This is a genomic window from Pseudomonas sp. H2_D02, assembly GCF_054677635.1.
Genome location: NZ_CP162816.1, coordinates 2,014,897 through 2,070,342, shown reverse-complemented (window position 1 = coordinate 2,070,342; position 55,446 = coordinate 2,014,897). Strand labels below are relative to the sequence as shown.

General features: G+C 60.6%; 59 protein-coding genes and 5 pseudogenes (2 of these 64 cut by a window edge). 8 read left to right on the top strand and 56 right to left on the bottom strand.

Annotated elements, in window-relative coordinates:
• On the top strand, positions 1 to 318 hold the 3' portion of the coding sequence (locus AB4N42_RS09615; protein ID WP_030139437.1) for a quorum-sensing-regulated virulence factor family protein. It extends 105 nt beyond the left edge of the window; the window shows 318 of its 423 coding nt (coding positions 106-423); its start codon lies off the left edge, out of view; its stop codon occupies positions 316 to 318.
• On the opposite strand, the gene AB4N42_RS09610 is transcribed toward AB4N42_RS09615, so the two are convergent.
• On the bottom strand, positions 319 to 513 hold the full coding sequence (locus AB4N42_RS09610) for a hypothetical protein (RefSeq protein WP_030139438.1): 195 nt from the start codon (positions 511 to 513) through the stop codon (positions 319 to 321).
• A 468-nt stretch (positions 514 to 981) separates the two neighbouring features.
• Here AB4N42_RS09610 and AB4N42_RS09605 point away from each other — a divergent pair, with 468 nt between their 5' ends.
• Entirely contained in the window at positions 982 to 2,100 is a 1,119-nt protein-coding gene (locus tag AB4N42_RS09605; protein ID WP_030139439.1) for an LOG family protein, read from the top strand.
• A 48-nt stretch (positions 2,101 to 2,148) separates the two neighbouring features.
• Here the strand turns inward: AB4N42_RS09605 and recX are convergent, their stop codons facing one another.
• The 23 genes from recX to AB4N42_RS09490 all read right to left on the bottom strand — a co-directional run bounded on the left by recX (position 2,149) and on the right by AB4N42_RS09490 (position 20,286).
• A complete protein-coding gene (gene recX, locus AB4N42_RS09600; protein WP_030139440.1) occupies positions 2,149 to 2,616 on the bottom strand; it encodes a recombination regulator RecX in 468 nt (155 codons plus the stop codon).
• 8 nt (positions 2,617 to 2,624) lie between these two features.
• Positions 2,625 to 3,677, bottom strand: coding sequence for a recombinase RecA (gene recA, locus AB4N42_RS09595; RefSeq protein WP_003198351.1), 1,053 nt, complete (start codon positions 3,675 to 3,677; stop codon positions 2,625 to 2,627).
• A gap of 83 nt (positions 3,678 to 3,760) precedes the next feature.
• Complete coding sequence (locus AB4N42_RS09590; protein WP_030139441.1) at positions 3,761 to 4,261, bottom strand: CinA family protein; 501 nt, start codon at positions 4,259 to 4,261, stop codon at positions 3,761 to 3,763.
• Positions 4,262 to 4,332: 71 nt separating this feature from the next.
• Positions 4,333 to 4,869, bottom strand: coding sequence for a lysis system i-spanin subunit Rz (locus AB4N42_RS09585; protein WP_198796377.1), 537 nt, complete (start codon positions 4,867 to 4,869; stop codon positions 4,333 to 4,335).
• A complete protein-coding gene (locus tag AB4N42_RS09580) occupies positions 4,851 to 5,414 on the bottom strand; it encodes a glycoside hydrolase family 19 protein (RefSeq protein ID WP_258648181.1) in 564 nt (187 codons plus the stop codon). Before AB4N42_RS09580 ends, AB4N42_RS09585 begins: the two co-directional genes overlap by 19 nt.
• 172 nt (positions 5,415 to 5,586) lie before the next feature.
• A complete protein-coding gene (locus AB4N42_RS09575) occupies positions 5,587 to 5,979 on the bottom strand; it encodes a hypothetical protein (protein WP_258648182.1) in 393 nt (130 codons plus the stop codon).
• 8 nt (positions 5,980 to 5,987) lie between these two features.
• Complete coding sequence (locus AB4N42_RS09570; RefSeq protein WP_460116380.1) at positions 5,988 to 6,950, bottom strand: gp53-like domain-containing protein; 963 nt, start codon at positions 6,948 to 6,950, stop codon at positions 5,988 to 5,990.
• Between the two features lie 146 nt (positions 6,951 to 7,096).
• Complete coding sequence (locus AB4N42_RS09565) at positions 7,097 to 7,696, bottom strand: YmfQ family protein (RefSeq protein ID WP_258648184.1); 600 nt, start codon at positions 7,694 to 7,696, stop codon at positions 7,097 to 7,099.
• Positions 7,684 to 8,724, bottom strand: a complete 1,041-nt coding sequence (locus AB4N42_RS09560; RefSeq protein WP_323154261.1) for a baseplate J/gp47 family protein — start codon at positions 8,722 to 8,724, stop codon at positions 7,684 to 7,686. The genes AB4N42_RS09565 and AB4N42_RS09560 overlap by 13 nt, the downstream gene beginning before the upstream one ends.
• Positions 8,714 to 9,112: a phage GP46 family protein gene (locus AB4N42_RS09555; RefSeq protein WP_198796372.1), complete on the bottom strand. Its 399-nt coding sequence runs from the start codon at positions 9,110 to 9,112 to the stop codon at positions 8,714 to 8,716. Before AB4N42_RS09555 ends, AB4N42_RS09560 begins: the two co-directional genes overlap by 11 nt.
• Positions 9,112 to 9,621: a phage baseplate assembly protein V gene (locus tag AB4N42_RS09550; protein ID WP_198796371.1), complete on the bottom strand. Its 510-nt coding sequence runs from the start codon at positions 9,619 to 9,621 to the stop codon at positions 9,112 to 9,114. The genes AB4N42_RS09555 and AB4N42_RS09550 overlap by 1 nt, the downstream gene beginning before the upstream one ends.
• A gap of 311 nt (positions 9,622 to 9,932) precedes the next feature.
• On the bottom strand, positions 9,933 to 10,973 hold the full coding sequence (locus tag AB4N42_RS09545) for a phage baseplate assembly protein (RefSeq protein ID WP_460116129.1): 1,041 nt from the start codon (positions 10,971 to 10,973) through the stop codon (positions 9,933 to 9,935).
• A gap of 3 nt (positions 10,974 to 10,976) precedes the next feature.
• Positions 10,977 to 12,215, bottom strand: a complete 1,239-nt coding sequence (locus AB4N42_RS09540; RefSeq protein WP_217860218.1) for a DNA circularization protein — start codon at positions 12,213 to 12,215, stop codon at positions 10,977 to 10,979.
• Positions 12,202 to 13,680, bottom strand: a complete 1,479-nt coding sequence (locus tag AB4N42_RS09535; RefSeq protein ID WP_460116128.1) for a phage tail protein — start codon at positions 13,678 to 13,680, stop codon at positions 12,202 to 12,204. The genes AB4N42_RS09540 and AB4N42_RS09535 overlap by 14 nt, the downstream gene beginning before the upstream one ends.
• 130 nt (positions 13,681 to 13,810) lie before the next feature.
• The gene (locus AB4N42_RS09530; RefSeq protein ID WP_045155211.1) at positions 13,811 to 14,107 is read right to left on the bottom strand and encodes a phage tail assembly protein; all 297 of its coding nucleotides are present in this window, start codon (positions 14,105 to 14,107) and stop codon (positions 13,811 to 13,813) included.
• Positions 14,104 to 14,451: a phage tail tube protein gene (locus AB4N42_RS09525; protein ID WP_003198314.1), complete on the bottom strand. Its 348-nt coding sequence runs from the start codon at positions 14,449 to 14,451 to the stop codon at positions 14,104 to 14,106. The genes AB4N42_RS09530 and AB4N42_RS09525 overlap by 4 nt, the downstream gene beginning before the upstream one ends.
• A 66-nt stretch (positions 14,452 to 14,517) precedes the next feature.
• Complete coding sequence (locus tag AB4N42_RS09520) at positions 14,518 to 16,014, bottom strand: phage tail sheath subtilisin-like domain-containing protein (RefSeq protein ID WP_460116127.1); 1,497 nt, start codon at positions 16,012 to 16,014, stop codon at positions 14,518 to 14,520.
• The gene (locus AB4N42_RS09515) at positions 16,014 to 16,196 is read right to left on the bottom strand and encodes a DUF2635 domain-containing protein (protein ID WP_003198311.1); all 183 of its coding nucleotides are present in this window, start codon (positions 16,194 to 16,196) and stop codon (positions 16,014 to 16,016) included. Before AB4N42_RS09515 ends, AB4N42_RS09520 begins: the two co-directional genes overlap by 1 nt.
• Entirely contained in the window at positions 16,193 to 16,777 is a 585-nt protein-coding gene (locus AB4N42_RS09510; protein WP_217860222.1) for a phage tail terminator protein, read from the bottom strand. Before AB4N42_RS09510 ends, AB4N42_RS09515 begins: the two co-directional genes overlap by 4 nt.
• Positions 16,778 to 16,923: 146 nt before the next feature.
• A complete protein-coding gene (locus AB4N42_RS09505) occupies positions 16,924 to 17,940 on the bottom strand; it encodes a contractile injection system protein, VgrG/Pvc8 family (protein WP_258648191.1) in 1,017 nt (338 codons plus the stop codon).
• Positions 17,941 to 17,949: 9 nt separating this feature from the next.
• Positions 17,950 to 18,162 carry a tail protein X gene (locus AB4N42_RS09500; RefSeq protein WP_030139445.1) on the bottom strand — a complete coding sequence of 71 codons (213 nt, stop codon included), beginning with the start codon at positions 18,160 to 18,162 and terminating at the stop codon, positions 17,950 to 17,952.
• Positions 18,155 to 18,538: a phage tail protein gene (locus AB4N42_RS09495; protein ID WP_258648193.1), complete on the bottom strand. Its 384-nt coding sequence runs from the start codon at positions 18,536 to 18,538 to the stop codon at positions 18,155 to 18,157. Before AB4N42_RS09495 ends, AB4N42_RS09500 begins: the two co-directional genes overlap by 8 nt.
• The gene (locus AB4N42_RS09490; RefSeq protein ID WP_460116379.1) at positions 18,538 to 20,286 is read right to left on the bottom strand and encodes a phage tail tape measure protein; all 1,749 of its coding nucleotides are present in this window, start codon (positions 20,284 to 20,286) and stop codon (positions 18,538 to 18,540) included. The genes AB4N42_RS09495 and AB4N42_RS09490 overlap by 1 nt, the downstream gene beginning before the upstream one ends.
• Here AB4N42_RS09490 and AB4N42_RS09485 point away from each other — a divergent pair.
• Entirely contained in the window at positions 20,252 to 20,695 is a 444-nt protein-coding gene (locus AB4N42_RS09485) for a hypothetical protein (RefSeq protein ID WP_460116429.1), read from the top strand. The two genes, AB4N42_RS09490 and AB4N42_RS09485, sit on opposite strands and share 35 nt — an antisense overlap.
• A 22-nt stretch (positions 20,696 to 20,717) precedes the next feature.
• Here AB4N42_RS09485 and AB4N42_RS09480 read toward each other — a convergent pair whose 3' ends face one another.
• The 11 genes and pseudogenes from AB4N42_RS09480 to AB4N42_RS09430 all read right to left on the bottom strand — a co-directional run bounded on the left by AB4N42_RS09480 (position 20,718) and on the right by AB4N42_RS09430 (position 27,342).
• Positions 20,718 to 21,284: a phage tail assembly protein gene (locus AB4N42_RS09480; RefSeq protein WP_217860224.1), complete on the bottom strand. Its 567-nt coding sequence runs from the start codon at positions 21,282 to 21,284 to the stop codon at positions 20,718 to 20,720.
• A gap of 156 nt (positions 21,285 to 21,440) precedes the next feature.
• Positions 21,441 to 21,947 (bottom strand): phage major tail tube protein, encoded by a 507-nt coding sequence (locus tag AB4N42_RS09475; protein WP_030139449.1) that lies wholly within the window; start codon positions 21,945 to 21,947, stop codon positions 21,441 to 21,443.
• A complete protein-coding gene (locus tag AB4N42_RS09470) occupies positions 21,947 to 23,113 on the bottom strand; it encodes a phage tail sheath protein (protein WP_039594427.1) in 1,167 nt (388 codons plus the stop codon). Before AB4N42_RS09470 ends, AB4N42_RS09475 begins: the two co-directional genes overlap by 1 nt.
• A 2-nt stretch (positions 23,114 to 23,115) precedes the next feature.
• On the bottom strand, positions 23,116 to 23,343 hold the full coding sequence (locus AB4N42_RS09465) for a hypothetical protein (RefSeq protein ID WP_198796361.1): 228 nt from the start codon (positions 23,341 to 23,343) through the stop codon (positions 23,116 to 23,118).
• Between the two features lie 85 nt (positions 23,344 to 23,428).
• A complete protein-coding gene (locus tag AB4N42_RS09460; protein WP_198796360.1) occupies positions 23,429 to 23,686 on the bottom strand; it encodes a tail fiber assembly protein in 258 nt (85 codons plus the stop codon).
• 9 nt (positions 23,687 to 23,695) lie between these two features.
• Positions 23,696 to 24,316: a hypothetical protein gene (locus AB4N42_RS09455; protein ID WP_198796359.1), complete on the bottom strand. Its 621-nt coding sequence runs from the start codon at positions 24,314 to 24,316 to the stop codon at positions 23,696 to 23,698.
• Between the two features lie 24 nt (positions 24,317 to 24,340).
• Positions 24,341 to 24,871, bottom strand: coding sequence for a hypothetical protein (locus AB4N42_RS09450; protein WP_198796358.1), 531 nt, complete (start codon positions 24,869 to 24,871; stop codon positions 24,341 to 24,343).
• Entirely contained in the window at positions 24,868 to 25,512 is a 645-nt protein-coding gene (locus tag AB4N42_RS09445) for a phage tail protein I (protein WP_460116126.1), read from the bottom strand. The genes AB4N42_RS09450 and AB4N42_RS09445 overlap by 4 nt, the downstream gene beginning before the upstream one ends.
• Positions 25,509 to 26,504 (bottom strand): baseplate J/gp47 family protein, encoded by a 996-nt coding sequence (locus AB4N42_RS09440; protein ID WP_030139455.1) that lies wholly within the window; start codon positions 26,502 to 26,504, stop codon positions 25,509 to 25,511. The genes AB4N42_RS09445 and AB4N42_RS09440 overlap by 4 nt, the downstream gene beginning before the upstream one ends.
• On the bottom strand, positions 26,501 to 26,833 hold the full coding sequence (locus AB4N42_RS09435) for a phage baseplate protein (RefSeq protein WP_030139456.1): 333 nt from the start codon (positions 26,831 to 26,833) through the stop codon (positions 26,501 to 26,503). The genes AB4N42_RS09440 and AB4N42_RS09435 overlap by 4 nt, the downstream gene beginning before the upstream one ends.
• 10 nt (positions 26,834 to 26,843) lie before the next feature.
• Positions 26,844 to 27,342, bottom strand: a pseudogene (locus AB4N42_RS09430) (phage baseplate assembly protein V).
• Here AB4N42_RS09430 and AB4N42_RS09425 point away from each other — a divergent pair.
• Positions 27,295 to 27,441 carry a hypothetical protein gene (locus tag AB4N42_RS09425; protein ID WP_460116428.1) on the top strand — a complete coding sequence of 49 codons (147 nt, stop codon included), beginning with the start codon at positions 27,295 to 27,297 and terminating at the stop codon, positions 27,439 to 27,441. The pseudogene AB4N42_RS09430 and the gene AB4N42_RS09425 overlap by 48 nt on opposite strands.
• 18 nt (positions 27,442 to 27,459) lie before the next feature.
• On the opposite strand, the gene AB4N42_RS09420 is transcribed toward AB4N42_RS09425, so the two are convergent.
• The 4 genes from AB4N42_RS09420 to AB4N42_RS09405 form a co-directional block, all read right to left on the bottom strand.
• Positions 27,460 to 27,972, bottom strand: a complete 513-nt coding sequence (locus tag AB4N42_RS09420) for a hypothetical protein (RefSeq protein ID WP_030139458.1) — start codon at positions 27,970 to 27,972, stop codon at positions 27,460 to 27,462.
• Positions 27,973 to 28,018: 46 nt separating this feature from the next.
• Positions 28,019 to 28,369, bottom strand: a complete 351-nt coding sequence (locus AB4N42_RS09415; protein ID WP_030139459.1) for a phage holin family protein — start codon at positions 28,367 to 28,369, stop codon at positions 28,019 to 28,021.
• A 130-nt stretch (positions 28,370 to 28,499) separates the two neighbouring features.
• Entirely contained in the window at positions 28,500 to 28,928 is a 429-nt protein-coding gene (locus AB4N42_RS09410) for a hypothetical protein (protein ID WP_030139460.1), read from the bottom strand.
• A gap of 534 nt (positions 28,929 to 29,462) precedes the next feature.
• Positions 29,463 to 30,197, bottom strand: coding sequence for a LexA family transcriptional regulator (locus AB4N42_RS09405; protein WP_460116378.1), 735 nt, complete (start codon positions 30,195 to 30,197; stop codon positions 29,463 to 29,465).
• A gap of 550 nt (positions 30,198 to 30,747) precedes the next feature.
• Between AB4N42_RS09405 and AB4N42_RS09400 the strand changes: the two are divergent.
• The 3 genes and pseudogenes from AB4N42_RS09400 (at position 30,748) to fdxA (ending at position 34,591) form a co-directional block, all read left to right on the top strand.
• Positions 30,748 to 31,100: pseudogene (locus tag AB4N42_RS09400) on the top strand (DUF6124 family protein).
• A gap of 456 nt (positions 31,101 to 31,556) precedes the next feature.
• Complete coding sequence (gene mutS / locus AB4N42_RS09395; RefSeq protein WP_460116125.1) at positions 31,557 to 34,124, top strand: DNA mismatch repair protein MutS; 2,568 nt, start codon at positions 31,557 to 31,559, stop codon at positions 34,122 to 34,124.
• 143 nt (positions 34,125 to 34,267) lie between these two features.
• A complete protein-coding gene (gene fdxA / locus AB4N42_RS09390; RefSeq protein WP_030139464.1) occupies positions 34,268 to 34,591 on the top strand; it encodes a ferredoxin FdxA in 324 nt (107 codons plus the stop codon).
• Positions 34,592 to 35,079: 488 nt separating this feature from the next.
• Here the strand turns inward: fdxA and rpoS are convergent, their stop codons facing one another.
• From rpoS to AB4N42_RS09350, 8 genes are all read right to left on the bottom strand, one after another.
• Positions 35,080 to 36,087 (bottom strand): RNA polymerase sigma factor RpoS, encoded by a 1,008-nt coding sequence (rpoS, locus tag AB4N42_RS09385; protein ID WP_003198289.1) that lies wholly within the window; start codon positions 36,085 to 36,087, stop codon positions 35,080 to 35,082.
• Positions 36,088 to 36,193: 106 nt separating this feature from the next.
• The gene (locus tag AB4N42_RS09380) at positions 36,194 to 37,039 is read right to left on the bottom strand and encodes a peptidoglycan DD-metalloendopeptidase family protein (RefSeq protein WP_198796354.1); all 846 of its coding nucleotides are present in this window, start codon (positions 37,037 to 37,039) and stop codon (positions 36,194 to 36,196) included.
• Positions 37,040 to 37,265: 226 nt separating this feature from the next.
• Positions 37,266 to 37,901: a protein-L-isoaspartate(D-aspartate) O-methyltransferase gene (locus AB4N42_RS09375; RefSeq protein ID WP_175361775.1), complete on the bottom strand. Its 636-nt coding sequence runs from the start codon at positions 37,899 to 37,901 to the stop codon at positions 37,266 to 37,268.
• 41 nt (positions 37,902 to 37,942) lie between these two features.
• Complete coding sequence (gene surE, locus AB4N42_RS09370; RefSeq protein WP_030139467.1) at positions 37,943 to 38,692, bottom strand: 5'/3'-nucleotidase SurE; 750 nt, start codon at positions 38,690 to 38,692, stop codon at positions 37,943 to 37,945.
• Positions 38,680 to 39,738 (bottom strand): tRNA pseudouridine(13) synthase TruD, encoded by a 1,059-nt coding sequence (gene truD / locus AB4N42_RS09365; protein ID WP_030139468.1) that lies wholly within the window; start codon positions 39,736 to 39,738, stop codon positions 38,680 to 38,682. Before truD ends, surE begins: the two co-directional genes overlap by 13 nt.
• Positions 39,735 to 40,208, bottom strand: coding sequence for a 2-C-methyl-D-erythritol 2,4-cyclodiphosphate synthase (ispF, locus tag AB4N42_RS09360; RefSeq protein WP_030139469.1), 474 nt, complete (start codon positions 40,206 to 40,208; stop codon positions 39,735 to 39,737). Before ispF ends, truD begins: the two co-directional genes overlap by 4 nt.
• Positions 40,209 to 40,251: 43 nt before the next feature.
• Positions 40,252 to 41,103 (bottom strand): S-formylglutathione hydrolase, encoded by an 852-nt coding sequence (gene fghA, locus AB4N42_RS09355; RefSeq protein ID WP_334598814.1) that lies wholly within the window; start codon positions 41,101 to 41,103, stop codon positions 40,252 to 40,254.
• 86 nt (positions 41,104 to 41,189) lie between these two features.
• Positions 41,190 to 42,302, bottom strand: a complete 1,113-nt coding sequence (locus AB4N42_RS09350; RefSeq protein ID WP_030139471.1) for an S-(hydroxymethyl)glutathione dehydrogenase/class III alcohol dehydrogenase — start codon at positions 42,300 to 42,302, stop codon at positions 41,190 to 41,192.
• Positions 42,303 to 42,409: 107 nt separating this feature from the next.
• On the opposite strand from AB4N42_RS09350, the pseudogene AB4N42_RS09345 reads away from it, so the two are divergent.
• Positions 42,410 to 43,305, top strand: a pseudogene (locus AB4N42_RS09345) (LysR family transcriptional regulator).
• A gap of 167 nt (positions 43,306 to 43,472) precedes the next feature.
• Here the strand turns inward: AB4N42_RS09345 and ispD are convergent.
• The 9 genes and pseudogenes from ispD to rnhB all read right to left on the bottom strand — a co-directional run.
• Positions 43,473 to 44,181, bottom strand: a pseudogene (ispD, locus tag AB4N42_RS09340) (2-C-methyl-D-erythritol 4-phosphate cytidylyltransferase).
• Positions 44,178 to 44,456, bottom strand: a complete 279-nt coding sequence (ftsB, locus tag AB4N42_RS09335) for a cell division protein FtsB (RefSeq protein ID WP_030139474.1) — start codon at positions 44,454 to 44,456, stop codon at positions 44,178 to 44,180. Before ftsB ends, ispD begins: the two are co-directional and overlap by 4 nt.
• 171 nt (positions 44,457 to 44,627) lie before the next feature.
• A complete protein-coding gene (gene eno, locus AB4N42_RS09330; RefSeq protein ID WP_030139475.1) occupies positions 44,628 to 45,917 on the bottom strand; it encodes a phosphopyruvate hydratase in 1,290 nt (429 codons plus the stop codon).
• A gap of 153 nt (positions 45,918 to 46,070) precedes the next feature.
• A complete protein-coding gene (kdsA, locus tag AB4N42_RS09325; protein ID WP_030139476.1) occupies positions 46,071 to 46,916 on the bottom strand; it encodes a 3-deoxy-8-phosphooctulonate synthase in 846 nt (281 codons plus the stop codon).
• A gap of 4 nt (positions 46,917 to 46,920) precedes the next feature.
• The gene (locus AB4N42_RS09320) at positions 46,921 to 48,552 is read right to left on the bottom strand and encodes a CTP synthase (RefSeq protein WP_030139477.1); all 1,632 of its coding nucleotides are present in this window, start codon (positions 48,550 to 48,552) and stop codon (positions 46,921 to 46,923) included.
• A gap of 274 nt (positions 48,553 to 48,826) precedes the next feature.
• Positions 48,827 to 50,156 (bottom strand): annotated as a pseudogene (tilS, locus tag AB4N42_RS09315) (tRNA lysidine(34) synthetase TilS).
• 134 nt (positions 50,157 to 50,290) lie between these two features.
• A complete protein-coding gene (locus tag AB4N42_RS09310) occupies positions 50,291 to 51,238 on the bottom strand; it encodes an acetyl-CoA carboxylase carboxyltransferase subunit alpha (protein ID WP_024779026.1) in 948 nt (315 codons plus the stop codon).
• A 150-nt stretch (positions 51,239 to 51,388) separates the two neighbouring features.
• Positions 51,389 to 54,910 (bottom strand): DNA polymerase III subunit alpha, encoded by a 3,522-nt coding sequence (gene dnaE / locus AB4N42_RS09305; protein ID WP_258648205.1) that lies wholly within the window; start codon positions 54,908 to 54,910, stop codon positions 51,389 to 51,391.
• A 195-nt stretch (positions 54,911 to 55,105) separates the two neighbouring features.
• Positions 55,106 to 55,446: the 3' portion of a ribonuclease HII gene (gene rnhB / locus AB4N42_RS09300; protein ID WP_217860234.1), read on the bottom strand. 313 nt of this gene lie beyond the right edge of the window; the window shows 341 of its 654 coding nt (coding positions 314-654); its start codon lies off the right edge, out of view; it ends in the stop codon at positions 55,106 to 55,108.

The window sequence follows — 55,446 nt, the reverse complement described above, 5'->3', positions numbered from 1 at the left end:
GTTGCCAAGGAAAGCAGTGTCGGTACGCCGCGGGCGATCAACGAAGACATTCTCGACCAGGGTTATACCGTTGAAGGCACCGAGCTGATCAACCACCTCAGCGTGCAAAGCAGCCATGCCCAGAAAATGCGCGCAGACCCCAAGGCGGTTTACTTCCAATTGGGTTCCACGGTCTGCACCAATCCGGGTTTCCGCAAGCTGATGGCCAAGGGCGCGACCATGCGCTACGAGTTCACTGAAGTGAAGACCAATCGCCCGGTCGCCACCGAACGCTTCCAGGAATCGGATTGCCCGAAAGCAGCCAAGACCAAGAAGTAATCAGCCCGTACGCGCGCGCCGCTGCTCTTCGTCGGCGCGCAGCTCCGCCACCAGCGCTTGCAAATAGCGCGAGCGCCACTCCCGGCCTTCCAATCGACGGCAGCACTCCTCCTCGAGGCTTACCCGATTGGCTTGGGCCGCCTCCAACAGCGTCAGGTACAACTGCCTGTCGAGTTCCAGAGTCACTCTGGTCATCTCTCCCGCCTCCCTGCCATCCAATGCCTCACTCCATCGCGCGGACGCCCAGCCCTGGACGTCGAATGCTTGACACGCTTGTTATTGAGTAAATCAGAGCGGCACGCACCCAGTCGGCGATCTGACGAGCGGTACGAAATTCGAGGTGAGTTCCGATTCCCCCAGGACAATTGGGGAGGAGTTGCAAACGTTCATATTCGAGCGCCATGATCAGCAACGGACTAAATTCAACCTATCACCTGATATCGGGCAGACAGAGGCTGTCCTCGCCAATGCGTGACGCGTGATTGTTTTTTCATCCAAGGGAAACAGCAGGACCCATTGGATCGCTTGGCCGCCTTGCTGCAAATTGCGTCGAGCCAGGTTAACGCCCGGGCACGCGCCCGGACTGACAACGGCACAGGAGGTGTCGCGGCCTTGATGAATCTCTCGTCAGGGCCGGGGGTTCTGTTCAGAAGGAGAAGCTGAATGCCGTACAAACCGAATGATCTGCTCAGCCGTCATTTTGAAAACCATGGCCACGACCTCACCCGCAAGGTCGAAGAGCAACTCAACCTGGTATCGCCCAACAGCCCCAACCTCCCCATCTACCGCGACATGATCCTGACCGTGCTGCGCATGGCCCAGGAAGATCACAACCGCTGGAATGCCAAGATCACCCTTCAGGCCCTGCGGGAACTGGAGCACGCGTTTCGCACGCTTGAACAATTCAAGGGTCGCCGCAAGGTCACGGTCTTTGGCTCGGCCCGAACGCCCATCGAGCATCCTTTGTATGGCCTGGCACGTGAACTGGGTGCGGCGCTGGCTCGCTCGGACATGATGGTGATCACTGGCGCGGGCGGCGGCATCATGGCCGCAGCCCATGAAGGCGCGGGCCGGGAGCACAGCCTGGGATTCAACATCACCCTGCCCTTCGAACAGCACGCCAACCCGACCGTCGAAGGCACGCAAAACCTGCTGCCCTTCCACTTCTTCTTCACCCGCAAGCTTTTTTTCGTCAAGGAAGCCGACGCACTGGTGCTCTGCCCGGGTGGCTTCGGCACCCTGGACGAAGCGCTAGAGGTTTTGACCCTGGTACAAACCGGCAAGAGCCCATTAGTGCCAGTGGTGCTGCTGGACGCGCCCGGCGGCAAGTTCTGGCAGAGCGCCCTGGATTTCATCCGCGAACAGCTGGAGGAAAACCGCTACATCCTGCCAACCGACATGAAGTTGATGCGCCTGGTGTACAGCGCCGAGGAGGCGGTGGAGGAAATCAACCAGTTCTACCGCAACTTCCATTCCAGCCGCTGGCTCAAGCATCAATTCGTGATTCGCATGAACCACAAGCTCAATGAACAGGCGTTGCAACAGATGCAGGTCGAATTTGCCGACCTGTGCCTGAACGACTGCTTTCATCAGCATGCCTATAGCGGCGAAGAACCCGAGGAAGCGCCTTTCAGCCATCTGACGCGATTGGCATTTACGTTCAATGCCCGGGATCACGGCCGTTTAAGGGCGCTGGTGGACTACATCAACCTGCCGGAAAACTGGGCTCAACCTTCCACCAAGGCCCACCCGCTCACCTGGGAACCGATCAAGGTCACTTAAGGCCCATAAAAAAAACGGCCCGCTATCGAAATAGCGGGCCGTTTTTTATCAATCATCCATGCCTCGACCGCTGAACAAGCGGTTGATCATTTCCATGGAGTATCCTCGATACGCCAGGAAGCGCCCTTGCTTGGCACGCTCCCGTGCATCGATCGGCAAATGGCCAGAGAATTTGCGACGCCAAGTGTCCGTTAGCTGTTCCTGCCAATCGATACCGCTTTCGCGCAAGGCAAGTTCAATATCCGGGCGTTGCAAACCACGTTGCCCAAGTTCTTCGCGAATCCGCATCGGACCGTAGCCGGAGCGAGCACGATAAGAGACAAAGCTTTCGAGGTATCGCGCTTCCGACAACAGCCCTTCGTCCGTCAAACGGTCAAGGGCAGTATCAATCAGCTCATCGGGAGCGCCGCGCTGACGCAGCTTACGCGTCAGCTCGACTCGGCCATGCTCGCGCCTTGCGAGCAGGTCCATTGCGGTTCGCCGCACCGCGACGAGGGTATCGAGTACAGCGGTCATCGGATCGATCAGATATCAGCGTCAGCCAGGTCGTCAGCCGTCTCGCGATTGGCCACGGATTTGACGTCGGCGACCGGGCTCAACAGCTTGTCGCGCAATTGCTTCTCGAGGGCTGCCGCCACTTCCGGGTTATCCGCCAGGAACTTGGCCGAGTTGGCCTTGCCCTGACCGATCTTGGTGCCGTTGTAGGCATACCAGGCGCCGGATTTCTCGACGAAACCATGCAACACACCCAGGTCGATCATCTCGCCATTGAGGTAGATACCCTTGCCGTACAGGATCTGGAATTCAGCCTGACGGAACGGCGATGCCACCTTGTTCTTCACGACCTTGACGCGGGTTTCGCTGCCGACAACCTCATCACCTTCTTTCACCGCGCCAGTGCGGCGGATGTCCAGGCGAACCGAGGCGTAGAACTTCAACGCGTTACCACCGGTGGTGGTTTCAGGGCTGCCAAACATCACGCCGATCTTCATGCGGATCTGGTTGATGAAGATCACCAGGCAGTTGGCGTTCTTGATGTTACCGGTGATCTTGCGCAGCGCCTGGGACATCAGGCGAGCCTGGAGGCCCACGTGCATGTCGCCCATTTCACCTTCGATTTCGGCTTTTGGCACCAGTGCCGCCACGGAGTCGACGATGATCACGTCTACCGCGTTGGAACGCACCAGCATGTCGGTGATTTCCAGGGCCTGCTCGCCGGTGTCCGGCTGGGAAACCAGCAGGTCGTCGACGTTGACGCCCAGCTTGCCGGCGTACTCCGGGTCCAGGGCGTGTTCGGCGTCGACGAAGGCGCAGGTCGCGCCGGCTTTTTGGGCCTGGGCGATCACGGACAGGGTCAGCGTGGTTTTACCGGAGGATTCAGGACCGTAGATTTCAACAATACGACCTTTTGGCAAGCCGCCGATGCCAAGCGCGATGTCCAGGCCCAGGGAGCCGGTGGAGATGGAAGGAATAGCCTGACGGTCCTGATCGCCCATACGCATTACGGCACCCTTGCCGAATTGACGTTCGATCTGACCCAAGGCCGCAGCCAAGGCTTTCTTCTTGTTGTCGTCCATTAAAGTCCTCACGTAATCAATAAGGCCTGACGGCCAACACCTGTATAAGTAGCCAGTATTATTCCACAGCGATCGGGGATCGCCTACCCCTGATTTGAGATTTCTCCGGCGGCATGTTGTAACAGCCCGTCTAGCGCGGCCTTCACCGTTTGTCGGCGGACCTCGTCGCGGTTGCCCGGAAAGAACTTCTGCACGCTGAACACCGTCTCGCCAACGGCCCAGGCCAGCCACACGGTGCCCACCGGCTTGCTCGGCGAGCCCCCGTCCGGCCCGGCTACGCCGCTGACCGCCACGGCGAAACGCGCCAGGCTTTTCTGCTGGGCGCCCCGAGCCATGGCCTCCACCACCTCGCGACTGACCGCGCCCACTTTCTCGAACAACTCGTCGGGCACACCCAACTGCTGGGTCTTCTGGCGATTGGAATACGTGACAAAACCGGCCTCGAACCAGGCCGAGCTTCCCGGTATCCGGGTGATGGCCTCGGCAATCCCGCCACCGGTGCAGGACTCGGCGGTGGTGACGTGGGCATTGAGCAGTTGCAAGCGCCTGCCCAATTCAGCGGCCAGCTCGGTAATGTCGTCCATGATGCTCTCCTGATTCGACGCGATTGGCGCCTACCGTACACGAGCATTCGAAGCTTGCAAGGCTCGGCGGATCACTGGCGCAGCGCCCTGACATAGGCCTGGCAAGCCTGCAAGGCGATCAATCCACGGTCGCCCTCGTCGGTGATGGCGATAATTCGTCGAGCATGCGCCGGGTCAAGTCGGGCGCGTGGGGCGCCATGATCCAGGCCGCCGGTGCCGGGGGCGGCAGGCACTGCACAACCGGCGGAAACATCGTCGGCGTCGAGGAGGACTGACAGCCGGACATCGGCAGTAGCAAGGCGATCGCGCAGGCGATCCTGGTCACGTTGGGCATCGCTCAGGGCTCGGTAGTGGGTTTGTTCGCTGTTGGAGAGTCGTTGTTCCAAGGCGAGACGTTTGTCCTGCTCAGCCTTTTGCTGCATCGCGGCGGCCTGGGAGATCTGGTTCAGCGTCTCGGATTGTGACTGCGCCAACTGCGCCAACTGCCTGCCGTACCGCCAATCCTGAAACCGCCAGGCCAACATCGCCGGACCACCGATCAACAGCATCAGCAACATCGCGATACCAAGCGAGCGGAAGGAAAAAGGCATCAGGCCGAAGGTTGGCATAACACCTCCCTCGCCCTTGCCCAGAGTTGCAAACGATCCTGCAACCCGTTCAAACCACCATTGATGCGTCGCGTGATGTTGCTGAACTGATCACGGTCGGCCAGTTCGTTCAAGCCATTCTGCTCCCAGAACCACGCAGCAGACTCGGCGGCCCATTGCGGCTGTTCCAGCAGTTCGGGCAAGGCCAGCAGGCGCTCATCGCCAAACAATCCCAGGCTGCAACGAAGGTAATTGTCGTGGCCGGTAATCTGTATCAACCCCCGGCCACGATACTTCTGGCCGTCACCGTCGGCCTGGGGCGAGTTGCCCAGGCGAACGGCCAGGGTTCCGGTGTCGTATTTGCTCAGGTATTGCTCGCTGCCCAGCTCCCGCACGTAACGCAATTGTCCGGACTCATGACCGACCTGGGCGAGGAATGCGGCCATGCGTTTGACACCTACGATCTGATAACGACCCATGGCGTCGTTAAGGGCCGGCGCAAAAACGCCGGCATTGGCACCGGCGTTCGGAAGGATTTGCAGCAACTGAATTCCTGTAAACAGCATGGCGTTCTCCTTGATGTTATTGAAGGCTCTTCATATGTATTTTTTCAAGAAAGCTTTAGTCGAAGTTGACGTATATATTGTGTCCATGAACATATGAAGGGACTGCCATACATTGGCAAACATTGGTTTCTTTAAACCAAAATGAGTCGATTGCTTCAGTTACTCGAGTTATCTAGACAACATCAGAACTATCAGGCCATGGATATTCGGCCCGAATCTCAGCGAAACGAGAAAATCCATTGACTTTTGCCGCTTCTGCCGCCTCTGCATTGCCAAGCAGTCGTTCCCGGTTCGACTCGGAGAAGTGGCGGTCGGAGCCCTTTAATGGATCGGCATAAGCGATCAGCCGCAATGCTTCAATCTCCTCTCGAGTCGATGCAGGCCGCTTTTTCTGTTCTGCAGCATATGGGTAACCAGCAGCACTGACTAGAATCCGAGCCCCTTCGGCCTGCTTTGTCATCAGATCAAGGTAGGCCCCCATGGATATTTCAACAGCATCAGTAGGGATGGCGGTTCCGTGGACGCGCTCGCTATAAAACCCACCCGTTTTAGGACTGTATTTCATTTGCTCTCCTAGTAGCCTACGGCGAGATATTGAATATAAGAGTTCGGCAAAGACATGGTGGCGGCTATATCTTGACGATTTGCGAAAAAACCTGTCTGAGTTACCAGCCGCGTTTGCGCGACACAGCCGTCATTTACGCGCACGTCGTTGTACCCAAAGCTCGAAATTACGTTAAATACAGCAGTCGGAAAGGCGAGAGGGAAGGTCACTGAATACTCCCTGTCAGCAGTCGGCGTAGCAACACTTCCCCACTGGATCACCAATCCGCCAAGCCATGAAGGGAAAACCACATAACCATTTGTGGCCAGACTAATGGCAAAACCCCAGCGGAGTTTTTTCGGCGTAATAAACCTGTTATCGGCCGCACCTGCATCAGTTTCGGCCTGAGAAGCGACAGTGCCGGTATGCATGAGTTCGCCCCATGTACCGAGAGATCCGTTTCCCCTCCGAAAAAAAGCACGGTCACTGCTTCGGGAATAATACTGTTGGCTAACAAGACCAGAACCACCACGACGAATATCAATGAAACCCGCCTCAGGTATCGGCAGACCAATAGTCGTCGCATCGACCTGATATAGACCTGTTGCTGTAGTTGAATCAGCCACGGTCGTAAGCAAAGGTACTGAGTTAGAACCTAAACCGTACTTGGCCATTGCTTGAGCAGCGCCAAGCGGATTCAATGCCTTGGTTGCATTCAGACCCGCCTCGGCTTCGGCTTGCGTCGCAAACTGAACGATACCGGTGCGAGCCACTGTGGCGGTACGCGCCGATAGCCCAGCGGGAGTAACAGCCCGCTCGATATCAGCTCCAGACTGAGTTTCTGCATCAGTGGCCAATTCGACAACTCCACGACCAGTCGTCGAAGCTGCCGGTGGAGCCGCCGGGATCGCTGATGCAATCTTTGTCGTTATCGCAGCAAGAAGCTGTGCGTTGTTACTTTCATCCGGAACCAATCCTCCGGATGTAATCACGTTCAAAACTTCTTCCGTGACAGCATTCCCCCCACTGAGCCGGTATCAAGGATCCCGGTGCACCGGTCACCGGGTTCTCATCGACAAACTTGCCATTGACCAAACCTACACTGGGCACTCTTTTTGGATAATCCATTTTTTACTCCTTAGTCATAATTGATGTGTACCTGCGCATGAGCCGGTGCGCTGCGATGGATCAGGCACTCCAGGGCAGAGCCTGGGTTCATGCCAAAGCGTTCGCCCCAATAGCTGGCGCCAAAACGGCGGCCAAGAGAGAGGCGTCCGCCGGTGTTAAGCGTCCACATGAACTGCACTTGCCAGGTGCCGAAATGCGTCAGGCCAAACCGCGAACGTCCCATCCGGGGAGCCCGATGCTCGGTCATGGTCGCGTCGGGGTACCCTTGGCTGCGTGCAATATTGATAAAATACGCCGCCGTCTGGCTGCCCACCGCCAACAACCGCCGACGCACCGCCAACCGGCGATCGTCATACAGCGGCGTAGCCCCGAGGCACGGATCCGGCAAATTCATCACCCGCTCCCAATCCGGCACCAGCTCACTCACCCCCGCCGGATCCATCTCATTGAGCAGATCGGCGGCACGGGCGTCGAGGCGGGCCAGTTCCTCGGCGATGCCTTGCAGCACCTCATCCAGTTCCGGCACGCGCTCCGGGTCCCACGCCGGCCCGCTGGGTAGCAGGCTGCGCAGTTGGGCCTGGTACTGTTCGGCGGTTCTTATTCCAGCCATGTGCAGCCTCCGAACGTCAGCAACTGGTTGCTGGCGGCGGCGACGTCGGCCACCGGTGCGCTGAGTTTGTGGTCGGTTTCGCCGGTGGCGCTGCTGATGGCTTCGGCGATATGACTCAGCAGCAGCGTTTCGCCGAGACCGGCTTCGCGGTTATGCAGGTCGCGCAGTTGGGCCTCGATGGCGGCCCGCACGGCGCTGGTGTCCGGCGTGATGCGCAGCCGGTAGTTCACCGGTACCTGCGTCGGCGCCAGCACATGCAATTCGGCGGTCACCGGGCGCAACGGTTCGATATACGCTCGCACCTCCTCCAATTGCTCGGCGTTGGGGATCGGCTGCAGATCTTCGTCGCGCATCACGAACAGGCCGACGGTTCCCGGGCCCAGGTAACTGCCACGACACCACGCGCGGGTAATGCCGGCGCATTCCAGGGCCCAGGTCTCATAGTCCTGGGCCGAACCGCCATGGGGAATGATGCGATAGGAGCGGATCACCCTCGCCCGCAGCGACTCAAGGCTTTCCCGGGCGACACCTCCGGTCACGCCAGGCGCCAGCACGGTGAAGCTGCTGCCGATACCTAACACAGGCTGCACGGGCGTCAGCACCAGGCCGGCATTGGCATTGCCCAGGCTGCCAGCGTCCAGCGCGGCGATGGCGGCGGTGTTCAAGCCATTGCTGGTGGTACGGGCGGTGGTCACTTTGTACGTACGGCCATCGCTCGATTGCAGCAGCGTATCGACGTCCAGCACCGCACCGGCCGTGGCGGTGAAGCTGACGTTGCCGCTGGCCACCTGGGCCGCTTTGCGCGCCTGGTTCAGGCGCAGGGCGGCGATGCGTTCCAGGGTGGATTCATCGGCCTTGTCCGGCAGGATCTGCTCGGCGATCCAATCCAGGTAGCCATACAGGCCATAGGCGGCGCCGCCGAGGGTGCGGGCCAGTACTTGGGCATCGGACTGGCGCAGCGAATCGCTGGCCAGGTCGCTTTGGGCGCGCTTGATCAGCACCGGCAGCGAAGGGGTTTCAAACGGCATAGGTCACCTGCCAACTGTGGTCGGGGTTGATGTCCAGGCGCTCGCCATCGGCCAGGGTCAGGACCGTGCGCAGGTTCAGGCGCTGGGCGTCGAGGCGTTCGCTGATGATGTCGATAGCGCTGCAATGCCCGTCGTCGATCAGCCATTGCAGGGCTTCGCGGGCGTAGAACTCAGCGTCGAGTTGGGTCTGGCGAGTCAATTTGACCCGCCGCAACAGCCACAGCCGCGAACCGATGCGGTCGTCGGCGACGGTGGGAAAAGTGTCGCCCCACCAGCCGAAACGCTCCTCGTCATCGACGGCATCGTCGGCGGCGGCGCGGCGCCAGGTGAACAGGCTGATCAGCACCGAGCGGGTCAGCGCGGCGTGCAGGTTCTGGCTGATGAACATCATTGGCCACCCGCCGGCGCGCCGGTCTGTCCGTTGCCGGCCTGTACGCCGACATGCACGTGTTTGATCTGGCTGATGCCGCCGGCGACCTGGTCGCCCTGGGAGACGATCTTGCCGGTGTGGTTGATGACCGGGCTGTCGATGTTCACCGCGCTGCTGGCGCGGATGTTCAGGGTGGCGGTCTGGATGTCGATGACTCGCCCGCGCTTGAAGTGGAGCTTGTCGCCTTCATCGGTGTAGAGCGCCACCTCACCCGGGGCCAAGGCCTGGAGGCGGAAACGGCGGTCGGCGACCACCAGCACCACGGCATGGGAGCGATCGCCCCCGAGAAACGTGGCGATACCTTCGGCGCCGGCCAGCGGGTTGCTGGTGAAACCGTAGGGTTCGAAGTGCTCCATGTCGTCGTTCACTTCGCCTGCGGTAAGGCGCATTTGCAGCGACTGCAACTTGGTGGCCGAGTGGGCGAGCACGACAGTGCCGCGCGCCAGGAGGCGGGTCAGTAGGCTCATTGAGGTTTTCCTTCGGATCGGGTTAACAGACCTGAACATTGTGGGAGCGAGCTTGCTTGCGATAGCGGTCTGACATTCGATACTGATGTTGACTGACACACCGCCATCGCGAGCAAACTCGCTCCCACAGGGGATTTGTGGTGGGCAGAAACTTGGAGGCGATCTCGAAATACTGTGGGAGCGGGCTTGCTCCGGGCGGCGATCCGACGAAGACGGCGGCACCTCCAGCATTGATGCAAGCTGAGCCACCGCTTTCGCGAGCAAGCCCGCTCCCACAAGGGATTGCAGTGAACAGATATCCGGTGCCGGATTCAGGGTTTGGGCGGCACCGGGTTGGCGTCGAAGGTATGTGGCGGCGCGACTTGCAGGGTGGTGACGGAGCCTTGTGCCGACAGCGAGTACGTCACTTTGGATATCAGCATGTCTCCGTCGAACCCCAGCACCGGATCGATCACTCGCACTAAGGCGTTATGCCGCCACAAGTCACCATTGGCCTGGCGCCAGCCCTGCACGCGGTAGGTGGTGGTCAACGCCTTGCCGCTGCGGATGGCGCTCTCCCAATCGGCCCGTTGCTGGGCCAGTTCGAAGGTCAATTGCGCGCTCTCGCTGATCACCGTCACCCGCTTGCGCTTGAAGCTCAAGTCGGTGGCGGTGCCGGAAACTTCACTGACCGCCACCCCGCTCTGCTGGTCGTTGCCCTTGTGCTGGCCGATGACCCGGTATTCGGAGAACACCTGGCTGTAGTCCATCGGTGCGCTGCCCGACAGGATGTTCTTGCCCAGCTCCAACACATCACTCGCCCGCCCACCGCTGCCGGGTTTAGCCAACAGCACGCGCCCGTGGGCATCGTCGGTGGAGAACACGCGGAACAACGTCAACAAACGATCGATGGACTGAAAGACCGTTTCCCCCGGCACGATGCTGTGTTCGCTCAGCCGCGCGGTTTCCGGGATCTCACTGACCACACCCACGCCATATTGCGCCGCCAGGGCCTGGACGATGCTCAGCAGCGTTTGTCCGCGCCATTGCGTCGGGCGGTTGATGGCCGCGCAGTCCACCAGGTCCTGGGTTTTGGAGCTGCCTTCGATGCTCAGGCTGATCTGCCGACCGTCGTAGCTGACCGGTGCCTTGAACACATAGCCGCTGAGAACCAGGTCGGCACCAATGCGCACTTGGCATTCATCCCCCGGACGGATCGGCACCGACTGGGTCTGCCCCGGCCACTGCCACGTGATGTCGAGTTTGAAGGTGCGGAACTGGCGCTCCAGGTCCGCAGTGATTTCCACGCTTTTCCAGCCGCCGTAATCCAGCCCGCCGACGGTCAGCGAGACGGCATTGTCGAGCTCGTTCATGGCTTACTCCCCCGAGACTTTCAAATCGTTGGGCGGCAGGAAACCGGGATGGGCGACGCCGTTACGCTGGGTCACTTCCGTCACCCGTGTGGCATCGGCGAATTGCTGGTACGCCACCACCAGCGCCGGCAGGCTTTGCTTGAATGACAGGTTGATCAACCTCACGCCCGAAGACGCCACCGCCGTCAGGTGCGCAGCCATTTGCTGACGCAGATTGTTCATCGCCTGGTAGTGCTGCGGATCAGCCTTGAGGGAAGCCTGCCAGATCGCATCGTTGAGGGCGTCGCGCAGGGCCAGCACGTCGTCGGCGACCGGCACGTCCCGGCGCTGGACCGGTTGCACGGCCTGTTGCGCCACCGACGGCGTGGCGCCCAACTTGACTGCGGGCGCCGCCACCGGCATCGCCGCAATCCATTGCGCGACCTGCACCAACAGCGTGTCCTGGACCAGATCGGCTACGGCCTGGGCCGCCGCCGTGGTGTCCTTGCCGGTGGTGAGCTTGGGCGCGTCAGCCTTGCGAATGGCCTCCACCTGTTGCGACACGCTGGCAATCACGCCGCGGTAGCCGTCACGGGCGAAGTCCTTCAGTTCGCGGATGTCACCGAGCAGTCCCTTGAATTCGGCCGCCACTTCCTTGGGCAGCTCTTTCACCGCCTTGACCAGATCGCTGAGTTGCCGATAGGTCTCAATCAACGGCTTGAGCTCCTGCTCAATCACCCCGTAGATGTCCTTGAGGCTGTTGCGCAGGTCAGCGATGCCGATCCGTGCAGCCTTGATCAAGGTCATGGCGTCTTCGAAGCGCCGCACCGCCGAACCGAGGAAGCTGTCGGCCGAGACCAGCAGCAGTTTCTGGCTGTTGATCGTGGCCGACGGAAATTGCAGCGGTTGGTCGGGGTAGAACTTCAGGGCGAACGTCACCAGCCCGCCGTCCTGGCGGGTCTGGGTCATGTCGCACTCGCCGACCTTGACTTGCAGGCGGCCCAGCCACGGGTGCACCAGTTCGCCGCTGCCCTGCTCCAAGGCCTTGAGCAGTTTGTCGCGCTGCTCCAGGCAATCGGGGCCAACGATGAACGCGGTCAGCTCATGAATCTTCGCCTGCTGCCCAAGGCCCTCGAAAAAGGGCTGGTCGCGCTGTGGATATTCATGCAGTTGGCCTTTGTGGCCGACCGGGGTTTTCGCCTGGTCGACCCAGAACCCGACGCCACGAAACGACGCCGGCAACAAACGATCACGCCAGCTCATTGGAGCCTCCTGTGGAAAGTGAGCGATAGCCGATGCGCGAACTCACCGCCAGGGCCGGTTGATTGGTCTGGGGCGGATCGGCGCGCAGCCCGGCCGGCGCGTTTTCGAAACGCACGGTCAGGCCGCCTTCGAGTTGCGTGCGGTTGTTGGCGGCGCTCTGTTGCACCAGGTTGCTGGAGGTTTGCGGCAACGCTCCAGGCGCCAGCTCACCCTTGCCTTCGGCGCTGGTGACGCGCTGCGCCTCGGTCAATCCTTCGACCTTGGCGGTGAACGAGGTGATCATCTCGCCGAAGCCGCCGTTGAAAAACGCCTTGATCGGCGCGATCACCGTCTGCAGCTCGCTCCACCACTGGCTGAACCACTCGCCCACCGGCCCCCACTGCTTGGTCAGGCCTTCGATGGGCGACCAGTCGAACAGGCCGCTGAACACCGCCAGCATGATCGACACCTGGTTGCGGATGCCTTCCCAGATGCCGGCGAAGACCTCGCCGATCGTGCCCCAGTTAGCCATGATCAATCCCAGCGGCGTCCAGTCGAACAGGCCTTTGAGGGCGTCCATCACTGGCACGGTCAAGGCTTTGAGCAGATCCCAGATCGCCGCGAACAGCCCTGTCAGGGGCGTCCAGTTGGCAACGATCAAACCCAAGGGTGACCAGGCGAACAGCGTCTGCATGAAACCGATGACCGGCGTTGCCGCCGCCACGATCACATTCCAGAGCGCGCCGAAAAAGCTGCTGATCGGCCCCCAGTTGCTGATCACCTGCCCCATCGGGGTGTAGGCGAACATCGTCTTGAAGAACTCGACCATCGGCAACACGATCGGCGCGAGCCGTTGCCAGAGCCCGGCAAAGAATGCCGAGATCGGCGTCCAATGGGCGATGATCATCCCGGCCGCCAAGGCGATGCCCATGGCAATCAAGCTGATGGGGTTCATTTTCATCGCCAGGCTGACCACTTCCATGGCCTGGCTCGCACCGCTGACCGCGGTCTGCATCGCGTTGAACGCGACAACGCCCGTCGCCAGGCCCTGGACCAGTTGCGGATTGTCCTGCAGCACCTGGGCCACGCTGCTGATCATCGGCTGCAAACCGACCGCCACCGCGTTGACCGCAGGCCCCAGCGCCGAACCGAATTGCACCGACACGTTGCTGATGGAAGTCTTCAATCCATCCAGATTCTGTGCCGCTACACGAGGCGCTTCAGACGCCTGGACGGCATTGGCCGCCACGCTCGCTGCGCCCGCTTCGTCCTTGAAGGCCAGCGCCGACTTGAGCCCGTCCATGAACGGTTGGGCCAGGCCACCGCTGGGCAGCAGACCGGAGATATCCAGGCTGCCCAACCCCGTGGCATCAAGGTTCTGCTTGAAACCCGCGACCTTTGCACGAAGGCTCGCGAGCTTGGGTGACAGCTCGTCGATGCCCGTCAGCAGCACCGCTTTTTTCTCTACCTTTTCTGTGTCTGCCATCACTGCACCTGCTGCATCGCATTGATCCGTTGCGCGTGCTCCAACGATTCACGGAGCACGTCCAGTGGCCTGGCCATCATCTGTTCGGGGTCAACCTTCCAGAACCAGGCCAGGTCATAGGCGGCGGCGATCAGGTCGCCGATGGTTGCGACGCCGCACTCATGAAAAAACTCGCGACGGCCCAGCTCAAGGCATTGAGGTCAGCCAGGTCCAACTGGTTGACCGACGACGGCGGGATGCCGGCGCACACCGCGATGTATTTGGCCGCGACGTCCATGTCCAGGCTCACCTCCTCGCTCTTGTCGATCTTGTACGGCAGCGCCTTGATCGCCCGGACTTCCTGCACCGTCGGACGGCGCAGGGTCAGCTCGCTCAATGGCTCGCCGTGGGCCTCGATGGCCACGCGCAAGGTCACGACGTCAGTCATTGCCAGGTCCCCTTGATGCCTTCGAATTTCAGCTCGATGGTGGCGTCGTCGCCCTTGGAAACCGGCTCCTCCACCAGGTAGGCGCCGGCCAGCACGTAGACCTTGCCGTTGTTGAATTCGCAGGTGACGGTCATGTCCGTGCCGGCCACCAGTTGCTTGAGCGGGAAGTCCGCGGTGTGCAGCGCCGTCACCTTGAAGGACGGGGCAATGTCGGTTTCCTTGTAGAAACCCGGTACGACGGTTTCGCGTTTGGTGAACATCAGTGGCGCTTCGCAGCCGCCGTTGATGGTCAGTTGAGCGCCGTCCACTTTGACGTAGCAGGTGCCCGCAATCAGTTGACCCATGGTGTTTCTCCCTTCAAATAAAAAGCCCACGCGAGGTGGGCTGAATCAAGCAATTGAGCATCACTGTCAGGCAGCGGCGTCGTATTGCAGGCGGAATTGGTTGAGCAGCGCGAACACCCGCAGGCCGTTGATGTAGTCCGGCGGGAACAGCACGTTGACCCGGCTCGGATCCTGGCTGTCGCGCTCGACCACCAGGTGCTCGGCGAACAGCTCGGCGTTCTCCACATGGCCTTCCAGTTCGAGCTTGGCATACTGGGCGATCAGCTCGCCGCGGATCGTGCTCGGGGTCACGATGGGCTGGCCGGCGCCGAAACGGGTGCCGTCCGAGGCCAGTTTGTGGCGACCGTACTTGCTGGTGATCACGCTTTGCAGGCGGCGAACGATGAACGCCGACTGGTGCAGGGTTTCACTGTCCAGGTAGGAGTTGTCAGCCTGGCCGAAAGCGTTCTTCTGATACGTGGTGATGGAACGCTGGATGCGTACATAGCCACCTTCGTAGTACGCCGTGGCAATGCCGTAGTTGAGCAGCGACTGGCGCTCGGTCAGGGTGAAGCGTTCGCTGGCCGGTGCCGGGTCCAAGCCTGGCAGGCTGCCGCTCTGGGTCGGACGGCTGGCGTCGGCGGAGATGAACACCGCCGTGCGCGCAGCCAACGCAGCGGCCTGGACCCAGAACGGTTGCGGTACGCCCAGCTCCAGCGCCTGGATCGTCATGTGCTGGTCGTTGCGCGCCTGAACGGCGGCGACCAGGGTGCCGAGGGTGCCGCGCTTGGCACTGTAGACATGGCCGAATAACTGCTTGGCCCAGGACCAGCGACCGGTGCTGTCGTCCATGACCGCTTGCCAGGTGTTGAGGCTCGCTACATCGGACCAGGGCATGGCGATGAATTCAAAAGGCTCGTCGCCCAGGGCCGCGACGGCGGCGGTCTGGTCCGGTACACCGGCGCCGCCGGTCATCGCGGTGATGGCGGTGGTCAGCCCCGCCGGGGTGTCTTCGCCATTGCTCTTGCCCAGGCGATTGAATTGCAGGCTGATGTCGTTGCCGCTGTCGCCGGTCCATTTGGCGCTGAGGGTCACAACACCTTCGGCGGCCGCAGCGGTCACCGGCAGGTCGGCGGCAGCGTTGATTTTCAATGCCAGCGCAGTGGCGGCCTGGGCTGCCGTGGCGCCGTTGACGATGGCGGCCTGGACGCGCACACCGCCGACGTACAGGTTGAGCAGGCCGCTTTCAGTCGCGGCGCCGGTGAAGGTCAGCACGCCCTTGGCGATGGAACCCTCGATATTGTGCAGCGGCAGGCACCAGATCTCACCGAGCGGGTCGGTCTTGCGCCAGGTCTCGTACATCGAGGCGAGCATCGAGCCCTGCCCGCCGATGCTCTTGGCCAGCGCGACGCTGGACACCAGCACCAGCTTGCCGACCTCGGCCGGCGCAACGTTGTCGTTGACCTGGGCGACGATCAACCGGCGCATGGCCGACGACGCGCTATTGGCGGCCGAGTTGTCCATTTCGGCGTAGAACAGCGGAACACGAATGTCCGCAGGAATGTTGCTGAATCCGATCGCCATTATTTGGCTCCCTGTGGTTTTGCCGCTTTCACGGCTTTGGTAGTGATATCGCCATCGGCCAGACGTCGACGCCACCAGGCGTTGTCGGGCACTTCACGGCCCTCGAGGGGCAACAGATCGCCCGCTTCCGGGTCCGGTACGGCACGGCCCGGGGCCGGCAGCACGGTGATGCGTTTGCTCATGGGGTTACGTCTCCAGAGAAAGTCAGTTCCACGCGCCCGTCGGGGCCGGGATGTTTCAGATTGGGGTCCGCCGGGTCGATGGCATCGACCCGCACGGTGGCCCCGGTAAAGGACGACAAGCCGTCCAGTTCACGCTCGTGCCAGCTTTCGGCAGGCTGGCTCGCCAGATTGCGGCCCAGCTGGAACTCGGCGGAAAAACGCAGCCGGTACGAGACGCGGCTGCTATTGCCGGAAACCAGTTCGCTGCCGTCGTATTCGATGCCGCTGTACTCGGCGCCCGGCTTGAAACCCACCAGTGCACGCCACAGTTCGGCCCGCAGGTCGTGCAACAGATCCAGCGCTTTTGTCGCGTCAGTGGCGTCTAGCACCAGCACCACATCGAAACGGTCGCGTACCGCTTGCAGCGTGACGTTCTGTGCCGCGTTCTTGCTGGCGATGTCGGCGGTGGGCAGGACATAGGCGCAGGGGGGTTGCAGCGGGGCCTCGGCTTGCAGCGTGGCAAGATCGAAGCCTGCGGCCACGCGGAGGCCGAGCGTGGGGCATTGCTCACGCAACTGCGTGAGGATCGGGGTGATCTTCATGGAGGAATTCCAGTTGTAGAGAAGATGCAGTCGAGGAAGACCTGTGGGAGCGAGCTTGCTCGCGAAAGCGGTGGGTCAGGCAGCATTGATGTTGGATGTGCTGGCGTCTTCGCGAGCAAGCCCGCTCCCACAGGGGGGTGGCGGGGTCAGGCCTTGGTATCCAGGCGGGTCGCATGAATCAAGCAGCGATAGCTTTTTTCCCGGTCGCCACTAGCGGTGACCTTGTCGATCGACCAGCGACCGCGCATGAAATCCGGCCAGGTGGGGTCCAGCAATACGATGCCCTCGGCGGACAGCCCAGGGTTGCCAGGGCACTCGATGTCCACCTTGAGCGCTTCGCGCTCCATCCGGCGCACCTCTCCTTCAGCGGCGGCGCGGGCGTCGTCGGCGCTCTGGAAGCGCTGGCGCAGGGTCTTGAACGGCGCGATGCCGCTCTCCTCGACCTGCAGCTTGCCGGCCGCCGCATCCCACCAACGGGTCTTGCAGCCCTGGTACTTGGCTCGGGCGGTTTCATCAAACTTCGCCGAAATGAAGGCGTGGTCGCCTGGGCGATTGTTGGTCGTCACCGACAGTTTCATCTCGGGCAGAACCTTGCCCGACAGCGACTTCGCCTGGCCGCGCCGGGCCAGCACATACAGCTCGTTGACGGGTTTGGCGACCGCGTCATAACGGTGAGCCAGGCGCGTCAGAAACCCCATGTCGGTTTCGTTGGTCTGGTCGATGTGCTCGATTTTGATCAACGACAGGTCGGGCGCCACCCGGGGGGAAAACCCGTGCCGGGAAGTCAGCTGACGAAACAGCGCTCCCAGGGTCGTCGGGCCATGGCTGACGGATCGGCGTTGCTTGAACCCGGTCTGGTCCGCGGCACTGAACGGCGCCGCCATGGCCGCCAGCACGAGTTGCAGGGGAAACAGGAACGGCGTGCGCCGGGTGATGACGAACTCGCCTTTGTCCACCAGCCCCGACTCCAGATAACCGACCCGCAGGCCAATCTTGCCGCCCAGGCTGGGCAACCCTTCCAGACCGTCCAGGCTGATGGTGAGCGTCAGCTGATCGGACTCGATCCCCGCCGCATCGACATGCTCCCATTTGAGCAGGCGTTCGTTGAGCAGCGCAGCGTTTGCGCCATAAATTTCCACCGCAGGCGTGAAACCCAATGACATGTCGCCTCCTTAATCCCAGGCCGAAACCGGTGGCGATGCCACCGGCTTGAGGTCCACTTCCGGCAGGATCACCCATACGCCCGCGGGCAATACCGGGCTCCATTCCGCCAACCCTGGATTGAGCAGCCAGAGCGCTTCTTCAACGGCGTCGTCACACCGCCCAAGCTCGCGGTACAGCAACAGATTCACCGAGTCACCGGCGATACTTCGAACCCTACGCATTGGCGAACTCCGTCAAAACAACCACCCAGCCGACCACCATCGCCGTACCGTCATCAATGATCTCGGTCTGGGTTTCGGTGACATCATTGATTCGCCACCGGCCCCAGTTGCGGCCAATGCCATCGACCAACGGCAAAGGGATGCGCAGGGCTTGCAGCGCCCGCAACTCATCAAGGCGATCCATGGCGGTTGCGTACATCGATTTGCCGGTGATCGTCAGCCCTTGCAGGCCTTGGCCGACCTGGCTGGACTTGGGTTTGCCGGTGAGGATGTCGAGGTTTTTCCAGCCACCGTCCGACGTATGCACCAGTTGGTGGTACGCAAAATTTCTCGACAGGCCAAAGATGAAACTGCCGAGTGCCATTTGTTGACGCATCACGTACCTCCGTCGGTCAGGGCCGCATCACTGCGCATGGCGAGCGAGTTGGGCATGGTCATCAAGCCGAATTGGCCCGAGAGCTGCTGCACGACCAGGTTCGCCAGTTGACTTGCGCTGGCTTGGTCTTGGCCGTTGATGTAGATATTTGCGGTCATGGTGTTCTGCTGTTGGTTGGCCTGGGCGCTGGTCAATTCTTTCGTCACCGCCTCCGGAGCCTCGAGCCGATCGGAAGGAGACGCCAGTTGCTCACCCAGCCACGAACCGGCCATGCCGCCAACAAAACCGCCGATTGCGGTGCCGATTCCAGGCAGAAGGAACGACCCGATCGCCGCCCCAACGACCGTTCCGGTCATCTGGCCGACGGCACCTCCAACGGCCTTGTCATCGCCGTCGCGCAATCCTTTGTAGGCATCGTATCCGGCACTGACTACCATTAGCGGTGCCGCTGCTTTGCTGACCAGGGGTTGGGCCTTGGCCACGGCTCCCATCAAACGGCTCGCCGTACCGGCAGGCCTGGTCCTGGTCACGCGGGGCGCTCCTTTTTTGCCGCCCATGCCCTTGCGGGTACCGTCATCAGCGTCGGCGATTACATCCCCCACGCTTTCTGGCAGGCGAGCGGCGGTCTGGTCCAGGACCTTTTTGCCCACTCTCGAAAGCCCCTCCGACAACACAGCGTTGCCAAGCAGCGCCACTAGAGATGCGACGGCCGCAACTGCAAGCGCAACGCCCGCTGCGGCCTTCGGCGACGCTTCTGCCAGCGAACTCAAACCGCCCGTCACCGTGTCGAGGGAGGCCGTCAAACCGTCATCCACCGGCATCAGCGCATTGCCAACCGCCGAGGACAGACGCGTCTGATTCGCCTGATGAGCGTTCCATCGTCCTTGTGAGGTCTGGCCAAGCGTTTCGGCGGTTTTGGCAACGGAGCCGTCGTACTTCGGCAACACTCCGTCGGTGGTCCGTTCGGACACCAGCGCAAAGGCCTTTTGGGTGTCTTGCGGTTTTTTCAGCAGCTCAAGAATCGCGGTGTTATCGCCAAACAGAACCTTGGTCAGCGACTGCTGCTCGTCGGCAGGTTTTTTCTTCAGTGCTTCAAGCACCAGGGTGATGGTTCCCGATGCGTCCGTACGCAGACCGTCGGCCACCATCGCCGGATTGAACCTGGGGTCCAGCTCGGTCCAGGCCTGACGCTGCTGCGGTGAGGCTGCATTCCCCTTGGCCAACACCGTGGTGAACACTTTCAAAGCCTCACCGGCGCCAGCCTTGTCCACGCCGCTGTTCAGGAACGCCGCCGCGAGGGCCGCCACCTGCTCCGGGGTCATTCCCGCGCCGATGCCAGCCTCGCCACCACGTTGCATGACCGAGCCAATGTCGGCCGCTTTGACATTCAGGCCACTGTTGCCCAAGTGGTTGGTCGCATCCGCCAGGCTCAGGCTTTGTCCCCGGTCCAGCTCCATCGCCGTGCGCCAGGCCAACAACATCTCGCTGGCAGCCTTGACATCAAGACCGAACGCCGACGCCATGACCGCGCTGTCGCGAGTAAAACTCAGCAACTCGTCCTGTTTCTTGGCTGGGTCGAGGCCACTCCCGATACCTGCTTTCGCCGCTGCCAATTCGACCTGCGCCAGCTGCACCGCTGTCGCCCCGCTGGGTGCCACCTGTTTTTCGCTGGCCATCTTCAGGTTGGCGATCGCCATGCCGGAGAGCTGATCCTTGCTCAGTTTCGCCACCAGATTGAGCTCAACCATCGCCAACTCCAAGGCTATGGAAGATTTGCGTCGATCAGGCGGTACGCTTTGTTCAACCTCGGCCTTTAACTTGGATTTCGGCTCGCTGCTGGACGCCGCCGCCGAACCATTTGCCTTGAGCAGCGATTGCTGCTGTGACAGGGCAACGTTCAGCAATGTCAGCGTTTCTCGCAACTTGACCTGTTCCGACACCAGCAGGCGGATGTCGAGACTGGCCGTGGTCAATGCCAGGTTCAGCCCCGACGTTTCCAATACGCCGCCAATGCTCGCCGCGCCGGACAGCGAAAACGTGTTGTCTGCCATCCTGTTCTACTCCTGTTTCACGCCAAGGCGAGTGATCGCGATGTCGTATCGGCGCAAGGCCTTGCTGGCGTCCCACTCCAGGATTTCCGCTTCACTTACCGAGTAAATGAGCGGCACCACATCGAGGATCACTTCGATGTCGCGCTCCGAAAGAAGTCCGCCGGTTTGTTTAAAAAATCGTCGATGCGTACCTGCAGCTGGGTCCAGTCGGGCACAGTCAGGTGATCGAGGTCGGGGATCATCAGGCCAGTGCAATGGGCGGTGATGAACTCGGCGCGTTCCTTGGCCGTCTTCAGTTTTTTCATCGCCTTGGTGGCACGCAGCACAGGCATTTCCAAGGTCAGCGAGGTCAGGCTGCGGCCCGCCACCTCGAGCGGTTGCAGCAGCGGCACCTCGTCGGGATCGGCCTGCGTGTCATTCAGAAAATACGAAACTGGGCGCGTGGACATTTCGTGCACGTATTGCGCAATGCTCACGTAGTCCGGGCGCTTGAGCTGGTCCAGCTCCTTGGCCGACAGGCCGGTGGCCAGCTTGGCCAATTCGAAGAACTGCTCGTCTTCGTCATCGCCAGCGCGGGCCAGGGCGTCCTTTTGCGCGGCGTAGTACAGCGGCTTGAGTTGCAACCGCTCGATCTGCGAGCCGTCGTCACCGGTGATCGGCGATAGCAGCTCATGGGTAGGAGGCATCCAGGACATGAAATCAATTCCTTGGTGAAGCAGGGTGGACGAGCCACCTGTGGGAGCGGGCTTGCTCGCGAAAGCGGTGTGTCAGTCAACATTGCTGTTGAAGCTGATGGCCTCTTCGCGAGCAAGCCCGCTCCCACAGGGACAGTGTCTAGCCGGCTGGTTTGTTTAAGGCAGCAACACCGCACGACGGGCATCGCCAAGAATGTCGACGCCGTTGAGCACGAACTTCTGGGTGCGCACGTCGATGTCGATCACCGGGACGCCGTTTTCCAGGCGGTTGTAGGTGCGGCAGGACAGCTCGAGGGTCGTGGTGGGCTTCTCGTTCATCTTCAACGCGGCTTCGTCGAGGGATTTCAACTTGCCGCCCACCGTGTGGTAGGTGAACCAGGTGTTGCCGTCCTGATCCTGGCCCGCTTCACGCACGTTCAGCAGAATGTCGTCGCCGACGCTCACGCCCAGGGCCAACATGATTTCCGGCCCGACGCCTTGCAGCACCAGCTTGGCCGTCAGCACCTTGCCGCCCTTGGCCATTTCCTCGCCGATGAAGCGGCCGCCACGCATCTCTTCCATTTCGAATTCGATCTTCGGCGGCGTGAATTCTTCCACGGTCGCCGACAGCGGCAGGCCTTGCAGGGTGGCCGCGATGGCCTGTCTTACGCGGTTGGTAAACATTAGAGAACGTCCTCCAGGAACTGCTCGATGATTTCATCGCGGGCATTGAGTTGATAAATCATGTGTTCGTTCGGCGCGTAGCGGCCGTAGTCGATGACCACGTACCAGGTGCCGTTCTTGTACTTCTCGACGCTGTTCAGTTCCGGATGCAGGTACACGCTGCCGCCAGGGATGGTTTCGTCGGCGACCAGGGTTTGCAGCCAGTCGTTGATGCGCTTGACCTCCTGGTCCATGAACGACTTGGTCAGGTTCTTGGCCATGGCTTTCTGGCCGGCCTTCACCAGCTTGCGGCTGATGGCATCTTCCAGGCCGACGTAGCTGATGAACTTGCCGGTGATGGAGCGGTTGCCCAGCAGCGAGAAGCCGCCGAGGATGGTGCGGGCGTAGTAGCTGACGCCGTAGCGGTTGAGCAGATCGCCTTCGGTGGAGGTGTCGAGGATGTTGTATTCGACGGTGCGCGAAACGTCTTCGGCGAAGGTCACCTGGTTGCCCGGGCTCTCCCACTGCTTGACCTTGGCGAGCGCGGCAATGGCCAGGCTCGACGGGGCCAGGAAGACGTTTTTCTTCGCGGCCTTGGAATACACCGCCGGCATGTTGTGCACCACCAGGCAACGGTCGAAACCGAGGTCGGCGCCGCCCAGTTCCTGGCTATAGGTCACTTGATCAGCGACCGAGGCGTCCTTGCCATCCAGCACCACACGGGCCTTGATGCGCTTGCCGAACGACGCGAACTCTCCGGCCACGGCCTTGGTGCCGGTGAAGCCCGGCGCGCCGATGATGGTCAGGTCTTCCGCCACGCCACTCAATGCGGCCAGGCCCAACTTGCGCCCGGTCTGTGCCTCGATGCCGCCGATCACATTGTTCTGCGTGTCGGCCAGAGTCGCGCCTTCTTCGACGATGACCACATAGACCGGCACCTTGACCACTTTGAGAATCTGGTAGACCGCGTGGAACAACGTCCCCGCCTCGGCACCGGTCGGGTCCAACTGGGCCTGGGTGGTGAAACTGTTGATGCGGAACGGGGTGTTTTTCGGAATCAGCGGGTTGGCATTCGGCGCGGTGCCGACCAACCCGATGACGTTGTCCCCCAGGCCACCCATGGCCTCCGGGGATTCAGTGGCATTGACGGTGATGCCGTTGTGCTCGAAGTTCAAAACCTCAGCCATGGTTATTCAGCCTTTTTGGTGGTGGCCTTTAGGGCCTTGGTGATTGGGGTAGCTTGCGTGTCAGCAGCCGGCTCCTGCGTATTCAGGACGCTGGTCAGTTCGAGGCGACCGGCACTGCGCAGAGCGCTGGCCTCGACATCCAACAGGCCCAATGTCTGGCCGACGCTCGACCAATGGCCGCCGCCGGTAGGAAATGGCAGTAGCACGGTGTATTGCTTACGAATGGGCATCTACGGTCCCCCCAGATGCGAAAACACAAAAGCCCCATAGAGGGGCTCAATGCGGGCGAAAAAAAACCGCTCTCGCGGTCGTGGTTTACTTGACGAAATCTGGCAACACGGGCCAGAGCAGCCTGGACGGCTCCGCGTCCGTTTCGGGGATGTCTCGCAAGGCCTGGCGATAAGCCTTGATCTCGGCAAGCTGGGTTCCTGTTGCGGGGAAGTCTGGTAATTGAGTGAAATCCGTGTCTCGCAACAGTTGATTACGGCGCGTGCGAATGGCGGCCCACTCGATTTCAGGCGATGGTACGGCAAGTGGAATTTCGGGTATGTCATTGTTGGACAGATCAGACATGTTCGTTCCTTAGCTGAAAACAACGGTTTCGGCCAGCGACAACCTGGTGACCAAATCCCCAAGGTTGAACAACCGACCATTGCCCACACGCATGGTGTCAATGCGCACGGTGGTGTAATAAATGTTTGGAATGAGAATGCGCATGACAATATTGCCGTTTGTATCGACATAGACAGAAGGGGTCATGTTTCCAAACGTCGAAGCGTTTTGCAGAACCCGAGTGGGCTGATAGCAATACCCCACCAACGTTTCGTCGATTATTTTGGCTGTGCCGTAGCTGTACCCCTTGATGTTGAACCAGAACATCTCCGAATGAACATTGATGTTAAGCGGCACTTTGAAATGCATGTACACATTGGCGCTGGCGCCCAGGTTGGTGGAGACGAAATCACCTTGCGCCGTTGCACCATAGACGCCGCCAGTCCCGTAGACATGTCCCTGCAAAACGTTGCGACGAATCGTGCCCAGGGCGCTTGGATCCCCTTCTACATCCTTCTGGCTTCGCCATTCATTGAACTGCGTCAACGCCGTGGCCATGGTCGTATTGATAGTGCCAATTTTTCCATTGACCGTCGTGGTCAAGTTGTTGGCCGCTGATACCAGCGACGCGATAGTGGTTTCCAGACTCACATTCAGACTCCTTGTGCTATTTGATTATTTAGCTTCGAGCGCCATCACTCGAAACATCAGACCAACGTGCCGCGCCATGTTGTCGATATTGGCGGTAGCCAATGTGGCGATTTCTTCACTTAATAGAATGTTCAGGTTGTCGGACCCGACCACCACCGTGACGCTTTGCGCAGGCAACGGTGAAATATCCAGCGTGAACTTCTGTAATACTCGCGCGGCAGCGGCTTTGTAGGTCAGCAGCTTTCCAGCCACCGAATACACCGCCAACAGCGTGCCCGTGGAAAGATAGAAACCGAACTCGCCAATTTCATATTCATCCGGCCCTTCAAACAGAGCAGCCATTCGCAGTTGCCCTGGATCCAAGTCTTCGTAATCCACGATTGGCACACGTTGTCGTTCATTGCGAAGCGCCGTTTCCGATCCATTGGGATCGTAGCGGGCGGTGCCGGCCCCGATGTGAGTGATCTCACCTTTCAAGCCTTGGTTTTTCGCCTGTAACACTTCGGCCAAGCCGGCGGAAGTGAAGCGAACCAAGCGCGTAATGTCTTCTGTCATGGCTGCGCCCTGAGGTCGTAATCGTTGATGGTGTAGGGTTGGAAAAAGCCGGTGCTGATAAGCCGTATATCTAGGTCAATGGATGGCAACGCTCCGTCTAGAAACAGCTCCCCTTCGCTAATGGCCGCGTCTCCGGCTGCCGCCAGCATCAAACTGCCCTTCGTGGGATGTACAAAGGTGATGGTGGCCTGGTCGCGTTCGCTCTTGGCGGCATCGATTCGCCGTATCAAGCGATTGTGATCGCCGCTCGACCAGCTGCGGCCGATGACCGCTTGCACATCAAAGGTGTAGGGATGAGCAAGAGGCTGTTGCTCATACCAGGCAGTGACCTGAGGCGTGAAACCCATAGACTCGACGGCATGATTCAGCGCCTGACGCGTACCGGCCTGCCGCTGGATCTGCCAGGACAACGAAACGGTCAAGCGTTTTTCCGGTTCATTGGCCTCCGCGTCCCATTCACCGACTCCTCTATCCGCCGCCAAATACGGCAGGAACGCCAAAGGCGTTTCCCGCGGATTCATCAACTCCGGAAACGGCGGATCGATGCGCTCAAGCAATTGGGTAAACCCAAGATCCAGCGCCCGTTCCAACGGTGAGCTGTTGACCGGCAGCAGGCCCGGGCGAGGTGTGTCGTCACTCATAACGTGTCCACCTCAACCTCGACGCCCGTGCAGTACGGGGCCTGGGAAGCACTCGTCACAATCGGCGCAAGCGGTTCGAGAATCTGCAGCTGAACCGCGCCGGCGCTGTGCAGCGTGTAGTCGATCCAGCTCGGGTCCACGCGACCTTCCAGGCGATGGCAGGCCTCGGCGTATTCCTGCAGTTGCTGCTGGGCGGCAACCTGGGTCAGGCCTGAGTCCGGCCCGGGATTGATCTTCGCCACGACGCGGATCTTGTAGTTCTTGATTTGCGCGGGTTGGACGATGACCCGATCGGTTTCCGGCCGTACATCCGGCCGGGCGAAATGCTCGCGGACGCGGTCGAGCAACGTTTCGGATGGCGTTCCATCGCCGTCGCGGGACAACACCGTGACCGTGACTTCGCCGGGCGCGGTGCGGCGTCCGTTGCCGTCCTTGATCTGCCCGGCGTAGCTGTCCGGGTCGAAGGTGTACGTGACCGTCACCACACCCGCCGAGGCGTTCTCGACTTTCACCACGGGACGTTGCCCCAAGGTGAAAATCTCCCGCCGATATTGCATGCGCGAACCCGCCGCCGGAGCGTGGGGCGCCAGGTAATAGCGCAGCCGCGCATCGTCATCGCTCTCGTAGACCGGGGCGATGGGCGGGAACGCGGCCGGGTCGCCCGGGTCGAGCAACTGGCGTTCGAGCCCCATGTCCGCGAGGCGAGCGTCGAGGTTGGTGCCGGTGGCCCACCACGCCAACATCTGCTTGATGCGGGCGTTGTATTTGCGTTCGTGGGTTTGCAGCCGGACGCAGAACGCCTCGAGGGCCAGGGTCAGCAGTTCGCTTTCGTTCTCGAGGCTGTCCACCAGCTTGGCGGCGCTGGCGGGAGAGCGTGCGGCGACGTACTCGACCACGAAGGTCTTGAACTCGGCGAGCAAATCCTCGAACGCGTCGACGGTGACGATGGCCGGTTCGGCCAGTTGGTTCTGGCCAGGAATCAGCATGCTCATGTCACCACCTCGAACGTCTGCTTGCGGTTTTTCCAGGTGCCGGCGAAACGCAACAGCAAGCCGGCGCCTTGTCGATTGGCGACGATGACCTGCGGCTCGAAATCATCGATGCCGTTATGGGGGTTGTAGAACGCTTGGGCCGCGTGGCTCTGGGCGAGGATCAGCAGGTCGTCGCCGAGGTTCTGCCCGAGCAACTCGGTCAATGCGCAGCCATACAACGGACGCTTCTGGCGAGTGCCTAACGGCGTGGTAAGTGCGCGGGTGGCGCGCTGCACAAATTGCAGCCAGTCGTCGACCGTCGCGCCGGTGTTGCGATCGATTCCAATCATGGGAAATCCTTTATGCGGTACTGATGACGCGCCCCTGATGATCCACCACCGGGCCGCTCAGGTGCACACCGGCGGCATCGAGGCGAATGCCGACGGCGCCCAGTTTTAGTTCGATGGTTTGCGGCGTCATCACCAGGCTTGATGGGCCAATGCTCAACCGGAGGGATTCGCGGGAACCGCTGAACGCCGCCGGGCCGTTCTGCCAGTGCAGGACATGGCTGGCGTGGTCGTAGCCGTTTTCCGTGCCGTCCTGATAGAGGCGACGCGTCAGCGAAGCCTGGGTCGAGACGGGCGGAAACTGACCGCCGTTAAGGCCGAACAAGGCGACCGCTTGGCCACCGCCGTCGCCGCCGCCATGGTTCAGCAACAGGCATTGCTCGCCCACGGACGGAATCCGCGACTCGCTCTGGGCGCTCGGCGCTCGGGTTGAAGAAGCGGATCGCCGGCGTCAGCAGCCCGCCATGGCTGACTTTGCAGGTATTGCTGGCCGCGTCGACTTCCTGGCAAATGCCGATGCGGCAGAAACTCTCCGCACGTCGATGCAAGTCTTCCAATTCGGTTTCCATCTGCGCCAGACGTTCGATGATCGGCCCCAGATGCATCCGTAACAGCGCATCAAACATGGCTCATCCCTCGAGTGCGGTGTATTGGTCCGGGTCGTCGATGTTCGAAACTTCCCAGGTGCGGGCAAACTTCGCAATACCGAGCGGGTCATCCAACAGCGTCGGCCCGAGGTACAGGGTCTGGCTGAAGGAAAGGGTCCAGGCGGTGTATTGCCGCGCCGGGTGGATGAACGTGGACGGGAGGCTATCGAGCTCCGTCGGCAGATCGCATTGATCGCCGGACAGCCCCCAGCGGTTATCCATGACCAGATGCTTCAGCTCTGCGGCCAAGTCGCAGGCGTCCCATCCTGGAACGGCCATGACCACTTGCAGGGAAACCGTCAGGACATGGGCGATACGCCCGTCGTTGGCACGCTGGCCGGGGGCATCGCGCTCAATGGCGATCAGCACCCAGGGTTGATCGTCGGTGCCGTCGAACTCCTGGGGACTGCCGACTTTCAAGGCGGGATAAATGGCGCGCAGCGTCTGGGCAATGGCGAAGAACAGTTGCGATGGTTTTTCGAGGACGGCAGGCATCAAGGCCTCCTTTATTCATGGCGGCACGAAGATCACCAGCAAGGGATCAATGTGGGTCGGAACGGGAATCGCGCGGCGGCAGTTCACTCACGCCCATCCGCTTGGCGGCCCAGCGTTCGTAAAGCCCGATGGCCACATCCGCGCCGGCCATGGCCGTCAGGCAACCGAAGGCGCCCGCAGCCCAGATCGACAGGCCCATGGCGTACAACAGCATGATCGCCGAGACGCCACAGATCATGCAGGCACCGGAACGCAGCGCCAGGCGACGCAGCAGCGACCAACCACGGGCGCCCTCTTTATCGGCACGCCACATCTCGCCAGTCACCCCGCCCACCAGGGCGAGCACGATGACCAGCCAGATCGGCATGTCCAGCAACGCTTGTTGCTCGTTTGTCATGTCTCGTTTCCTGGGGTGATTTAGTTTGGGCGGGTAAGTTGTGTGAGGTTGAATGAGATGTGGGTCGGTGCAACGCATTAGGTTGCTAGGAGCGGCGTTCAAGCTTTGTCTAGGTAATTCAGGGCTGTCATCACTTTGGCGCAGCGCAAGTCGCGCCTTTGTAAGCCATGGTGTAGGTGTAGTGCCTGTCCCAAGACAGCGGTAGCGCACTGGGTGCGGCCCATTCCGCGTAGTTACCCGACATCGAACCAGCGACAGCTAACTTACCCATGGCAATGGTCGCGAGATTGTTGGCGCTCCCTGCACCCGGCATTGGCACACTCCCATTCCATTGGAGATCGTCCCCGTTCTGGAACCATGCGCCCTTCCAGCCAGCCTGCGAACTCGAGTACCAGGTATTGTCTGCTTTGAAACAGATCGTTTGGTTGGCATAAAAACCACCGCCCGGAACATGGTAGTAGGCGAATTGCCAGGAACCGACAGGAGAGGTTTCAGCACTTGCGTTAAGGGACTGGAAGGCCAGGACAGCTACGACCAGCACACTGAAAAAGGTTTTCATCAGTTACATCCTTTTAGATAGGTAAGTTTTTTAAATCACTTTTTTATCTGGGCATCTCCTTGGTTTCACGGATGAGCGCATGGAAATGCCCTGCCTGTTTGAAGCACCTCACGGCACAGGCATTCCAAAAAGCCCGGTCGCCCAGGCTTTTCAGTAATGCGCTTGATCTTTCGGCGCGACTGGCGCGGTACGGATCCATTCAAATTGTTCCTCCGGCCGCGGTCCCTGCCCGCCGGATAACTGCTTCTGGTGCTTTACGCTGCACACCCGGGCCAGTTGCCAACCCTTTGAACCGTTAAGGCCGGTTCATCGCTGCCTGTTGGTGGAACTAAAGAGCTTCGTTGCCAGCCGCTTTGTCGAGCGGCTTGGACACAGAATATGCATGGATGCATATACAGTCAATGCGTAAATGCATTTATTTATGCACATGAAATGCGCAAATGCATGAAGGCCTTGTGGGCACGGTGGTTTCGGGTTTTCAGGAGGCGAAAAAAAAACCCGCACGACGGCGGGTTTTATCTGACAGCGGAAGGGTTAGCGGGCGTACATGCCCCACCAGAAGACGTGACCGAGGATGACGATCTGCTCGTCCTGCATTTCCTGGAAGGTATAGTCCTCATCCGGATGCTCATCGCGGTTGAAGCTGCGCAGGCGGATGCCGGTGGGCAGGCGATAAAGCTGCTTCACCCGCAGTTGGCCGTTGTGGTTGATGGCGTAGAGGTCACCGTCGACGATGTCGCCGATCCCGCATTTACCGGCATTCACCCCAACCGTGGCGCCGTCGCGCAGCACTGGCAACATGCTGTTGCCGCGTACCGTCACGCATTTGGCCTGGTCGAACTGCACGCCGTTGTGGCGCAGGCTGCGCTTGCCGAAACGCAGGCTGGAGCGCTCGCTTTCCTCGATGACGAATCTTCCTGATCCAGCAGCCAATTCAACCTCACGCAGAAAAGGAACGGACACCTCGTCTTCCTCGACGGGCGTGTCGTCGTCCCAAAGGCTTATGTCCTTGAGTTCAGAATGCGGCTCGTCGCGGCGGCTGTTGTCGGCGGGCGCAACATCGGCGCGCCCGCGCAACTGGTCGGTGCTCACGGCGAAATATTCGGCGATCTTCGAGATGTGTTTATCCGAAGGGTCGACGATCTTGCCGCTGAGGATCCGCGAGAGGGTGGACTGAGGCACGCCGGTACGCCGGTGAAGCTCCGTGGGGGAGATCCCGTGCTGATCGAGCAATGCTCTTAATACGGTAGAAACGTTGCGTTTTTGCATAACGCGCATAATGCTTGTTCTTTTCGCGGAAGACAAATGCTGATTTGCATAAATCGTTAATACACCTCACGAAGCTTGGTTAGATGCATTTGTGGCGAGGGAGCTTGCTCCCGCTGGGCTGCGCAGCAGCCCCCTTTTTGTGAGCGCTTCGCACTCAAGCGGGAGCAAGCTCCCTCGCCACGGAATCCGTCCTACACACCTTTGGGAAAAGGCTTCAAAGATGTCCTTCAGATGCGCAACACAAGGCTACGTCAACTTGCGCCTCTGCCTACAACTACGCCAGAATCCGCCGGCTTGTGCGCCTTGGATCCCATCGGTACTTTTGACCTCGTCACTGCCTATCAGTGATCGGGTTTAGTCGCTCGGTATTCCAAGGTGCTCATTGCTCCCTTCAGTCAGGTATCCCTACTCCTGCACTTGATGGTAGCTGTGCGCAGGGCGCCCTCGGGCGCGCCGGTTCCTTGGATCCCCGGTCGACTAACCTGCGTACAGCTGCCGCCCCCTCGTTTAGTCGCGAGTGAGTGGTGGCTCAACCTCAAGGATCCATAGAATGCCGAAGCACACACCGAATCCCCCTAACGAACACGTCTCCCGCACCCAATCGGCCAACGCCAAGAAACTCGACGACGCGGCCACCCGCGCCCTGGACTACTACCTCAAGCCGAAAACCGACAAAGAAACCGCTGACACACCCGACACCCTTTTCATCATCGCCCCAACATCGACGCCGAATGCCTGCTCGCCAACCTCAGCGAAACCCTGGCCTCGGCCAACGCCATGGTCAGCGACCTGGCATTCGACCTGAAGGGCTCGCGACGGAATATCTTGCTGGGGGTTCAACAGATGATCGAGCTGAGCCAGTTGCTGGCGAACCGGGCGTTGGATGTGGTTGAGGTGAGGTAGGCATTCATGGTGCAAGCCGAGACCTGAGAGAAACCCGAGTCATCACTGTGGGAGCGAGCTTGCTCGCGATGGCGGTAGTCCAGTTACTACTAAGTTGTATTGGCAGCCGTCATCGCGAGCAAGCTCGCTCCCACAATTGGATCAGGATACAGCCGGAGAAACAGGTCGGCTATAAGGCCGCCTTCGCGAGCAGGCTCGCTCCCACAATTGGATCGGAGTACAGCCGGAGGAACAGGCCGGCTTGCGGGCTCTTCAAAAGTGACCCGCCGTCAGGGCGGCACCCTAAGTAGCCGTTACCGAAAAACGGATAAGCACACAGTCCCAAAAACCACTCACATATGGGTAGCACCAGACCGCCCATGTTAACCTTGCGCCCATCGCGGAAAAGCCGGGCCAATGCCCCTCCTTTTGCCTACACACTTCAACGAGCTTTGCCTGACACCCATGAATACAGCCGTGAACGACCTGTCCTCCCACACGCCGATGATGCAGCAATACTGGCGCCTGAAGAACCAGCACCCCGATCAGCTGATGTTCTACCGCATGGGCGACTTCTACGAGATCTTCTACGAGGACGCGAAGAAGGCCGCCAAGCTGCTGGACATCACCCTGACGGCGCGTGGGCAGTCGGCGGGCATGGCGATTCCGATGTGTGGGATTCCTTACCACGCAGCGGAAGGTTACCTGGCGAAACTGGTCAAGCTTGGCGAGTCCGTGGTGATCTGCGAACAAGTCGGCGACCCGGCCACCAGCAAAGGCCCAGTGGAACGCCAAGTCGTGCGGATCATCACCCCGGGTACGGTCAGTGACGAAGCCTTGCTGGACGAGCGCCGGGACAACCTCATTGCCGCGGTCTTGGGCGACGAGCGGCTGTTTGGCCTGGCCGTGCTGGACATCACCAGTGGCAATTTCTCGGTGCTGGAAATCAAGGGCTGGGAAAACCTGCTGGCGGAGCTGGAGCGGGTCAACCCGGTGGAGCTGTTGATTCCCGATGACTGGCCCAAAGACCTGCCGGCGGAAAAACGCCGTGGGGTGCGTCGTCGGGCGCCGTGGGATTTCGAGCGCGACTCGGCGCTGAAAAGTCTCTGCCAGCAGTTTTCCACCCAGGACCTGAAAGGCTTCGGTTGCGAGAATTTGACCCTGGCCATCGGCGCGGCCGGTTGCCTGCTGGCCTACGCCAAGGAAACCCAGCGCACCGCCCTGCCCCACTTGCGCAGCCTGCGTCACGAGCGCCTGGATGACACGGTGGTGCTGGACGGCGCGAGCCGACGCAACCTGGAGCTGGACACCAACCTGGCCGGCGGCCGCGACAACACCTTGCAATCGGTGGTCGATCGCTGCCAGACCGCCATGGGCAGCCGTCTGCTGACCCGCTGGTTGAACCGTCCGCTGCGGGACCTGACGGTACTGACAGCGCGCCAGTCCTCCATTACCTGTCTGCTGGACCGTTATCGCTTCGAGCAGTTGCAACCGCAACTCAAGGAAATCGGCGACATCGAGCGGATCCTCGCCCGCATCGGCTTGCGCAACGCCCGTCCCCGCGACTTGGCACGCCTGCGCGATGCCCTCGGCGCGCTGCCTGAATTGCAAGTGGCGATGACCGACCTCGAAGCGCCGCACCTGCAACAACTGGCGCGCACCACCAGCACCTACCCGGAGCTGGCCGCGCTGCTGGAAAAAGCCATTATCGACAACCCGCCCGCGGTGATCCGTGACGGTGGCGTGCTGAAAACCGGCTACGACGCCGAGCTCGACGAGTTGCAATCGCTGAGCGAGAACGCCGGCCAGTTCCTGATCGACCTCGAAGCCCGGGAAAAAGCCCGTACCGGCCTGGCCAACCTCAAGGTCGGCTACAACCGCATCCACGGCTACTTCATCGAACTGCCGAGCAAGCAGGCCGAGCAAGCCCCAGCCGACTACATTCGCCGCCAGACCCTCAAGGGCGCCGAGCGTTTCATCACCCCCGAGCTCAAGGCGTTCGAAGACAAGGCGCTGTCGGCCAAGAGCCGCGCCCTGGCCCGGGAAAAGATGCTCTACGAAGCGCTGCTTGAAGACCTGATCAGCCAACTGCCGCCGTTGCAGGACACCGCCGCCGCCCTGGCGGAACTGGACGTGCTGAGCAACCTGGCCGAACGCGCGCTCAACCTGGACCTCAACTGCCCGCGCTTCGTCAGCGAGCCGTGCATGCGCATCAGCCAGGGTCGTCACCCGGTGGTCGAGCAAGTCTTGACAACGCCGTTCGTGGCCAACGACCTGAGCCTGGACGACAATACGCGCATGCTGGTGATCACCGGTCCGAACATGGGCGGTAAATCCACCTACATGCGCCAGACCGCGTTGATCGTGCTGCTGGCCCACATCGGCAGCTTTGTGCCCGCGGCCAGCTGCGAATTGTCGTTGGTAGACCGCATCTTCACCCGGATCGGCTCCAGTGATGACTTGGCCGGTGGTCGTTCGACGTTCATGGTGGAAATGAGTGAAACCGCGAACATCCTGCACAACGCCACCGAGCGCAGCCTGGTGCTGATGGACGAAGTCGGTCGCGGCACCAGCACCTTCGACGGCTTGTCCCTGGCTTGGGCTGCGGCAGAACGTCTCGCCCAGTTGCGGGCCTACACGCTGTTCGCCACGCACTACTTCGAATTGACGGTGCTGCCGGAGAGCCAACCGCTGGTGGCCAACGTTCACCTCAACGCCACCGAGCACAACGAACGCATTGTGTTCCTGCACCATGTCCTGCCCGGCCCGGCGAGTCAGAGCTACGGATTGGCGGTGGCGCAGTTGGCCGGCGTGCCAAGCGACGTGATCAGCCGCGCCCGCGAGCACCTGAGCCGCCTGGAAACCACCAGCCTGCCCCATGAAGCACCGCGCCCGACCAAAGGCAAACCGGCCGCGCCGCAGCAAAGCGATCTGTTCGCCAGCCTGCCGCATCCGGTGCTCGATGAACTGGCCAAGCTCGATCTGGATGACCTGACACCACGCCGTGCACTCGAATTGCTTTATACATTGAAGACACGGATCTAACACACAGGCTTTCAAGCTGTTAGAATCGCGCGCGGTTTGGGATGCTGCTGCCTATTAGCCTGGGTTTGCAGACTATCGCTCCCAAACCCCGCGACCCCCACCGTGAAGGGGGTTCGCCGCAGCCGCCTGAGGAGAAATTAGAAATGACCTTCGTCGTCACCGACAACTGCATCAAGTGCAAGTACACCGACTGCGTAGAAGTGTGTCCGGTGGACTGCTTTTACGAAGGGCCGAACTTCCTGGTCATTCACCCGGACGAGTGCATCGACTGCGCGCTGTGTGAACCGGAATGCCCGGCGAATGCCATTTTCTCGGAAGACGAAGTGCCGGCCGGCATGGAGAACTTCATCGAGCTGAACGCTGAACTGGCGGACATCTGGCCGAACATCACCGAGAAGAAAGACGCCCTGCCGGACGCCGAAGAGTGGGACGGCAAGACTGGCAAGATCGCAGACCTCGAGCGCTGATCTTTCCGGCGTCACCAAAAGGCCCGTTGCGGGCCTTTTTGCTGCTTGGATCCAAATCGCAGGCATAAAAAAGGGGCGGTTTGACCCGCCCACATTTTTTCCCTAATCCCTTTAATCCTTTTCATCGTCCTGATGAATCGCGTCCTGCGATGTCCTTCCGTTCCCATCGTCCATGACGGGTGTGTCTGTCCGTCGACACAGGACTGATATTAGTGTTTTCCGAGGAGAGTGCAACGCGGCTGATACAGGTGGCTGACTTTGTCACACTAACTTCATCAGATAATTTTCTTTATAAATCAGTCAGATATAAAAATATCACAGCGTTTATAGCGGTCTATCCCGGCGACGGGAAACCGATCGCTTACGCAACACTAGGCAAAGGCTTACAAACTGAAACTACAAAATGGGTACGACCGAAAGATCACACTTACCCAGAAACGCAAAAGCCCCGAACCGGTCGGGGCTTTATCTCCTGCGCTTGCTGAGTGTTACTGAAACAACGACTCGCTCGACAGGCCATTCTTCTCCAGAATCTCCCGAAGACGCTTGAGGCCTTCAACCTGGATCTGCCTGACCCGCTCACGGGTCAACCCAATCTCCAGCCCGACATCCTCCAGCGTGCTGCTTTCATGCCCGCGCAAGCCGAAGCGGCGAATCACCACTTCCCGTTGCTTGTCGGTCAGCTCCGAAAGCCACTGGTCGATGCTCTGGGACAGATCGTCATCCTGGAGCAACTCGCACGGGTCAGTCGGGCGATCGTCGGTAAGGGTATCCAGCAAGGTCTTATCCGAGTCCGGCCCCAGGGAAACGTCCACCGAGGAAACTCGCTCGTTCAGCCCCAGCATGCGCTTGACCTCGCCCACCGGTTTTTCCAACAGGTTGGCGATCTCTTCGGGGGAAGGTTCGTGGTCGAGCTTCTGGGTCAGTTCACGGGCAGCCCGCAGGTAGACATTCAGCTCCTTGACCACATGGATCGGCAGCCGGATGGTCCGGGTCTGGTTCATGATCGCCCGTTCGATGGTCTGGCGAATCCACCAGGTCGCATAGGTCGAGAAACGGAAGCCGCGCTCGGGGTCGAATTTCTCGACCGCGCGAATCAGTCCCAGGTTGCCCTCTTCGATCAGGTCCAGCAGCGAAAGCCCACGGTTGACGTAGCGTCGGGCGATTTTCACCACCAGGCGCAGGTTGCTTTCAATCATGCGTTTTCGACCGGCCGGGTCGCCACTTTGCGACAACCGCGCAAAATGAACTTCTTCCTCGGGGGAGAGCAGCGGCGAGAAACCGATTTCGTTGAGGTACAACTGAGTGGCGTCCAGCGCCCGGGTGTAATCGATGTACTTATGTTGTTTAAGTGAAGCGGAGTGTTTGGATTTGGCACGAACGGAAGGTGGAGTCGCCCCTTCATCATTCGACATCGAATCCATAGCGATGCCGGTCTCCATCAGGAGAACCTCATCGTCGATGTCAAACTCCGGCACTTCTTTACTGAGAGCCATTGTTATAGTCCTTTGGTGAGTTCGACCTCAAGCTCGAGCGACGCCTTTATCCTTGGCAACGCTGGAGCCTGTTCCCTCTACGCGACGGAACAGGCTGACATGCAAATCAACGACGTGGCAGGAATTGCAGCGGATCTACAGGCTTACCTTGTCGGCGAATCTCAAAATGCAGTTTCACCCGGTCTGTACCCGTCGATCCCATTTCGGCAATTGTCTGCCCGACCTTGACCTGCTGCCCCTCCCGAACCAACAGCCTGCGGTTGTGACCGTAGGCACTGACGTAGGTATCGCTGTGTTTGATGATCACGAGTTCGCCGTAGCCCCTCAAACCACTCCCGGCGTACACAACCGTGCCATCAGACGCGGCAAAAACAGGCTGTCCCAAATCCCCGGCGATATCAATTCCTTTATTCAAACTACCGTTTGAAGAGAATTTTCCAATGAGAACGCCATTAGAAGGCCATCCCCAGCCAGTCGGGGCGGGGCCTGCCGGAGGCATCGGAGCGGGTGCCGGTTTGTTCGCGACGGACGGTACAGTCGCCGTTCCAGCAGTGGCCGGACGACGAATAACGGTGGTTTTGCTCGAGGACGAAGGGGTCGAACCCGACTGCGTGACGACCGCCGTTGGCGTTGAACCGCTGCGACCGTCAAAGCGAATTGTCTGACCTGGGTGAATCGTATAAGGCGCAGGAATGTTGTTCCGAGCCGCGAGGGCTTTGTAGTCCCAGCCGTAGCGAAAAGCGATGGAAAACAACGTATCGCCGCGACGGACTACATACTGGCCGGTCGTGACTGTAGGCCGTTGCGGTGTCGCGTTGTTGCGATCGACCACCCGGACGTTACCCGAAGGCGTACTGGAACAACCGACCAGCAAGGTACTCAAGAAAAGGCCAGTCACCAGGCGCTTAAAGCTCGTGATACCCATACGCTGCGCAATGACTGTGAGACTCACCCGCCGCTCCCTTTGTGGTGGCTGAAGATATTGAAAACTGCCTGTCCAGGCAGACATGTTGCCCCGTGGCTGGCCGATACCGTGCTTCTATAAAGGAAGCTCGAGGCACCGCCGCACACGTTTGCTCGACGCTGTTGAACGCCGTTTGGCAATTCGGCGCTGGACTGATCCGTGCAGCTGTAAGACACAGCACGGGCCGCGGAATTCAGCGCCCGGTTATAAATGCTCAGGCCAACGGCCCATTGAGCAGCGGCACGAAACGCACCGCTCCAAGGACGTGTCGCGAGAAGCCGTGTTCTTCGCGCACGATCAACATCAATTGCTGGACTTCGCCCGAGCCCACCGGAATGACCAGTCGCCCACCGGGAGCGAGCTGATCCAGCAAGGCCTGGGGTACGTCGGTAGCGACCGCCGTCACGATGATGCCGTTATAAGGCGCCAGGGCCGGCCAACCTTCCCACCCATCGCCCCAGCGAAATACCACGTTGCGCAGGTTCAATTCCACCAGGCGTTCCTTGGCGCGATCCTGCAGCACCTTGATCCGCTCTACGGAGAACACCCGCTCGACCAACTGCGACAACACTGCGGTCTGGTAGCCCGAGCCCGTGCCGATCTCCAGCACTTTGTCCAGCGGCCCCGCCTCCAGCAGCAACTCGCTCATGCGAGCGACCATATAAGGCTGGGAAATGGTCTGGTTGTGGCCAATCGGCAATGCGGTGTCTTCGTAAGCGCGATGGGCCAGGGCCTCATCGACGAACAAATGCCGTGGCGTGCGTCGGATCACTTCCAGGACCTGGGCGTTGGACAGGCCTTCTTCGTAAAGCCGCTGGATCAATCGCTCCCGCGTGCGCTGGGAGGTCATGCCGATGCCTCGGCGCAGCATATCGTCTTGTTCACGCGCCATCAGTGCAGCCCCTCCAGCCAGCCATCAAGATGCCTGAAGGCTTCGTTGAAGGTTCGATCGAGCTGCAAGGGCGTGATCGAGACATAGCCTTGCATCACGGCATGGAAGTCCGTGCCGGGCCCGCCATCTTCGGCGTCGCCGGCCGCGGCGATCCAGTAGCCAGCCTTGCCGCGCGGGTCGACGACATGCATCGGCTTGGCGGCGCGGGCACGGTGGCCCAGGCGAGTGAGCTGGATGCCACGAATGTGATCGAGCGGCAAGTTCGGAATGTTCACGTTCAGTACCGTGCGCGGCGGCAGGTCCAGTTCACCGTGGGCCTCTACCAGTTTGCGGGCAAAGTAGGCGGCGGTGGGCAAGTTGTCGACCTGCCGTGAAACAAACGAAAAGGCAAAGGACGTCTGGTTCAGGAAACGACCTTCCAAGGCTGCGGCGACCGTGCCTGAATACAGCACATCGTCGCCCAGGTTGGCCCCCAGATTTATACCTGAGACCACCATGTCCGGCTCGCGCTCCAACAGGCCGTTCAGGCCAAGGTGTACGCAATCGGTTGGCGTACCGTTGAGACTGATGAAGCCGTTGTCCAGATAGCACGGGTGCAGCGGACGGTCGAGCGTCAGCGAGCTGCTGGCGCCGCTTTTGTCCTGGTCCGGGGCGATCACCACGCACTCGGCAAAATCCGCCAGCGCAGCATAAAGCGCGGCAAGGCCGGGCGCTGTCACCCCGTCGTCGTTAGAAATCAGAATACGCATGGGCTGTCCGTCTGCCCCACCGGCACCAGATCGACGAGTTCGCGCACCAAGACAGTGGCGAAGCATCCGGCCGGCAGGACGAATTCCAGTTGCAGAATGTCAGGCTCGGGATAATGCCACGACAGCCCGCCAATGGGCAGTCGCAGGATGCGACGTTCGTGACTCATTCCCGCGTTTATCAACCAATCTCGAAGGTCAGCCTCGCCTTGGGCAATCGCCTGTTCCAGCTCGAAAATATCTCCGGCGGCGGGCGAAGGTCCCTCGCCCCACTGCGGTCCAGTGGGATGCAGGTCGAGAATCGCCAGGCGCGGATCGCTGCATTCGGCCTCCCCGGCCGGAAAGAAGCTACGGCTGTCGGTGAATGCCAGCAAGTCGCCTACCCGGGCTTGTTGCCAGGTACCGTCGGCCACCCGGGCCGCCAGCACTTTGTTGAACAGGAAGCTGCGCGCCGTCGACAACAGCCGCGAACGTACGTTGCGCTGTTCCGGCAAAGCCTTGCGTGCAGCCCAGGCGCGGGCATCGACCACGTTTCCGCCATCGTGGCCAAAGCGCTGGGCGCCGAAATAATTGGGGATCCCCTCTTGCACAATCTGCTGCAGACGCGCGTCGATGGCGTCCTTGTCGCCCTTGAACTGGGTCAGGCGCAAGGTAAAGCCGTTGGCCGAGTGTGCGCCGCGCTGCAGCTTGCGCCGGTGGCGAGCGGTCTTGAGGATTTTCAAGGTGTCGTTCTCTGCCGCCGACAAATCCGGATCAGCCTTGCCGGGCAATTGCACGCTGAACCACTGACGGGTCAGTGCCTGACGATCCTTGAGCCCGGCGTAGCTGACGGTACGCAGTGGCACGCCGGCGGCCTTGGCGATACGCCGGGCAGCCTCTTCGGTGTTCAAGCCACGTTTTTCCACCCAGATCCAGAGATGCTCGCCGTCGCCGGTCAACGGGATGTCGAGCACTTCATCGACCTGGAAATCCTCAGCGCTGGCCTTGAGTACCGCGCTGCCCAACGACTCACCATGGGCCCGTGGCCCCAACAGTTCCAATTCGGTCATGGGCGCAGCAACAAGGCAACGGAATGGACGGCAATACCTTCTTCGCGACCGACAAAGCCAAGCTTCTCGGTAGTGGTGGCTTTCACGTTCACTTGGTCCAGCTCAACTTGGAGATCCTCGGCAATCAACTGGCGCATCGCTTCGATGTGCGGAGCCATTTTGGGGGCTTGGGCAACAATGGTGTTATCGACGTTGCCGACTTTCCAGCCCTTGGCGTGGATCAACGAAACCACATGGCGCAGCAGCACGCGGCTGTCGGCACCCTTGAATTGCGGGTCGGTGTCGGGGAAGTGCTTGCCGATATCGCCCAAGGCAGCCGCGCCGAGCAGTGCGTCGCTCAAGGCGTGCAGCAGGACATCACCGTCAGAATGCGCGAGCAGCCCGAAGCCGTGTGCGATCCGCACGCCGCCCAGAGTAATGAAGTCGCCTTCAGTGAAACGGTGAACATCGTAGCCGTGGCCAATACGCATAAAAAAACGCCCCGATTTTTGTCAGGGCGTGATTCTACCTGCATTAGGCGTTTAGAGCGCGTGCATGATGTTGTAAGTGTTCACCGATGAAACTGGCGATGAAGAAATAGCTGTGGTCATAGCCCGGTTGCAGGCGCAGTTCCAATGGATGGCCGGCCGCTTTCGCCGCTTGCTGCAAGGCCTCGGGCTTGAGTTGGTTGGCGAGGAAGTCATCGCGATCGCCCTGGTCCACCAGCAGCGGCAGCTTTTCGCCCGCCTCGGCGATCAATGCGCACGCATCCCACTCGCGCCATTTCGAGCGATCTTCCCCAAGGTAGCGAGAAAACGCTTTCTGTCCCCATGGGCAATCCATCGGATTGTTGATCGGCGAAAAGGCCGACACCGAACGGTAACGCCCAGGGTTGCGCAAGGCGCACACAAGTGCGCCATGACCGCCCATGGAATGACCGCTGATGCCACGTTTATCCGAAGCCGGGAAATGCGCTTCGACCAATGTCGGCAATTCCTGCACGACGTAGTCATGCATCCGATAGTGCCGCGCCCAAGGATCCTGCGTGGCGTTCAGATAGAACCCCGCCCCCAGGCCGAAGTCCCACGCACCGTCCGGATCGCCCGGCACGTCGGCGCCACGGGGGCTGGTGTCGGGCGCGACGATGATCAGCCCCAGCTCGGCGGCCATGCGCTGGGCACCGGCCTTTTGCATGAAGTTCTCGTCGGTGCAGGTCAGCCCGGACAGCCAATACAGCACCGGAAGCTTGCCGCCCTGCTCGGCTTGCGGCGGCAGGTACACGGCAAACACCATGTCACAACCGAGCACTTCGGAACGGTGCCGGTAACGCTTATGCCAGCCGCCGAAGCTTTTCTGGCAAGAGATGTTTTCCAGACTCATGGGCAATACATCAGTTGCAAGCGGCAAGCTTTAAGCTGCAAGAGGGCGGTGAACCGACTTGCGGCTTATGGCTTGAAGCTTGCGGCTGCTCCTTAAAAATGAATGACGGTACGGATGCTCTTGCCTTCGTGCATCAGGTCGAACGCCTTGTTGATGTCTTCCAGGCCCATGGTGTGGGTGATGAAAGTGTCCAGCGGAATCTCGCCCTTTTCGGCCATGTCCACATAGCTCGGCAACTCAGTGCGACCGCGCACGCCGCCAAACGCCGAACCACGCCAGACGCGCCCGGTCACCAGTTGGAATGGACGGGTGGCAATCTCCTGGCCGGCCCCGGCCACGCCGATGATCACCGACTCGCCCCAGCCCTTGTGGCAGCACTCCAGCGCGGCACGCATCAACTGGACATTGCCGATGCATTCGAAGGAAAAGTCCACGCCGCCGTCCGTCATGTCGACGATGACTTCCTGGATCGGACGGTCGAAGTCTTTCGGGTTGACGCAATCAGTGGCGCCCAGTTGTTTGGCGATTTCGAATTTGGCCGGGTTGATGTCGATGGCGATGATGCGCGCGGCCTTGGCCTTCACGGCGCCAATCACGGCCGAAAGGCCGATGCCGCCCAGGCCGAAGATCGCCACAGTGTCACCCGGCTTGACCTTGGCGGTGTTCAGCACAGCGCCGATACCCGTGGTGACGCCACAACCCAGCAGGCAGACCTTTTCCAGCGGCGCTTCTTTTGGAATCTTCGCAACGGAGATTTCCGGCAGCACGGTGTACTCAGAGAACGTCGAGGTGCCCATGTAGTGGAAAATCGTCTCGCCCTTGTAGGAAAAGCGCGACGTACCGTCCGGCATCAAGCCTTTGCCCTGGGTGGCGCGAATAGCCTGGCAGAGGTTGGTCTTGCCCGACTTGCAGAATTTGCACTGGCCGCACTCCGGCGTGTACAGCGGAATCACATGGTCGCCCACCGCCACCGACGTCACGCCTTCGCCGATGGCCTCGACAATGGCGCCGCCTTCGTGGCCGAGGATCGACGGAAAAATCCCTTCCGGGTCGGCGCCCGACAGGGTGTAGGCATCGGTGTGGCAGACACCGGAAGCCACCACGCGCAACAGCACTTCGCCCGCCTTGGGCATGGCCACGTCGACCTCGACGATTTCCAGGGGTTTCTTGGCCTCGAAGGCAACGGCGGCGCGTGACTTGATCATCCGGATACTCCAGCAAATAAAAACGAGACAAGGAGTGTAATCCGCCACCAGACGATGAATAATCCGGCTAAAAGCAAAACATTATTGCCATACAGGGATAATCCTCCATGTCGGATAACCGCTGGGAAGGTATCGACGAGTTTGTGGCCGTGGCCGAATGCAGCCAATTCACCGCCGCCGCGGAACGGCTCGGGGTTTCGTCTTCCCATATCAGCCGACAAATCGTACGGCTTGAAGAGCGTCTACAGACACGACTGCTCTATCGCAGCACCCGCCGTGTGACGTTGACCGAAGCCGGGCAAACCTTTTTGCAGCACTGCCAGCGCCTCCAGGATGGACGCGAGGAAGCACTGCGGGCCGTCGGCGACCTGACCAGCGAGCCCAAGGGCATGCTGCGCATGACCTGTGCCGTGGCTTACGGCGAACGGTTTATCGTGCCGTTGGTGACGCGATTCATGGGCCTGTATCCGCAATTGCGGGTGGACATAGAATTGAGCAATCGCCAGTTGGACCTCGTCCACGAAGGCCTGGACCTGGCGATTCGCCTCGGCCGCCTGCAGGACTCACGCTTGGTCGCCGCACGCCTGGCACCGCGACGCATGTACCTTTGCGCTTCGCCCTCCTACCTGGAACGTTATGGTCGCCCCCACAGCTTGTCGGAACTGAGCCGCCACAACTGCCTGATCGGCAGTTCCGACATGTGGCAACTGGAGCAGAACGGGCGGGAATTTTCCCAGCGAGTACAGGGAAACTGGCGTTGTAACAGTGGGCAAGCGGTACTTGATGCAGCGCTTCAAGGCGTGGGTTTGTGCCAGTTGCCGGACTATTACGTGCTGGAGCATTTGAACAGCGGTGCGTTGATTTCGCTGCTGGAGGCTCATCAGCCACCGAATACGGCGGTGTGGGCGTTGTACCCGCAGCAACGGCATCTGTCGCCGAAAGTGCGCAAGTTGGTGGATTATTTGAAGGGGGCTTGGCTGAGCGGCCTGAATATCGGGGGTGACAGTGGTTTTTTTGTTGTCCGGGATGACGCCATCGCGAGCAAGCTCGCTCCCACAGTGGACCGGTGTGAACACACATCCATCACTCGACGATAACCCTGTGGGAGCGAGCTTGCTCGCGATGGCGCCGGCCCAGACAATGACGATCCAACGAGGAAACAGATCCAGCTTAACGCCGATTCGCCCACCGCTGGCGCAACCACTCCAGATCTTCTGGCCGGGTCACCTTGATGTTATCCGCCCGCCCTTCGATCAACCGAGGCGCCTGCCCCGCCCATTCCATGGCGGACGCTTCGTCGGTAATCACTGCATCCGCCACCAGGCTGTCGGCCAGGGCTCGATGCAAGGCGCCGAGGCGGAACATTTGTGGCGTGTAGGCTTGCCAGACCACGCTGCGATCGACCGTTTCCAGCACGCGGCCATGCTTGTCGACGCGCTTGAGGGTATCGCGCGCCAGGCACACCCAGCAGGCCGCCGACCGGATCGTTCGCCAGCTCATGGAGCAAGTTATCAAGATCGTCCCGGGCCAGGTTCGGCCGCGCGGCGTCGTGTACCAGCACCCAATCGAAATCGTCGGCGCCCTGCTCGTGAAGGTGCAGCAACGCATTGAGCACCGAACCCGAACGCTGCTCACCGCCATCCACACGCTGGATACGCGGATCGCTGGCACAGGCCAGTGTCGGCCAATAGGGATCGTCAGATGCCACGCTGACCACCACGCCCTTGACGGTCGGATGATCGAGGAAACAGCCAAGGCTGTGTTCGAGAATTGTGCGTCCGCCCAGTTGCAAGTATTGCTTGGGTCGGTCCGCGGCCATACGGGCACCTACGCCCGCGGCAGGAATCACGGCCCAAAAGGCCGGTAAACGAATGCTCATTGGGCCAGTTGATAGAGGGTTTCGCCCTCTTTCACCATGCCCAATTCATGGCGAGCCCGCTCTTCGACGGTCTCCATGCCTTTCTTCAGTTCCATCACTTCCGCGTCCATCACCCGGTTACGCTCCAGCAATGCCTCGTTTTCGGCGTGCTGGTCGGCAATTTGCTGAGTCAACTCGGCCACCTGCGCCAAGCTGCCATTACCCACCCAAAGGCGGTACTGCAGGCCGGCCAGCAACAAGAGCAAGACGAGAAACAACCAATTGGGACTGCGCATCGAATATCAGGTATCCAGTGAAAAAAGACCGCCATGCCAAACTTTGAAGCGTCTGATAGCACGAAGCCTGGAAGATCCAGGCTTGTGCTTGATAAGGCATCAGATTAGAGGCAAAACCGCCACCTTGGCGACCTTTGCGACGCAATCCGCTGTCTTTTTATCATTTACAGCTTAACCGCGAAACTCGGCGCGACCGTTGTACTTGGCCTTACCGTTCAACTGCTCTTCGATGCGCAGCAGTTGGTTGTACTTGGAAACGCGGTCGGAGCGGCACAGCGAACCGGTCTTGATCTGGCCCGCCGCGGTGCCCACGGCCAGGTCGGCAATGGTCGAGTCTTCGGTTTCACCCGAGCGGTGGGAGATCACGGCGGTGTAACCGGCGGCCTTGGCCATCTGGATGGCTTCCAGGGTTTCGGTCAGGGTGCCGATCTGGTTGAACTTGATCAGGATCGAGTTGGCGATCTTCTTGTCGATGCCTTCTTTCAGGATCTTGGTGTTGGTCACGAACAGGTCGTCGCCCACCAGCTGGGTTTTCTCGCCGATCTTGTCGGTGAGGATTTTCCAGCCCGCCCAGTCGGACTCGTCCAGGCCGTCTTCGATGGAGATGATCGGGTAGCGTTCGGTCAAGCCCTTGAGGTAATCGGCGAAACCTTCGGCGGTGAACACCTGGCCTTCGCCAGACAGGTTGTATTTGCCGTCTTCGAAGAACTCACTGGCGGCGCAGTCCAGAGCCAGGGTCACGTCGGTGCCCAGCTTGTAGCCAGCGTTGGCCACGGCTTCGGAGATCACTTTCAGTGCATCTTCGTTGGACGCCAGGTTCGGTGCGAAACCGCCTTCGTCGCCAACGGCGGTGCTCAGGCCACGGGCCTTCAGCACGGCCTTGAGGTGATGGAAAATCTCGGTGCCCATGCGCAAGCCTTCGGAGAAGGTCTTGGCACCCACCGGCTGCACCATGAATTCCTGGATGTCGACGTTGTTATCGGCATGCTCGCCGCCGTTGATGATATTCATCATCGGTACCGGCATCGAGTACACGCCCGGCGTACCGTTGAGGTTGGCGATGTGGGCGTACAGCGGCAGGTCCTGGTCCTGGGCAGCGGCCTTGGCAGCGGCCAGGGACACGGCGAGGATCGCGTTGGCGCCCAGGGTGGCTTTGTTTTCGGTACCGTCGAGCTTGATCATGGCGTGATCGAGGGCTTTCTGGTCGGCAGGGTCCTTGCCCAGCAACAGGTCACGGATCGGACCGTTGATGTTGGCGACGGCCTTCAGCACGCCCTTGCCCAGGTAACGGCTCTTGTCGCCATCACGCAGCTCCAGCGCTTCGCGCGAGCCAGTGGAAGCACCGGACGGCGCACAGGCGCTGCCGATGATGCCGTTGTCGAGAAGCACGTCCGCTTCGACAGTGGGGTTGCCACGGGAGTCGAGAACTTCACGACCTTTGATGTCGACGATTTTTGCCATTGTTGTAAACACTCCAAAGTTGACGAAAACGACGCAGCGAGAGGAAATCTTTTATCGTCGGCGGGATAGAGCAGCGGGCAGGCTTGCCGACGACAACGCCCGGCCCGCAGGCCAGAGCGTTTATCGAGCGGTACTTTACCGGAGAAAATCGCGTTACGCGGTTTCTATCGTCGGAAAACCCTTGACCAGTTCATCCAGCGACTTGAGCTGAGACAGGAAAGGTTCCAGCTTGTTCAAGCGCAAGGCACAAGGGCCGTCGCACTTGGCGTTGTCAGGGTCAGGGTGGGCTTCAAGGAACAGGCCAGCCAGGGACTGGCTCATGCCGGCCTTGGCCAGGTCGGTGACCTGGGCGCGACGACCACCCGCGGAATCGGAGCGACCGCCAGGCATTTGCAGCGCGTGGGTCACGTCGAAGAACACCGGGTACTCGAACTGCTTCATGATGCCGAAACCGAGCATGTCCACCACGAGGTTGTTGTAGCCGAAGCTCGAACCCCGCTCGCAGAGGATCAACTGGTCGTTGCCGGCCTCTTCGCACTTGCTCAGGATGTGTTTCATTTCCTGGGGTGCGAGGAACTGGGCTTTCTTGATGTTGATCACGGCGCCAGTCTTGGCCATCGCGACCACCAGGTCGGTCTGGCGCGACAGGAAGGCCGGCAACTGGATGATGTCGCAGACCTCGGCGACCACCGCGGCCTGGTCAGGCTCGTGGACGTCGGTGATGATCGGCACGCCGAAGGCTTGCTTGATGTCCTGGAAAATCCGCATCCCCTCTTCCAGGCCCGGACCACGGTAGGAAGTCACCGACGAACGGTTGGCCTTGTCGAAGCTGGCCTTGAAGACGTATGGAATACCCAGTTTCTGGGTAACCTTCACATACTCCTCGCAGACCTGCATCGCCATGTCGCGGCTTTCCAGCACGTTCATGCCGCCAAACAGCACCATGGGTTTGTCGTTGGCAATCTCGATGTCGCCAACGCGGATGATCTTCTGGGCCATCGTCTTATGCCTTTTTCTGGTGTTGAGCCAAAGCGGCTTTCACGAAACCACTGAACAGCGGGTGACCGTCGCGCGGTGTCGAAGTGAACTCCGGGTGGAACTGGCAGGCGACGAACCATGGATGGTCCGCAGCCTCGACCACTTCAACCAGTGCACCGTCACCGGAACGACCGGAAATCTTCAGGCCGGCTTCGATCAGTTGTGGCAGCAGGTTGTTGTTCACTTCGTAGCGGTGGCGATGACGCTCGACGATCACGTCCTTGGCGTAGCAATCGTGCACCTTGGAGCCGGCTTCGAGCAGGCATTCCTGCGCGCCGAGGCGCATGGTGCCGCCCAGGTCCGAGCTTTCGGTACGCACTTCGACGGCGCCGGTGGCATCTTCCCACTCGGTGATCAGGCCCACGACCGGGTGGCCACTGGCACGATCGAATTCGGTGGAGTTGGCGTCTTTCCAGCCCATCACGTTACGGGCGAACTCGATGACCGCCACTTGCATCCCGAGGCAGATGCCCAGGTACGGCACCTTGTTCTCGCGGGCGTATTGCACGGCGGTGATCTTGCCTTCCACGCCGCGCAGGCCAAAGCCGCCCGGTACGAGGATCGCATCGGCGCCTTCGAGCAGGCCGGTGCCCTGGTTCTCGATGTCTTCGGAGTCGATGTAGCGCAGGTTGACCTTGGTGCGGTTGCTGATGCCGGCATGACTCATCGCTTCGATCAGCGACTTGTAGGCGTCCAGCAGCTCCATGTACTTGCCGACCATGGCGATGGTGACTTCGTGCTCTGGATTGAGCTTGGCATCGACCACGGCGTCCCACTCGGACAGGTCGGCGCTGGCGCATTGCAGGCCGAAGCGCTCGACAACGAAGTCATCGAGGCCCTGGGAGTGCAGGATGCCCGGGATCTTGTAGATGGTGTCGGCGTCTTCCAGGCCGATGACCGCACGTTCTTCCACGTTGGTGAACTGGGCGATCTTGCGACGCGAGGAGATGTCGATCGGGTGATCGGAGCGGCAGATCAGCACGTCCGGCTGCAGGCCGATGGAACGCAGTTCCTTGACCGAGTGCTGGGTTGGCTTGGTCTTGGTTTCGCCGGCGGTGGCGATGTACGGCACCAGGGTCAGGTGCATCAGCATCGCGCGCTTGGCACCGATTTCGAAACGCAACTGGCGGATGGCTTCAAGGAACGGCTGGGACTCGATGTCGCCCACAGTGCCGCCGATCTCGACCATCGCCACGTCCGCGTCGCCGGCACCCTTGATGATGCGGCGCTTGATTTCGTCGGTGATGTGCGGGATGACCTGGATGGTTGCGCCAAGGTAGTCACCACGACGCTCTTTGCGCAGGACGTGCTCGTAGACACGGCCGGTGGTGAAGTTGTTGTTCTGGGTCATGGTCGTGCGGATGAACCGCTCGTAGTGGCCCAGGTCCAGGTCGGTCTCGGCGCCGTCGTGGGTGACGAACACTTCACCGTGCTGGAACGGGCTCATGGTGCCCGGGTCGACGTTGATGTACGGGTCCAGCTTGAGCATGGTGACCTTAAGTCCCCGCGCCTCCAGGATGGCCGCCAATGAAGCCGAGGCAATGCCTTTCCCCAATGAAGAAACAACACCGCCCGTGACGAATATGTAGCGCGTCATGAAAAACCCTAGAAGTCTGCGTTAAAGCGGTCCGAGCCGCCGGGGAAAGCGAAGGAAGGCCGAAGCCCCCGATCACCTGCATTAATCACAGTGCACCTTTCAAAAAAACCGCCGCGTCGGGACAGACCGGAGGTGAAATCACCGGTACGTTGTTCGCTACACATTTTTTGGAATCGCCCAGCAAAGACTGCTTGGTAATCGGCAACTCCTGCAATTCAGGCGAATCCACAGAAGTTGTATCAAGAAGGGAGCGTAGTCTACCGGAAAGCCCCTTTCAGCTCAAACCCAGATCTTGGCTTTCATGGCTGCCAGATCAGTTGCCAACTGCCATCAGTCCCCCGATCGAATCCCTGAAGGCTGGCCAACCCCAGCAATTGCTCGCCCCGATACAGGAGCGGCAAACGGCCACGTACGAACGCCGGCACGCCGTTTTCGTTGAGCAAACGCTTGAGATCCCGGTGCCCGCGCCCCGGCAATTCCATGATTTCACCGCCCTGGCGATAGCGGATGCAAAGCGCTCCCGAGGGGGCTGCGCCAAGAAGAATTACCCGACCATTACCCGGCAGCAACAATGGCCGATCGACCTCAGGCCATTCAATCGGACCCGAGACCGGCTGTCGCCAATGGTCGGATAACCACCAGATGCGTCCGCCGGTCCGGTGCAATTCTCCGTCCGCCAGGCGCCAGACCGGATGGCCATCGCCCCTGGCGTCACGCAACGAGTCCCAGCCCACCCAATGATCACTGTCGGGAAGCTTAGTCACCGGTGCCAGCCAATGACTCAATGCGTTGCGCTGGCGGGCCGCAGACAAAGCGCGCAAGGGCGCCAGCTCAAGGGACCGCAACCCGAGCCAGTCGAACGCGCTGGCGCTCATGGCACACTCCAGATCGATCTGCGCCAACTCGTCCAGCAAGCCTTGCGCCTCGCTCAGGTGCGCGGCGCTGCGGGCGAGGGTCGTGGATGCCTGGGGCCACTGTTCGGCCAAGACCGGAAAGACCCGTTGGCGCAGGAAATTGCGGGCGTAACGATGGTCATCGTTGGAAGGGTCCTCGACCCAGCTCAAGCCATGCCGGCTGGCATAGGCCTCCAACTCCACGCGGGATACATCGAGCAATGGTCGCAGCAAATGTCCCCGGCCCAGTGGTCGCTGCCTCGGCATCGCCGCGAGGCCTCGCGCGCCCGCCCCACGCAGCAAACGAAACAGCAGGGTCTCGGCTTGATCGTCCCGGTGCTGGGCGGTGAGCAGCATTTGGTTCTCCAGTGTCGCGGCTATGAACGCCGCGTACCGCGCCTCCCGGGCGGCGCGCTCGACACTGGCGCCTGGCCGGACCTCAACGCTGACCACTTCAAGCGGCACCCCAAGGGCCTCGCAGACCCTGCGACAATGTTCCGGCCACGCCTCGGCCACGACCTGGAGACCATGATGGATATGGATGGCGCTGAGCGGTGGCAGGGCTTGGTTTTTGGCCAGGGAAACGAGCAGGTGCAGCAGGACGGTGGAATCGAGGCCACCGGAGAAGGCGATGCGCCAGTGGGCGGCGTTGCGCCAGGGAGATAGCTGTGTGAGGAGCCGGGTTGGCAGATCAATCCTGGGCTGATTCATGGAAACTTGCCTTCACACCAATCAAATGTGGGAGCGAGCTTGCTCGCGATGGCGGTGTATCAGTCAACTTATCGGTTGAATGTTAAACCGCCATCGCGAGCAAGCTCGCTCCCACACAGGGTACAACGCTTGGATCAGAGGCCGTAGCTCATCAACCGCTCATAACGACGGGCCAGCAACGCGTCGTTGTCGAACTTCTTGAGCATCGACAGCTGCGAACTCAGCTCCGCGCGAATCAGCGCAGCGGCCGCAGCCGGGTCACGGTGGGCGCCGCCCACTGGCTCGTTGATCACTTTATCAACGATGCCCAGGCCTTTGAGGCGCTCGGCGGTGATGCCCATGGCTTCGGCGGCATCCGGCGCCTTCTCGGCGGTTTTCCAGAGGATCGAGGCGCAGCCTTCCGGCGAGATCACCGCGTAGGTGGAGTATTGCAGCATGTTCAACTGATCGCAGACACCGATGGCCAACGCACCGCCCGAACCGCCTTCGCCGATCACGGTGGCGATGATCGGGGTTTTCAGGCGAGCCATCACGCGCAGGTTCCAGGCGATCGCTTCGCTCTGGTTGCGCTCTTCGGCGTCGATGCCTGGGTAAGCGCCCGGGGTGTCGATGAAGGTCAGGATCGGCATCTTGAAGCGTTCGGCCATTTCCATCAGGCGGCAGGCCTTGCGGTAGCCTTCCGGACGCGGCATGCCGAAGTTGCGACGCACCTTCTCGCGCACTTCGCGGCCCTTCTGGTGACCGATCACCATCACTGGCTGGTCGTCCAGGCGGGCAACGCCGCCGACGATCGCGGCGTCGTCGGAGAAGTGACGGTCGCCGTGCAGCTCATCGAACTCAGTAAAGATGTGGTCGATGTAGTCCAGGGTATAGGGACGACGCGGGTGACGCGCCAGACGCGCGATCTGCCAGCTGGTCAGCTTGCCGAAGATGTCTTCGGTCAGCGTGCGGCTCTTGTCCTGCAGCCGAGAGATTTCATCGCCGATATTCAGCGAATTGTCGTTACCGACCAAGCGCAACTCTTCGATCTTGGCTTGAAGGTCGGCGATCGGCTGTTCGAAATCTAGAAAATTCGGGTTCATAGGCGTCCGTCTTGGGTCGACGTCCAAGAGAGCTTGGGCCGGCCGGTTGTCTATTCGCGCCCTACCTTAAGGGAGAGGCGCGTTCAGGTCGAGATTAAAAATTCGAGTCGAGGTCAGGGGCGCTCCGGATACGGAAGTGGCCCCTGGCCGTCAACGGTATTGGAGGAAGACGTTGTCTTTGCCGAACTGGTCACGCAAGGCTTGAATCAACGCATCCGCCGGATCGATCCGCCAACCTTCGCCGAACTGCAGCACGGCCTTGGCGTCGGGTCGCACATACTCCATCGTGATCGGGCAAGCACCGCGATGGCGCTTGAACAACTCGCCCAGCCAGCGTAGCTGATCGCCTTTCAGATCCTGGGTTTGCAACTTCAGGCGCAGGCTCTCGGCCAGGTTGGTACGGGCATCCTCCATGCTCATCACCCGCTTGACCCGCAGCCGCAGGCCACCGGAGAAGTCATCGTTACTGACCTCGCCTTCCACCACCACCATCGCGTCGGTCTGCAACAACGACTGCGCGGAATGGAACGCATCGGCGAACAACGACGCCTCGATACGCCCGGAGCGGTCGTCGAGGGTGATGAAGCCCATCTTGTCGCCCTTTTTGTTCTTCATTACCCGCAGGGCGATGATCATGCCGGCGACCGTTTGCGTGTCGCGAGCCGGCTTCAGGTCGATGATGCGCTGGCGGGCGAAGCGGCGGATCTCGCCTTCGTATTCGTCGATCGGGTGACCGGTCAGGTACAGGCCCAAGGTGTCTTTCTCTCCCTTGAGGCGCTCCTTGAGGGTCAGTTCCTTGGCCTTGCGATGGTTGCCATAGACGTCGGCGTCCTCCTCGACGAACAGCCCGCCAAACAAGTCGGCGTGGCCGCTGTCATGGGTGCGGGCGGTCTGTTCGGCGGCCTTGATCGCTTCTTCCATCGCCGCCAGCAACACCGCGCGATTGCGATCGATGTTGGCCTGGTAGGCCTTCGGCTCATCGTGGAAGTAAGGCCCCAGGCGGTCCAGCGCGCCGCTGCGGATCAAACCGTCGAGGGTGCGCTTGTTGATGCGCTTGAGGTCAACCCGCGCGCAGAAATCGAACAGATCCTTGAATGGCCCGTCCTGGCGCGCTTCGGTGATGGCTTCCACCGGCCCCTCGCCCACGCCCTTGATGGCGCCGAGGCCATAGATGATGCGGCCTTCCTCGTTCACCGTGAACTTGAACTCCGATGCGTTCACGTCCGGTGCGTCGAGGCGCAGCTTCATGGTCCGCACTTCTTCGATCAAGGTCACGACCTTGTCGGTGTTGTGCATGTCCGCGGACAGTACCGCCGCCATGAACGGCGCCGGGTAGTGTGCCTTCAACCATGCGGTCTGGTACGAGACCAGGCCATAGGCGGCGGAGTGGGATTTGTTGAAGCCGTAGCCGGCGAACTTTTCCACCAGGTCGAAAATGTTGCCCGCCAGGTCCGCATCGATGCCGTTGTTCGCGCAACCTTCGATGAAGCCACCGCGCTGCTTGGCCATCTCCTCGGGTTTTTTCTTACCCATGGCTCGACGCAGCATGTCCGCGCCACCGAGGGTGTAGCCGGCCATCACCTGGGCAATCTGCATCACCTGTTCCTGATACAGGATGATGCCGTAGGTCGGTGCCAATACCGGCTTCAAGCCTTCGTACTGGTAGTCGGGGTGCGGGTACGCCAGCTCGGCGCGACCGTGCTTGCGGTTGATGAAGTCATCCACCATGCCCGATTGCAGCGGGCCCGGACGGAACAGGGCCACCAGTGCGATCAAGTCTTCCAGGCAGTCGGGCTTGAGCTTCTTGATCAGCTCCTTCATGCCTCGGGATTCAAGCTGGAACACCGCGGTGGTTTCGGCTTTCTGCAACAGGCTGTAGGTCGGCTTGTCGTCCAGCGGAATAAAGGCAATGTCCAGCGGCTCTTCGCCGACCTTGGCCCGGTCGCGGTTGATGGTTTTCAGCGCCCAGTCGATGATGGTCAGGGTCCGCAAGCCGAGGAAGTCGAACTTCACCAGGCCCGCCGCCTCGACGTCATCCTTGTCGAACTGGGTGACCAGGCCGTCGCCCTCTTCATCGCAATAGATCGGCGAGAAGTCAGTCAGCTTGGTCGGCGCGATCACCACACCACCGGCGTGCTTGCCGACGTTACGCACCACGCCTTCGAGCTTGCGGGCCATCTCCCAGATTTCCGCAGCTTCCTCATCGACCTTGATGAAGTCCCGCAGGATTTCTTCCTGCTCGTAGGCTTTTTCCAGGGTCATGCCGACTTCGAACGGGATCATCTTCGACAGGCGATCCGCCAGACCGTAGGACTTGCCCTGCACCCGCGCCACGTCGCGCACCACAGCCTTGGCAGCCATGGAACCGAAGGTAATGATCTGGCTCACCGCGTTGCGGCCGTATTTCTCGGCCACGTAGTCGATCACCCGGTCGCGGCCGTCCATGCAGAAGTCGACGTCGAAGTCGGGCATGGAAACCCGTTCCGGGTTGAGGAAACGTTCGAACAGCAGGTCATATTCCAGCGGGTCGAGGTCGGTGATCTTCTGCACGTAGGCCACCAGCGAACCGGCACCCGACCCCCGGCCAGGGCCAACGGGCACGCCGTTGCTCTTGGCCCACTGGATAAAGTCCATCACGATCAGGAAGTAACCGGGGAACCCCATCTGGATGATGATATCCAGCTCGAAATTCAACCGATCGACATAGACCTGGCGCTTGGCTTCGTAATCTTCAGTGGTGTCCTTGGGCAGCAGGACGCTCAGGCGTTCTTCGAGGCCGTCGAACGAGACCTTGCGGAAATATTCATCGATGGTCATCCCATCGGGAATCGGGAAGTTGGGCAGGAAGTGCTTGCCCAGCTTCACTTCGATGTTGCAACGCTTGGCGATCTCGACGGTGTTTTCCAGCGCTTCGGGCAAGTCGCTGAACAGCTCCGCCATTTCCTCGGCGCTCTTGAGATATTGCTGGTCGCTGTAGTTTTTCGGCCGACGGGGGTCGTCGAGGGCCCGGCCCTCACCGATGCAGACGCGGGTTTCGTGGGCCTCGAAATCTTCCTGCTTGATGAACCGCACGTCGTTGGTCGCCACCAGCGGCGCACCGAGCTTGTCGGCGAGGGCTACGGCGGCGTGCAGGTGTTCTTCGTCATTGGGACGGTTGGTGCGCTGCACTTCGATGTAGAAGCGATCCGGGAACACGGCCATCCAGTCGCGGGCCAGTTGTTCGGCTTCTTCGACATTGCCGCTGAGCAGGGCCTGGCCGATTTCACCCTCCTTGGCCGCCGACAGCATGATCAGCCCTTCGCTGGCCTCGGCCACCCACTCGCGCTCGATGATGATCGAGCCATTGCGCTGGCCGTCGATAAAGCCGCGGGAAATCAGCTCGGTGAGGTTGCGGTAGCCCAAGGCGTTCATCACCAGCAGGCTGATTCGGCTCAGCGGCGCGTCCGGGTCCTTGTTCGCCAGCCACAGGTCGGCGCCGCAGATCGGCTTGATCCCTGCGCCCATGGCGTTCTTGTAGAACTTGACCAGCGAACACATGTTGTTCTGGTCGGTAACGGCCACGGCAGGCATGTTCATGCCCACCAGCGTCTTGACCAGGGGCTTGATCCGCACCAGACCGTCGACCAGGGAGTATTCAGTGTGCAGGCGTAGATGAACGAATGAAGCCGGCATAGTGATCCTGCGTTAAGTCATGAAAACAACAAGGCCCGGATTGTACCGGGCCTTGGGTAAAACATCAGCCAGCAACCCATTCTCTTGAGGATTGAACCCGTGGCGAGGGAGCTTGCTCCCGCTGGGCTGCGCGGCAGCCCCCTTCTTATGGGCGCTTCGCACCCAAGCGGGAGCAAGCTCCCTCGCCACGATGAATCAGGTGAACCCCTCGCTCACGATCACCCCATCCCGAGCTTCATAAGCCAGCCTAACCGGGGCAAACGATCGCCGATGAATCGGCGTCGGGCCAAGGCGCGCCAAGGCTTCCAGGTGGACGGGGGTCGGATAACCCTTGTGGCTGCCGATGCCATAGCCCGGATAGATCAGCTCGAACGCGGCCATTTCCCGATCACGACTGACCTTGGCCAGGATCGAAGCCGCCGCGATGGCCGGCACTTTGCCGTCGCCCTGGATGACCGCTTCGGCGCGCATCGACAGTTTCGGGCAACGATTGCCGTCGATCATCGCCAGCTTCGGCGTGATATGCAGCCCCTGCA

Coding starts and splice junctions, on each gene's coding strand:
- AB4N42_RS09610 (WP_030139438.1), bottom strand. CDS start 513: ATGACCAGAGTGACTCTGGAACTCGACAGGCAGTTGTACCTGACGCTG.
- AB4N42_RS09605 (WP_030139439.1), top strand. CDS start 982: ATGCCGTACAAACCGAATGATCTGCTCAGCCGTCATTTTGAAAACCAT.
- recX (WP_030139440.1), bottom strand. CDS start 2,616: ATGACCGCTGTACTCGATACCCTCGTCGCGGTGCGGCGAACCGCAATG.
- recA (WP_003198351.1), bottom strand. CDS start 3,677: ATGGACGACAACAAGAAGAAAGCCTTGGCTGCGGCCTTGGGTCAGATC.
- AB4N42_RS09590 (WP_030139441.1), bottom strand. CDS start 4,261: ATGGACGACATTACCGAGCTGGCCGCTGAATTGGGCAGGCGCTTGCAA.
- AB4N42_RS09585 (WP_198796377.1), bottom strand. CDS start 4,869: ATGCCAACCTTCGGCCTGATGCCTTTTTCCTTCCGCTCGCTTGGTATC.
- AB4N42_RS09580 (WP_258648181.1), bottom strand. CDS start 5,414: ATGCTGTTTACAGGAATTCAGTTGCTGCAAATCCTTCCGAACGCCGGT.
- AB4N42_RS09575 (WP_258648182.1), bottom strand. CDS start 5,979: ATGAAATACAGTCCTAAAACGGGTGGGTTTTATAGCGAGCGCGTCCAC.
- AB4N42_RS09565 (WP_258648184.1), bottom strand. CDS start 7,696: ATGGCTGGAATAAGAACCGCCGAACAGTACCAGGCCCAACTGCGCAGC.
- AB4N42_RS09560 (WP_323154261.1), bottom strand. CDS start 8,724: ATGCCGTTTGAAACCCCTTCGCTGCCGGTGCTGATCAAGCGCGCCCAA.
- AB4N42_RS09555 (WP_198796372.1), bottom strand. CDS start 9,112: ATGTTCATCAGCCAGAACCTGCACGCCGCGCTGACCCGCTCGGTGCTG.
- AB4N42_RS09550 (WP_198796371.1), bottom strand. CDS start 9,621: ATGAGCCTACTGACCCGCCTCCTGGCGCGCGGCACTGTCGTGCTCGCC.
- AB4N42_RS09545 (WP_460116129.1), bottom strand. CDS start 10,973: ATGAACGAGCTCGACAATGCCGTCTCGCTGACCGTCGGCGGGCTGGAT.
- AB4N42_RS09540 (WP_217860218.1), bottom strand. CDS start 12,215: ATGAGCTGGCGTGATCGTTTGTTGCCGGCGTCGTTTCGTGGCGTCGGG.
- AB4N42_RS09535 (WP_460116128.1), bottom strand. CDS start 13,680: ATGGCAGACACAGAAAAGGTAGAGAAAAAAGCGGTGCTGCTGACGGGC.
- AB4N42_RS09530 (WP_045155211.1), bottom strand. CDS start 14,107: ATGACTGACGTCGTGACCTTGCGCGTGGCCATCGAGGCCCACGGCGAG.
- AB4N42_RS09525 (WP_003198314.1), bottom strand. CDS start 14,451: ATGGGTCAACTGATTGCGGGCACCTGCTACGTCAAAGTGGACGGCGCT.
- AB4N42_RS09520 (WP_460116127.1), bottom strand. CDS start 16,014: ATGGCGATCGGATTCAGCAACATTCCTGCGGACATTCGTGTTCCGCTG.
- AB4N42_RS09515 (WP_003198311.1), bottom strand. CDS start 16,196: ATGAGCAAACGCATCACCGTGCTGCCGGCCCCGGGCCGTGCCGTACCG.
- AB4N42_RS09510 (WP_217860222.1), bottom strand. CDS start 16,777: ATGAAGATCACCCCGATCCTCACGCAGTTGCGTGAGCAATGCCCCACG.
- AB4N42_RS09505 (WP_258648191.1), bottom strand. CDS start 17,940: ATGTCATTGGGTTTCACGCCTGCGGTGGAAATTTATGGCGCAAACGCT.
- AB4N42_RS09500 (WP_030139445.1), bottom strand. CDS start 18,162: ATGCGTAGGGTTCGAAGTATCGCCGGTGACTCGGTGAATCTGTTGCTG.
- AB4N42_RS09495 (WP_258648193.1), bottom strand. CDS start 18,538: ATGCGTCAACAAATGGCACTCGGCAGTTTCATCTTTGGCCTGTCGAGA.
- AB4N42_RS09490 (WP_460116379.1), bottom strand. CDS start 20,286: ATGGTTGAGCTCAATCTGGTGGCGAAACTGAGCAAGGATCAGCTCTCC.
- AB4N42_RS09480 (WP_217860224.1), bottom strand. CDS start 21,284: ATGTCCTGGATGCCTCCTACCCATGAGCTGCTATCGCCGATCACCGGT.
- AB4N42_RS09475 (WP_030139449.1), bottom strand. CDS start 21,947: ATGTTTACCAACCGCGTAAGACAGGCCATCGCGGCCACCCTGCAAGGC.
- AB4N42_RS09470 (WP_039594427.1), bottom strand. CDS start 23,113: ATGGCTGAGGTTTTGAACTTCGAGCACAACGGCATCACCGTCAATGCC.
- AB4N42_RS09465 (WP_198796361.1), bottom strand. CDS start 23,343: ATGCCCATTCGTAAGCAATACACCGTGCTACTGCCATTTCCTACCGGC.
- AB4N42_RS09460 (WP_198796360.1), bottom strand. CDS start 23,686: ATGTCTGATCTGTCCAACAATGACATACCCGAAATTCCACTTGCCGTA.
- AB4N42_RS09450 (WP_198796358.1), bottom strand. CDS start 24,871: ATGACAGAAGACATTACGCGCTTGGTTCGCTTCACTTCCGCCGGCTTG.
- AB4N42_RS09445 (WP_460116126.1), bottom strand. CDS start 25,512: ATGAGTGACGACACACCTCGCCCGGGCCTGCTGCCGGTCAACAGCTCA.
- AB4N42_RS09440 (WP_030139455.1), bottom strand. CDS start 26,504: ATGAGCATGCTGATTCCTGGCCAGAACCAACTGGCCGAACCGGCCATC.
- AB4N42_RS09435 (WP_030139456.1), bottom strand. CDS start 26,833: ATGATTGGAATCGATCGCAACACCGGCGCGACGGTCGACGACTGGCTG.
- AB4N42_RS09425 (WP_460116428.1), top strand. CDS start 27,295: ATGGCTGACTTTGCAGGTATTGCTGGCCGCGTCGACTTCCTGGCAAAT.
- AB4N42_RS09420 (WP_030139458.1), bottom strand. CDS start 27,972: ATGCCTGCCGTCCTCGAAAAACCATCGCAACTGTTCTTCGCCATTGCC.
- AB4N42_RS09415 (WP_030139459.1), bottom strand. CDS start 28,369: ATGACAAACGAGCAACAAGCGTTGCTGGACATGCCGATCTGGCTGGTC.
- AB4N42_RS09410 (WP_030139460.1), bottom strand. CDS start 28,928: ATGAAAACCTTTTTCAGTGTGCTGGTCGTAGCTGTCCTGGCCTTCCAG.
- AB4N42_RS09405 (WP_460116378.1), bottom strand. CDS start 30,197: ATGCAAAAACGCAACGTTTCTACCGTATTAAGAGCATTGCTCGATCAG.
- fdxA (WP_030139464.1), top strand. CDS start 34,268: ATGACCTTCGTCGTCACCGACAACTGCATCAAGTGCAAGTACACCGAC.
- rpoS (WP_003198289.1), bottom strand. CDS start 36,087: ATGGCTCTCAGTAAAGAAGTGCCGGAGTTTGACATCGACGATGAGGTT.
- AB4N42_RS09375 (WP_175361775.1), bottom strand. CDS start 37,901: ATGACCTCCCAGCGCACGCGGGAGCGATTGATCCAGCGGCTTTACGAA.
- surE (WP_030139467.1), bottom strand. CDS start 38,692: ATGCGTATTCTGATTTCTAACGACGACGGGGTGACAGCGCCCGGCCTT.
- truD (WP_030139468.1), bottom strand. CDS start 39,738: ATGACCGAATTGGAACTGTTGGGGCCACGGGCCCATGGTGAGTCGTTG.
- ispF (WP_030139469.1), bottom strand. CDS start 40,208: ATGCGTATTGGCCACGGCTACGATGTTCACCGTTTCACTGAAGGCGAC.
- AB4N42_RS09350 (WP_030139471.1), bottom strand. CDS start 42,302: ATGATCAAGTCACGCGCCGCCGTTGCCTTCGAGGCCAAGAAACCCCTG.
- ftsB (WP_030139474.1), bottom strand. CDS start 44,456: ATGCGCAGTCCCAATTGGTTGTTTCTCGTCTTGCTCTTGTTGCTGGCC.
- eno (WP_030139475.1), bottom strand. CDS start 45,917: ATGGCAAAAATCGTCGACATCAAAGGTCGTGAAGTTCTCGACTCCCGT.
- kdsA (WP_030139476.1), bottom strand. CDS start 46,916: ATGGCCCAGAAGATCATCCGCGTTGGCGACATCGAGATTGCCAACGAC.
- AB4N42_RS09320 (WP_030139477.1), bottom strand. CDS start 48,552: ATGACGCGCTACATATTCGTCACGGGCGGTGTTGTTTCTTCATTGGGG.
- AB4N42_RS09310 (WP_024779026.1), bottom strand. CDS start 51,238: ATGAACCCGAATTTTCTAGATTTCGAACAGCCGATCGCCGACCTTCAA.
- dnaE (WP_258648205.1), bottom strand. CDS start 54,910: ATGCCGGCTTCATTCGTTCATCTACGCCTGCACACTGAATACTCCCTG.